The sequence below is a fragment of the Chryseobacterium sp. Leaf394 genome, assembly GCF_001424105.1.
GTDB lineage: Bacteria > Bacteroidota > Bacteroidia > Flavobacteriales > Weeksellaceae > Chryseobacterium.
Genome location: NZ_LMQH01000014.1, coordinates 222,282 through 269,540 on the forward strand (window position 1 = coordinate 222,282; position 47,259 = coordinate 269,540).

At 37.0% G+C, this 47,259-nt stretch carries 48 protein-coding genes, 1 tRNA gene and 1 pseudogene; 26 read left to right on the forward strand and 24 right to left on the reverse strand.

From position 1 onward, the window contains the following. The first annotated feature begins 14 nt into the window (after positions 1–14). Positions 15–1,769, forward strand: coding sequence for a signal peptide peptidase SppA (gene sppA, locus ASG21_RS18840; protein WP_056084478.1), 1,755 nt, complete (start codon positions 15–17; stop codon positions 1,767–1,769). A gap of 70 nt (positions 1,770–1,839) precedes the next feature. Here sppA and ASG21_RS18845 read toward each other — a convergent pair whose 3' ends face one another. The 6 genes from ASG21_RS18845 to lnt form a co-directional block, all read right to left on the reverse strand. Then, positions 1,840–2,100: a GlsB/YeaQ/YmgE family stress response membrane protein gene (locus tag ASG21_RS18845; RefSeq protein WP_056084481.1), complete on the reverse strand. Its 261-nt coding sequence runs from the start codon at positions 2,098–2,100 to the stop codon at positions 1,840–1,842. A 49-nt stretch (positions 2,101–2,149) separates the two neighbouring features. Then, positions 2,150–3,103 (reverse strand): signal recognition particle-docking protein FtsY, encoded by a 954-nt coding sequence (ftsY, locus tag ASG21_RS18850; RefSeq protein ID WP_056084484.1) that lies wholly within the window; start codon positions 3,101–3,103, stop codon positions 2,150–2,152. 185 nt (positions 3,104–3,288) lie between these two features. Continuing rightward, positions 3,289–3,441: a DUF4295 domain-containing protein gene (locus ASG21_RS19970; protein ID WP_065399141.1), complete on the reverse strand. Its 153-nt coding sequence runs from the start codon at positions 3,439–3,441 to the stop codon at positions 3,289–3,291. Between the two features lie 19 nt (positions 3,442–3,460). Continuing rightward, positions 3,461–3,643, reverse strand: a complete 183-nt coding sequence (gene rpmG / locus ASG21_RS18855; RefSeq protein ID WP_027373683.1) for a 50S ribosomal protein L33 — start codon at positions 3,641–3,643, stop codon at positions 3,461–3,463. Positions 3,644–3,646: 3 nt separating this feature from the next. Then, entirely contained in the window at positions 3,647–3,889 is a 243-nt protein-coding gene (gene rpmB / locus ASG21_RS18860; RefSeq protein WP_034760742.1) for a 50S ribosomal protein L28, read from the reverse strand. A 122-nt stretch (positions 3,890–4,011) separates the two neighbouring features. Further along, on the reverse strand, positions 4,012–5,652 hold the full coding sequence (gene lnt, locus ASG21_RS18865) for an apolipoprotein N-acyltransferase (protein ID WP_056084487.1): 1,641 nt from the start codon (positions 5,650–5,652) through the stop codon (positions 4,012–4,014). Between the two features lie 55 nt (positions 5,653–5,707). Here lnt and ASG21_RS18870 point away from each other — a divergent pair, with 55 nt between their 5' ends. Further along, positions 5,708–6,130 carry a VanZ family protein gene (locus tag ASG21_RS18870; protein ID WP_056084490.1) on the forward strand — a complete coding sequence of 141 codons (423 nt, stop codon included), beginning with the start codon at positions 5,708–5,710 and terminating at the stop codon, positions 6,128–6,130. Here the strand turns inward: ASG21_RS18870 and proC are convergent. The 5 genes from proC to ASG21_RS18895 all read right to left on the reverse strand — a co-directional run bounded on the left by proC (position 6,111) and on the right by ASG21_RS18895 (position 9,980). Next, positions 6,111–6,914, reverse strand: coding sequence for a pyrroline-5-carboxylate reductase (proC, locus tag ASG21_RS18875; protein WP_056084492.1), 804 nt, complete (start codon positions 6,912–6,914; stop codon positions 6,111–6,113). The two genes, ASG21_RS18870 and proC, sit on opposite strands and share 20 nt — an antisense overlap. Positions 6,915–7,045: 131 nt before the next feature. Continuing rightward, positions 7,046–8,353 (reverse strand): UDP-N-acetylglucosamine 1-carboxyvinyltransferase, encoded by a 1,308-nt coding sequence (gene murA / locus ASG21_RS18880; protein ID WP_056084495.1) that lies wholly within the window; start codon positions 8,351–8,353, stop codon positions 7,046–7,048. Beyond that, entirely contained in the window at positions 8,353–9,018 is a 666-nt protein-coding gene (locus tag ASG21_RS18885) for a DUF4290 domain-containing protein (RefSeq protein WP_056084498.1), read from the reverse strand. Before ASG21_RS18885 ends, murA begins: the two co-directional genes overlap by 1 nt. An 83-nt stretch (positions 9,019–9,101) precedes the next feature. Further along, positions 9,102–9,515: a DUF393 domain-containing protein gene (locus ASG21_RS18890; protein WP_056084501.1), complete on the reverse strand. Its 414-nt coding sequence runs from the start codon at positions 9,513–9,515 to the stop codon at positions 9,102–9,104. Positions 9,516–9,518: 3 nt separating this feature from the next. Beyond that, complete coding sequence (locus ASG21_RS18895; protein ID WP_056084502.1) at positions 9,519–9,980, reverse strand: heme-binding domain-containing protein; 462 nt, start codon at positions 9,978–9,980, stop codon at positions 9,519–9,521. A 381-nt stretch (positions 9,981–10,361) separates the two neighbouring features. Between ASG21_RS18895 and katG the strand changes: the two genes are divergently transcribed. Both katG and ASG21_RS18905 read left to right on the forward strand, forming a co-directional pair. Beyond that, a complete protein-coding gene (katG, locus tag ASG21_RS18900) occupies positions 10,362–12,635 on the forward strand; it encodes a catalase/peroxidase HPI (protein WP_056084506.1) in 2,274 nt (757 codons plus the stop codon). Between the two features lie 212 nt (positions 12,636–12,847). After that, the gene (locus ASG21_RS18905; RefSeq protein ID WP_056084508.1) at positions 12,848–13,339 is read left to right on the forward strand and encodes a hypothetical protein; all 492 of its coding nucleotides are present in this window, start codon (positions 12,848–12,850) and stop codon (positions 13,337–13,339) included. A gap of 68 nt (positions 13,340–13,407) precedes the next feature. Here ASG21_RS18905 and map read toward each other — a convergent pair whose 3' ends face one another. Both map and ASG21_RS18915 read right to left on the reverse strand, forming a co-directional pair. Further along, the gene (gene map / locus ASG21_RS18910) at positions 13,408–14,172 is read right to left on the reverse strand and encodes a type I methionyl aminopeptidase (RefSeq protein ID WP_056084511.1); all 765 of its coding nucleotides are present in this window, start codon (positions 14,170–14,172) and stop codon (positions 13,408–13,410) included. 109 nt (positions 14,173–14,281) lie between these two features. Then, positions 14,282–14,352 (reverse strand) — tRNA-Gln (locus ASG21_RS18915). A 282-nt stretch (positions 14,353–14,634) separates the two neighbouring features. Between ASG21_RS18915 and der the strand changes: the two genes are divergently transcribed. Further along, entirely contained in the window at positions 14,635–15,945 is a 1,311-nt protein-coding gene (der, locus tag ASG21_RS18920; RefSeq protein WP_056084514.1) for a ribosome biogenesis GTPase Der, read from the forward strand. A 108-nt stretch (positions 15,946–16,053) separates the two neighbouring features. Continuing rightward, positions 16,054–16,704, forward strand: a complete 651-nt coding sequence (gene upp / locus ASG21_RS18925) for a uracil phosphoribosyltransferase (RefSeq protein WP_056084787.1) — start codon at positions 16,054–16,056, stop codon at positions 16,702–16,704. Between the two features lie 60 nt (positions 16,705–16,764). Here upp and ASG21_RS18930 read toward each other — a convergent pair whose 3' ends face one another. After that, the gene (locus tag ASG21_RS18930) at positions 16,765–17,415 is read right to left on the reverse strand and encodes a double zinc ribbon domain-containing protein (protein WP_056084516.1); all 651 of its coding nucleotides are present in this window, start codon (positions 17,413–17,415) and stop codon (positions 16,765–16,767) included. A 106-nt stretch (positions 17,416–17,521) separates the two neighbouring features. On the opposite strand from ASG21_RS18930, the gene ASG21_RS18935 reads away from it, so the two are divergent. The 6 genes from ASG21_RS18935 (at position 17,522) to ASG21_RS18960 (ending at position 21,874) form a co-directional block, all read left to right on the forward strand. Further along, positions 17,522–17,905, forward strand: a complete 384-nt coding sequence (locus ASG21_RS18935) for a thioesterase family protein (RefSeq protein ID WP_056084519.1) — start codon at positions 17,522–17,524, stop codon at positions 17,903–17,905. A 42-nt stretch (positions 17,906–17,947) separates the two neighbouring features. Next, positions 17,948–18,616, forward strand: a complete 669-nt coding sequence (locus tag ASG21_RS18940; protein ID WP_056084523.1) for a Yip1 family protein — start codon at positions 17,948–17,950, stop codon at positions 18,614–18,616. Positions 18,617–18,687: 71 nt separating this feature from the next. Continuing rightward, the gene (locus ASG21_RS18945) at positions 18,688–19,134 is read left to right on the forward strand and encodes a 6-carboxytetrahydropterin synthase (protein WP_056084526.1); all 447 of its coding nucleotides are present in this window, start codon (positions 18,688–18,690) and stop codon (positions 19,132–19,134) included. 27 nt (positions 19,135–19,161) lie between these two features. Continuing rightward, complete coding sequence (locus ASG21_RS18950; protein ID WP_056084528.1) at positions 19,162–19,974, forward strand: UDP-2,3-diacylglucosamine diphosphatase; 813 nt, start codon at positions 19,162–19,164, stop codon at positions 19,972–19,974. A gap of 161 nt (positions 19,975–20,135) precedes the next feature. Continuing rightward, the gene (locus ASG21_RS18955; protein ID WP_056084529.1) at positions 20,136–21,116 is read left to right on the forward strand and encodes an acyltransferase; all 981 of its coding nucleotides are present in this window, start codon (positions 20,136–20,138) and stop codon (positions 21,114–21,116) included. Between the two features lie 212 nt (positions 21,117–21,328). Further along, on the forward strand, positions 21,329–21,874 hold the full coding sequence (locus tag ASG21_RS18960; RefSeq protein ID WP_056084531.1) for a hypothetical protein: 546 nt from the start codon (positions 21,329–21,331) through the stop codon (positions 21,872–21,874). Between the two features lie 49 nt (positions 21,875–21,923). Here the strand turns inward: ASG21_RS18960 and aqpZ are convergent, their stop codons facing one another. Continuing rightward, entirely contained in the window at positions 21,924–22,637 is a 714-nt protein-coding gene (gene aqpZ / locus ASG21_RS18965) for an aquaporin Z (RefSeq protein WP_056084533.1), read from the reverse strand. Positions 22,638–22,923: 286 nt separating this feature from the next. Here aqpZ and ASG21_RS18970 point away from each other — a divergent pair, with 286 nt between their 5' ends. The 10 genes from ASG21_RS18970 (at position 22,924) to ASG21_RS19015 (ending at position 34,452) form a co-directional block, all read left to right on the forward strand. Beyond that, positions 22,924–23,544, forward strand: coding sequence for a DUF5715 family protein (locus ASG21_RS18970; RefSeq protein WP_056084534.1), 621 nt, complete (start codon positions 22,924–22,926; stop codon positions 23,542–23,544). A gap of 85 nt (positions 23,545–23,629) precedes the next feature. Next, a complete protein-coding gene (locus ASG21_RS18975) occupies positions 23,630–24,367 on the forward strand; it encodes a hypothetical protein (protein WP_056084537.1) in 738 nt (245 codons plus the stop codon). A 10-nt stretch (positions 24,368–24,377) separates the two neighbouring features. Further along, positions 24,378–25,004, forward strand: coding sequence for a hypothetical protein (locus ASG21_RS18980; RefSeq protein WP_128414364.1), 627 nt, complete (start codon positions 24,378–24,380; stop codon positions 25,002–25,004). A 35-nt stretch (positions 25,005–25,039) separates the two neighbouring features. Continuing rightward, positions 25,040–25,756 carry an ATP-binding protein gene (locus tag ASG21_RS18985; protein WP_056084542.1) on the forward strand — a complete coding sequence of 239 codons (717 nt, stop codon included), beginning with the start codon at positions 25,040–25,042 and terminating at the stop codon, positions 25,754–25,756. Further along, positions 25,749–26,429, forward strand: a complete 681-nt coding sequence (locus tag ASG21_RS18990; protein WP_056084545.1) for a response regulator transcription factor — start codon at positions 25,749–25,751, stop codon at positions 26,427–26,429. The genes ASG21_RS18985 and ASG21_RS18990 overlap by 8 nt, the downstream gene beginning before the upstream one ends. Before the next feature lie 219 nt (positions 26,430–26,648). After that, the gene (locus tag ASG21_RS18995) at positions 26,649–28,583 is read left to right on the forward strand and encodes an ABC-F family ATP-binding cassette domain-containing protein (RefSeq protein WP_056084548.1); all 1,935 of its coding nucleotides are present in this window, start codon (positions 26,649–26,651) and stop codon (positions 28,581–28,583) included. A 392-nt stretch (positions 28,584–28,975) separates the two neighbouring features. Then, positions 28,976–29,284 carry a hypothetical protein gene (locus ASG21_RS19000; protein WP_241773535.1) on the forward strand — a complete coding sequence of 103 codons (309 nt, stop codon included), beginning with the start codon at positions 28,976–28,978 and terminating at the stop codon, positions 29,282–29,284. Between the two features lie 534 nt (positions 29,285–29,818). Further along, entirely contained in the window at positions 29,819–32,200 is a 2,382-nt protein-coding gene (locus ASG21_RS19005; protein ID WP_056084552.1) for a TonB-dependent receptor, read from the forward strand. Positions 32,201–32,417: 217 nt separating this feature from the next. Beyond that, positions 32,418–32,978 (forward strand): hypothetical protein, encoded by a 561-nt coding sequence (locus tag ASG21_RS19010; RefSeq protein WP_056084555.1) that lies wholly within the window; start codon positions 32,418–32,420, stop codon positions 32,976–32,978. Positions 32,979–33,117: 139 nt separating this feature from the next. Then, positions 33,118–34,452, forward strand: a complete 1,335-nt coding sequence (locus ASG21_RS19015) for a trigger factor (protein ID WP_056084557.1) — start codon at positions 33,118–33,120, stop codon at positions 34,450–34,452. A gap of 299 nt (positions 34,453–34,751) precedes the next feature. Here ASG21_RS19015 and ASG21_RS19020 read toward each other — a convergent pair whose 3' ends face one another. Beyond that, positions 34,752–35,282 carry a hypothetical protein gene (locus ASG21_RS19020; RefSeq protein ID WP_056084560.1) on the reverse strand — a complete coding sequence of 177 codons (531 nt, stop codon included), beginning with the start codon at positions 35,280–35,282 and terminating at the stop codon, positions 34,752–34,754. Positions 35,283–35,461: 179 nt separating this feature from the next. Between ASG21_RS19020 and ASG21_RS19025 the strand changes: the two genes are divergently transcribed. Both ASG21_RS19025 and ASG21_RS19030 read left to right on the forward strand, forming a co-directional pair. Then, entirely contained in the window at positions 35,462–36,151 is a 690-nt protein-coding gene (locus ASG21_RS19025) for a hypothetical protein (protein WP_056084563.1), read from the forward strand. 182 nt (positions 36,152–36,333) lie between these two features. Beyond that, the gene (locus tag ASG21_RS19030) at positions 36,334–39,186 is read left to right on the forward strand and encodes an insulinase family protein (protein ID WP_056084790.1); all 2,853 of its coding nucleotides are present in this window, start codon (positions 36,334–36,336) and stop codon (positions 39,184–39,186) included. 281 nt (positions 39,187–39,467) lie between these two features. Here ASG21_RS19030 and ASG21_RS19035 read toward each other — a convergent pair whose 3' ends face one another. Next, positions 39,468–40,052 carry a DUF3109 family protein gene (locus ASG21_RS19035; protein ID WP_056084567.1) on the reverse strand — a complete coding sequence of 195 codons (585 nt, stop codon included), beginning with the start codon at positions 40,050–40,052 and terminating at the stop codon, positions 39,468–39,470. Positions 40,053–40,187: 135 nt separating this feature from the next. Next, complete coding sequence (locus ASG21_RS19040; RefSeq protein WP_056084569.1) at positions 40,188–41,093, reverse strand: DUF6427 family protein; 906 nt, start codon at positions 41,091–41,093, stop codon at positions 40,188–40,190. A gap of 42 nt (positions 41,094–41,135) precedes the next feature. Between ASG21_RS19040 and ASG21_RS19045 the strand changes: the two genes are divergently transcribed. Then, the gene (locus tag ASG21_RS19045) at positions 41,136–41,369 is read left to right on the forward strand and encodes a hypothetical protein (protein ID WP_056084572.1); all 234 of its coding nucleotides are present in this window, start codon (positions 41,136–41,138) and stop codon (positions 41,367–41,369) included. 65 nt (positions 41,370–41,434) lie between these two features. Here the strand turns inward: ASG21_RS19045 and ASG21_RS19050 are convergent, their stop codons facing one another. The 6 genes from ASG21_RS19050 to ASG21_RS19075 all read right to left on the reverse strand — a co-directional run bounded on the left by ASG21_RS19050 (position 41,435) and on the right by ASG21_RS19075 (position 45,783). Beyond that, the gene (locus tag ASG21_RS19050) at positions 41,435–41,872 is read right to left on the reverse strand and encodes a universal stress protein (protein ID WP_056084575.1); all 438 of its coding nucleotides are present in this window, start codon (positions 41,870–41,872) and stop codon (positions 41,435–41,437) included. A gap of 63 nt (positions 41,873–41,935) precedes the next feature. Further along, positions 41,936–42,541, reverse strand: a complete 606-nt coding sequence (locus tag ASG21_RS19055) for a fumarylacetoacetate hydrolase family protein (RefSeq protein ID WP_056084578.1) — start codon at positions 42,539–42,541, stop codon at positions 41,936–41,938. A 4-nt stretch (positions 42,542–42,545) separates the two neighbouring features. Then, a complete protein-coding gene (locus ASG21_RS19060) occupies positions 42,546–43,157 on the reverse strand; it encodes a hypothetical protein (protein ID WP_056084581.1) in 612 nt (203 codons plus the stop codon). A gap of 348 nt (positions 43,158–43,505) precedes the next feature. Continuing rightward, entirely contained in the window at positions 43,506–43,904 is a 399-nt protein-coding gene (locus ASG21_RS19065) for a DUF2007 domain-containing protein (protein ID WP_056084585.1), read from the reverse strand. A gap of 332 nt (positions 43,905–44,236) precedes the next feature. Continuing rightward, positions 44,237–45,001, reverse strand: a complete 765-nt coding sequence (locus tag ASG21_RS19070) for a 3'-5' exonuclease (RefSeq protein WP_056084589.1) — start codon at positions 44,999–45,001, stop codon at positions 44,237–44,239. A gap of 53 nt (positions 45,002–45,054) precedes the next feature. After that, positions 45,055–45,783, reverse strand: a complete 729-nt coding sequence (locus tag ASG21_RS19075; RefSeq protein WP_056084793.1) for a CDP-alcohol phosphatidyltransferase family protein — start codon at positions 45,781–45,783, stop codon at positions 45,055–45,057. Between the two features lie 170 nt (positions 45,784–45,953). On the opposite strand from ASG21_RS19075, the pseudogene ASG21_RS19080 reads away from it, so the two are divergent. Continuing rightward, positions 45,954–47,259 (forward strand): annotated as a pseudogene (locus ASG21_RS19080) (sulfatase-like hydrolase/transferase); the annotation flags it as partial.

Consider the following 47,259-nt stretch of genomic DNA (forward strand, 5'->3'; position numbering starts at 1 on the left):
TAAAATTATTATTTATGAAGAGTTTCTTTAAAAATGTTCTGGCAAATATAGTGGCTATAGCTATCTTATGTTGCCTGTTTTTCATCTTTTTTATTGTAATGATTGCCGTGGGTTCTGCAAGTGAGAGTTCTTCTGTAGAGGTGAAGAAAAACTCAGTACTGACCATTAATCTTAAAACTGAGATTATAGACAGCCCGACAGAAGTACAGAAAGATGTTTTTGCATTCAGCAATAAGAGCAAAGAGATTCTTATTTACGATGCTGTAGAGGCAATCAGGAAAGCAAAGGATGATAAAAACATTAAAGGTATCAGTATAGAAGCAGATGATCTTAATGCAGGTATTACGCAGATTGACGATTTGCGTACGGCCATATCTGATTTTAAAAAGAGCGGAAAATTTGTCTACGCTTACGGAAATACAGTTTCGCAGTCTTCGTACTATCTAGGTTCTGTGGCAGATCAGTATTTTCTTAACCCATCAGGTGGCATCGAGCTGAAAGGTCTGTCTACGGAGGTTACTTTCTTTAAAGAATTTGCTGAAAAGTACGGGATTGGAATTGAAGTAATACGTCACGGTAAGTTTAAATCTGCTGTTGAGCCGTTTATAGCTAATGAAATTTCACCTGAAAATAAGGAACAGCTCAGTACACTTTTGAATGATATCTGGAACAGTACTTCTTCTAAAATTGCAGTTTCAAGAAAAATTGAATTACCGCAGTTCAAAACTGTTGTAGATAGTTTGTACGGGATGATTCCTGAGGAAAGCGTAAAGTTTAAACTTGCTGACAAGCTAATTCAAAAAACAGAGTATGATCAGATGCTGAAGTCTAAGTTGAGTCTTAAAGAAAAAGATAAGCTGTCAAAAATTTCCCTCAGTAAATATGTGGATTCATTTAAAAATGAAGAAAAATCAGGTGATAGGGTAGCAGTACTTTATGCCTCAGGTTCTATCAACAGCGGTGATGAGTATAACGAGATTTATTCTGAAAAATATTTAAAATACATCAAAGACTTACAGAACGATAAGAAAGTAAAGGCAGTAGTTCTCAGAATTAATTCCCCTGGCGGTAGCGCTAATGCATCAGATGAGATTTTATTTGAACTTCAGCAGTTGAAAAAGAAAAAACCACTTATCGTTTCTTTCGGTGATTACGCGGCTTCGGGAGGTTACTATATTGCAATGGCCGCTGACAAAATTTATTCCCAACCGAATACTCTAACAGGTTCGATTGGTGTTTTCGGAGTTTTGCCTTACTTTAAAGAAATCGCCAATAAAAATGGAGTACGCTCAGATATTGTAGCGACCAATGCCAATTCAGCTTATTATTCATCATTAAATGGTTTAAGTCCGCACGGTGTTGCGATGATTACAAAAAGTGTTGAGGGTACTTACAAAAGATTTGTACATTTTGTAACTCAAAACAGAAAGAAATCTTTCGAACAGATTGATGCCGTTGGTGGCGGAAGAGTCTGGAGCGGAACAAGAGCCAAGGAAATCGGACTTGTGGATGAATTGGGATCTTTAAATGATGCCGTGAAATTTGCCGCAGCCAAAGCTAATCTTAAAGATTACAGAGTAAAATCATATCCTGAAGAGAAAACTGCTTTCGAGCAGATCTTTGATGGAATGAATGAAGACGATATTTCCGCAAGAGTACTGAAGAATAAAATCGGAAAATCAAACTATGAGATTCTGATGCAGCTTACAGATAAAAAGCTGAAATCTGAAGTGAAAATGGAAATGCCTTTCCAGATCAGAATAGACTAAATTATACTGTTCATAAAAAATCCGGCATCTGAATTTCAGATGCCGGATTTATTTTTTTATTGAATAGTAATTAACGTTTTCTGGTCAACATTTCGTAGATCCATATTACAATGATTGCTCCACCAATTGCAAGGAACCAACTTCTGAAATTCCAGAAAGAATCTACATCTCCCCAATGTAAAACGTAAACGCCGATTAAACCTCCTATGAAGGCACCAACGATTCCTAAAATGATAGTGATAAGCCATCCGCCGCCTTGTTTACCAGGCATGATCAGTTTAGCGATTGCTCCGGCTAAAAGCCCGAAGATAATCCAGGTAATGAATCCCATAAAATAATTTTTTAATGTTATTAATAGTGTTTGTTCAGAAAGATATCAATTATCTCTTCTTGAAAAATGAATCTACAAACTCTGTACCATTAAAAAGCTGAAGGTCGTGCATTTTCTCGCCGACGCCGATGTATTTTACAGGAATCTGAAACTGATCTGAAATTCCGATTACTACGCCTCCTTTTGCTGTTCCGTCTAATTTGGTGACTGCCAAAGCATTCACTTCTGTAGCAGCAGTAAACTGTTTTGCCTGCTCAAAAGCATTCTGACCTGTGGAACCGTCCAAAACCAATAAGATCTCGTGGGGTGCATCAGGAATTACTTTCTGCATCACCCTCTTAATTTTGGAAAGTTCGTTCATTAAATTGATTTTGTTATGAAGTCGCCCTGCCGTATCGATGATCACCACGTCTGCATCCTGAGCTACGGCACTCTGTACAGTGTCAAAAGCAACGGAAGCAGGATCTGATCCCATTTCCTGTTTTACGATCGGTACGCCCACTCTTTCACTCCAGATCACCAGTTGGTCTACTGCGGCAGCCCGGAAGGTATCTGCAGCACCCAGAACTACTTTTTTACCTTCAGATTTAAACTGATGTGCAAGTTTTCCAATCGTTGTAGTTTTTCCGACACCGTTTACACCCACGACCATGATAACATAAGGTTTTTTTGAGGTATCAATATTTCCTGTACCCTTATGTGGATTTTCCAGCAGAAGGCCGGATATTTCGTCACGTAAAATTTTGTCGAGCTCGCCAACACTTACGTATTTGTCTCTGGCAACACGTTCTTCAATTCTGCCGATGATTTTGATCGTAGTGGAAGCACCTACGTCTGAAGCGATAAGGATTTCCTCAAGATTATCGAGAACTTCATCATCAACTTTGCTTTTGCCGACAACGGCTTTCGTCATTTTTTCGAAAAAGCCCTGACTTGATTTTTCCAAACCTTTATCAAGAGTTTCTTTTTCTTCTTTTTTAAAAATATTTTTAAACCAGCTCATTTTTATGAATGCGGAATTTTAATTATGTCGGAAGCTAGATGTTGGAATCTTGATGTTTGCAAAATAAAATTTTATGTTTGTCGACATCCGGCACCCAACATCCAGCACCCAGCTTAGAAAAGCAAATATAACAAAAAAACTACCCGAAAACCGGATAGTTTTTGTATTTCGATAGACCGAAGTGATTATTTTTTCAAAAAACCGTCTACTTCGTCTGCGTTCATTACTTTCTCTTCGAAAACGTAAGCTCCTGATTTAGAAGACTTCACCATTTTCACCACTTTAGTCATTTTTTTAGACTGTCCGCTTTGTAGGGTTGCTACTACTTTCTTTGCCATGGTAAATTATATTTATAAATTACTTGATTTCTTTGTGAAGGGTAGATCTCTTAAGAACCGGATTGTATTTTTTCAATTCCAATCTTTCTGTAGTGTTCTTTTTGTTTTTTGTAGAAATGTATCTTGACATTCCTGGCATACCGCTTTCTTTGTGCTCTGTACATTCAAGAATTACTTGAACTCTGTTTCCTTTTTTTGCCATGATTTAGTTCTTTTTAATCAATCCTTCTCTGATGCCTCTTTCGATAGCCTCTTCAATTCCAATCTTGTTAATGATTCTCAATCCATGAGCTGAAACTTTCAGCGTAACGTGCTTGTCTTGCTCTGGAAGGTAAAATTTCTTTTCCAATAAGTTAATTTCAAAACGACGCTTCGTTTTGTTATTAGCGTGGGAAACGTTGTTACCAACCATTGCACGCTTTCCTGTTATCTGGCAAATTCTTGACATATCTCGATGTTCTTATTTGTATAATATTTGAGGTTGCAAAATAACGGATTATTTTTTAGACAGACAAATATTTTATAAAATTATTTATTAAATTTTTATCACAACTTTCTTTAAATCTTAGCCTAAGCCTTTTTAGAATCTATTTTTGTTTTAATCCAATTGAAAATTAAATAAAACAACAGAAACCCAAATGCAAACATGCAGATTCTTGAGATGAAATCTCCGGTTCGGGTATAAAATGTTTCGCCTTCATACAGTTTAATTTTCGCAAACAGTGCTGTTTTGTCGCCGTACAGAGTGTCTTCTTCAATCTCTCCCAAAGCATTGATATGCGCTGAAATTCCGCTGTTGGCAGCCCTTGCAATCTCTCTTCTTGTTTCAATGGAACGCATTCTCGCATAAGAAAGAAGCTGTCTGTGCCCTTCCGTAACGCCCCACCAGGAATCGTTGGTCATAATGGCGAAAAAGTTGGCGCCTTTTTTTACATAATCCGTTACAAATTCACCGTAAATGCTTTCGTAGCAGATGATCGGAGCCATTTTCCCTTTGTTATAAGGGTTCGAAAATGCGACCCTTTCTTTGTCTATTCCCAAAGAAGCAACTGTTCCGCCTAAATTAATCATTGCGTCTCCTAAAAGTGGCTTCAAATAACTCATATAGGGGAAAATTTCCACACCGGGAACAAGTTTTCCCTTGTGATAGACTTCTATTTTTTGGTTAGGAATAATCTGTACTGCTGAGTTGTAACTTTCAACCCAGGCTCCTGAACTGGTTTGGTAGGCTTCTTTCGGAAGATTTTCTGAATTTAAATAATATTTATGTGAAGAAATTCCTGATGCAAAAACAGATTTTGGATGTTTGGTTAAAAATGATTTTACAGTATTTAAAAGTTGACTCTTTTCAAAGGCGGTTTCAGAAATCGAACCCCGCCCGGGAATTGCGGTTTCAGGAGCAATATAATAATCGATTTTTGTGGTTGAATGTTCTTCGGCAAGACCTAAGAGTTCATTCTGAATGGTAATGCTGTCTTTCTGGTATTTTTCGTTGTACGGATCAAGTTCAGGCTGAAGCATTAAAACATTTACTTCACCGATTGGTTTTTCATCAAAATTATTATACTTAGAAATAGAAATAATCATCGGAACAGCGATCAGTAAAGCAATCACAGACGAATTAATGATTAAACTTTTTCTTTTACGGCCTGCCTGCCAGATTCTGATGGTATAGAAAATAAAAACATTGATAATCAGAATCCAGAAACTTCCTCCTGTGGCTCCAAGCGTATCATACCACTGTATTAATTTTGGATATTCTGAAAAAGAATTTCCTAAGTTCAACCACGGCCAGGTGAGTTCCCAGTTAAGGTGAAATTTCTCAAAACACATCCAGATGCTCACGAAAAATGCCAGCCCCCAATACGTTCCCTGCGCATTTTTATACCAGTGATAACATTGAAAAATGAGTGAATACAGTAATGAATTGATCAGAACCGGAAAAAGAACCGCCATCATTGAATGGCTTCCGTCAGGATTTTTTGAGCCGTAAAGCCAGCCTGTGGTCACTACGTTCCAGATGACAAAACAGATATAAGTTAATCCGAAAACCACCCAACTTTTTCTTCTGTAATTTGAAAATTTTGAAATATCGTGTTCCATCACCAAAAGTGGAACCAGAGCAATAAATATAAAGAAAGGAACGCCGTAAGTAGGCCATGAAACCGAGAGCAGCATCGCCGCAATAAGCGTGAGAAGTAAATGTTTCATTAAAAATATTTAATGCACAAATTTAGTCTTTTTGAAATGAATATCTTTGCCGCAGATGTTAAAGAAGTTTTATCAAATTACTATTTTTCCGTACACATTATTTCTGCTTTATCTGATGTTTTTTGGGATGGGCAGATTTCAGTTTGATGAAAATGTCATCAGGATCGAACCGGTATATTCTACGCTGAGCTTTATTGAAAATACGATCCGCTGGTGGGATATTGTGAGAATTGTTCTGGGAAATGTTCTGATGTTTATTCCTTTTGGTTTTCTGGGCTGGGTTTTCCCGAAGCTGAAGAACCTGAAAAGCCTGATGTACGCATTTATTTCTGCTATTTTTATCGTTGAAGGAATGCAGTATTTTACCCGTCTCGGAATTTTCGAGATTGATGATATTCTTTTAAACAGTTTCGGTGTTTTTGTCGGATTTCAGATTCGCAGGTTTATGGAAAAGAAATTTAACCGTTTAGTTCTTTAGCGCGTTTTTCAGCATTTAAAATTCCTTGCTTTAAAATTTCCTTTAAATCTTTTTCATTAAAAGTCTTCAAAGCAGCTTCGGTTGTTCCGCCTTTTGATGCAACGTCTTTGATGAGTTCTTCAAGATTTTTATCGGAATTATTAATAAGGTGATATGCGCCGAGCATGGTTTGCTTCACGAAAAGTTTAGATAAATTTTCATCAATTCCCATTTCGGTTCCCGCCTTGATCATGGCATCAACAATATAATAAAAATACGCCGGACCACTTCCTGAAAGGGCTGTAACACCATCCAGAAGCTCTTCATTTTCCAGATAAACTGATCTTCCAGTCGAGTTGAGGAATCTTTCAATATTAATTAACTTACTGAATGAAATGCCTTCTGCAGCAGTATAACCTGTGATTCCCATTCCTAAAAGTGTAGGCGAGTTGGGCATAGCTCTTACCACCATTTTATGGTTGAGTAATCTTTGGATTTTTTCGATTTTAATTCCTGCCATGATGGAAAGAACCATTTGGTTTTCATTTAAATTAAATTTAAAGTTCTCCGCTGCATGCTGGAAATCCTGAGGTTTTACGGCAATGATAATTAAATCTGCGTTTATTTCATCAACAGTTTCAAAAATGGAAATTTGAGACTTTGGAAATTCTTCTTTTATTTTGTTGATTTTATTTTGATTTCGGGTAATCAGATGAAGGTCTTCCGGTTTTATTAGTTCGTACTTTAAAAATGATTTTGAGAATGACAGACCCATATTTCCGGCTCCGATAATAGCAATTTTCATAGTTGTGTGTTTTTGTTTTAAACATAAAAACGCTTAGGTTTTCCAAGCGTTTTGTATAAGTAATGAGTAATTGGTAATGAGTAATAATAAAAATTTAGTTTTAAACTTCCATCTTCCCACTTCCGACTCAATTAAATTCTCTCAATATCAGCACCAATAGCTTTTAATCTGCCATCGATGTTTTCATAACCTCTGTCGATTTGCTCGATATTGTGGATGATTGATTTTCCTTCAGCAGAAAGTGCTGCAATAAGAAGTGCATTTCCGGCTCTGATATCTGGCGAAACCATGGTTGTTCCTCTCAACGGAGATTCCTGATTTAAACCGATAACTGTTGCTCGGTGAGGATCGCAAAGGATAATCTGAGCGCCCATATCGATTAATTTATCAACGAAAAACAGTCTCGATTCAAACATTTTCTGATGTACCAATAAACTTCCTTTTGCCTGAGTTGCCACCACCAGAATAATGGAAAGCAGATCCGGAGTAAAGCCCGGCCACGGCGCATCTGAAACCGTAAGAATAGATCCGTCGATAAATTTCTGAATTTTATAATGTTCCTGAGATGGAATGTAAATATCGTCACCGCTCTGTTCAAGCTGGATTCCTAATTTTCTGAATGTATTTGGAATAACGCCAAGTTGGTTCCAGTTAACATTTTTAATGGTGATTTCAGATTTCGTCATGGCTGCAAGACCAATCCACGAACCGATTTCCACCATATCCGGAAGCATTGTGTGCTCGGTTCCGTTCAGATGGGTTACTCCTTCAATCGTCAGTAAATTTGAACCGATACCTGCAATGTTGGCACCCATTCTGTTCAGCATTTTACAAAGCTGCTGAAGATAAGGTTCGCAAGCTGCGTTGTAAATTCTGGTTTTTCCTTTGGCTAAAGCCGCCGCCATCACAATATTTGCTGTTCCGGTTACAGAAGCTTCTTCCAGAAGAATGAATTTTCCGTTAAGTTCTTTTGCTTTTAATGAATAGAAATATTCTTCTTCATCGTAGTTAAATTCTGCACCAAGTTCCACTAAACCCTGAAAGTGCGTATCCAGTCTTCTTCTTCCGATTTTGTCACCGCCAGGAGTTGGCATATAAGCTTCACCATAACGGGCAAGCATTGGTCCCATCAGCATAATTGAACCTCTCAGTTTGGCACCGTCTTTTTTGAATTCGTTGGATTTAATATAATCAAAATTGACATTATCTGCCTTAAAAGTGTAATCACCGTGAGCATTTTTAGTGACTTTCACTCCGAAATCACCTAAAATCTCAATAAGTCTGTTTACATCATGAATGTCGGGAATGTTTTTGATTCTTACCTCTTCATCTGTTAATAAAACTGCACACAAAATTTGGAGCGCCTCATTTTTTGCCCCTTGTGGAGTGATTTCTCCCTGTAGTCTTTTTCCTCCTCTTATTTGAAAAGTCCCGCTCATTACCTTCTGTTCTTGTTATTATTGTTGTTTGTAAATCTTCTTTTGTTGACGTTAGTATTAGAATTCCCCTGATTTCTGTTATTATTCTTGTTAGCATTGCTTCTATTGGCAGTTGCGTAATAGATTTTGCTTTTTTCAAGAGATTCAATATTGGTTAAATCAAGTCTGTTTTTTGACAGTTCTTTTAAATGACGGAAAATCACATCATCCGTTACGTGCTCTTTGTTATAAACATTATAAGACTTCTTCATGTTGTTGGCAATCACTTCGATCAGGGCTTCTTTTTCGTCGCCTGGCTCCAGTTCTATTGCTTTTTCGATAAGCTGAAGAATGCTTTTTCCGTAAAATTTGAAATCTCCCTGAAGTTTAGGATATTCCATTCTCTGAGGTTTTTCCGCAAGATCTTCTCTTGTAGGAAAAGGGTAGGGAGAATCTGCATCCAGATTATAATCTGCCAGAATGTAAAGATGATCCCAAAGTTTATGTTTATAGTTTTCTTCGTCTCTTAAGTGAGGATTTCTCTGCCCCATAAAATCAATGATTGCCATTGCCATTTCGCTTCGTTCTTCTTTTGTAGGAAGCTCTTTGCAACGCTCAACCAACTGTTGTATGATTCTGCCATATTCCGGCAAAAGTAGCTGAGTTTTTTGGGTATTGTATTCCATAGTTTGCAAATATATGGATTAATAAAAAAAATGTTCAGAAAATCTTTAAAGTTTAAAAATATTTAATGATATTTTAAAGCATTTCAGACCTCGATGAATTTCTTTCGCTCATCCGGAGTCGGTAAAAAGCATTTCTGATTGCTGATCTTCATTCTGTTTCTTGAGATGACGTCATACAGACGGTCACTCAGAGAAGTAGGAAATATTTTTCCGATTAAACTTCCTATGCTGTAAAAGCCGCCCAGTAAGTCTAAAACTTTGATAATGGCTTTGGATTTTATTAAATAATAGGAACCAAATTTCCACAGATAAAGGGTATTGAACTGTTTTTTGTCTAAATTTCTCTCACCCAGAAATTTCTGCCCGAAATCTGACTGTAGGGAAGCAAACATAAACTGATTTTTTTTGTCCCGCTGTAAAATCCACTGTACCCAGAAATTGCACACACCGCAGTCTCCGTCAAAAAAAATAATGTGTTTGTTTTCCCAGTTTTCCACGGTTTAGTTGTTTTTAATTTTGGTGTGTTTGATTTGAAATTTAAAATAATCTGCGAGTTTTTTTCGCTCTTCATCAGATAGTTTTGCATCCTGATGCCCGATAAAGTAAGTATCTAAAGGCATTTTTTTCTTCTCAACCATTTCTGCAGCTTCTTCCATCTTGTGAATTTGTCTGGATGGCTCATACGTTGCGAAAGTGGAAAAATTCAGTTCTTTTCTCCCTTCGTTAATATGATTTTTCACAAACCATGATGAAGGTGCAATGCTCGAATACCATGGATATTTCGTCTCGTTGGAATGACAGTCATAGCACGATGTCCTGATTAATTTGGCAATCTCCGGTGGCGTGTCTTTTATTCGTAAAAAATCCATGCCCGGCTCCAATGGCGGATTGGTTTTATCGATCGGAAAAAACTGGATGATGATAAATCCTACCAGGACAATAACGAATATTTTTTTAAGCATAATGTTGGGTATTGAGAAGGTGAAATGTAAACTGCAATGTTCTTACCAATTTATTTGAAAACACAAATTAGTCATTTTATAAATTGGAATCAATCTAAATTTTATTTCTGAAACTTAAATTTTGGTTAAACTTTCAGATTCAGGAAGTTTTTTTATCTGTTTTTTATTAATTTTAAAAATGAGTTGGAAAAATTAAATAGTACAGAATGAAAAAAGTATTTTAATTTTAAAGAAATCTATACTACTTAAAACATCAGTAATAATTTTAAATGTAAATCACAGAATAATAGTTTTTATAAATCATAAATATTTTATCAATAGATTAAAATTATAATTTAAACACCTTAAATTTACATCAATACAAATATTAAAAATTTAAATATGGAAAACCAAAATGGAGACATCAGCAAATGCCCTTTTCACAACGGACAAATGAATCAGACCGTGGCAGGCGGTGGAACAGACAACCGCGACTGGTGGCCAAAACAGTTAAGGGTTGATATTTTGCGTCAGCACTCCAACCTCTCAGATCCTATGGATGAAAGTTTTGACTATGCTGAGGCTTTCAAATCTTTAGATTACCAGGATTTAAAAAATGATCTTCACGCTTTAATGACCGATTCTCAGGATTGGTGGCCTGCTGATTTCGGACATTACGGACCGCTTTTCGTGAGAATGGCGTGGCACAGTGCCGGAACTTACCGTGTTTTTGACGGTCGTGGCGGCGGAGCGAGAGGTCAGCAGAGATTTGCACCGCTCAACAGCTGGCCGGATAATGTAAGTTTAGATAAAGCAAGAAGGCTTTTGTGGCCAATCAAACAGAAATATGGAAATAAAATTTCGTGGGCAGATCTTTTGATTCTCACTGGAAACGTTGCGTTGGAATCGATGGGTTTCAAAACTTTCGGTTTTGCCGGGGGTAGGGAAGATGTCTGGGAAGCTGATCAGGATGTATATTGGGGTTCTGAACACACTTGGCTGGGAAATGAGGAGCGATATTCTGACGGAAAGCCGGGTCTGGATGCTCACGGCGTAGTTTCTTCCGACGAAGATGCTACCGGCGGAACTCACAGCCGGGATCTTGAAAAACCTTTGGCAGCGGCTCACATGGGACTGATTTATGTGAATCCTGAAGGTCCGGACGGAAATCCCGATCCGATTGCTGCTGCAAAAGACATCAGGGATACCTTTGGCAGAATGGCAATGAATGATGAGGAAACCGTCGCTTTGATTGCCGGCGGACACACTTTTGGAAAAACCCATGGTGCAGGTCCGTCAGACCACGTCGGAAAAGAACCTGAGGCAGCAGATTTGGCATCTCAGGGTTTTGGCTGGGAAAGTTCTTTCAATACCGGAAAAGGAAAAGATACCATCACCAGCGGACTTGAAGTGACCTGGACAGAAACGCCGACGAAATGGAGCAATCATTTCTTTAAAAATTTATTTGAAAATGAATGGGAACTTACAAAAAGTCCGGCAGGTGCTCATCAATGGGTTGCGAAAGGAGGAGCGGAGATTATTCCTGACGCTTTTGATGCCAGTAAAAAACACAGACCAACTATGCTGACTACGGATTTGTCTTTAAGACTTGATCCGGCATACGAGAAAATTTCAAGAAGGTTTTTTGAAAATCCTGACGAGTTTGCAGACGCTTTTGCGAGAGCATGGTTTAAGTTGACTCACAGAGATATGGGTCCTAAGGCAAGGTATTTAGGTTCGGAAGTTCCGTCAGAAGAGCTGATCTGGCAGGACCCGCTTCCTGAAGTTGATCATGAATTGATTGGTGAAAATGATATTCAGAATCTGAAATCTGAAATTTTTAATTCAGGCTTATCTGTTTCCGAATTGGTTTCGACTGCATGGGCATCTGCTTCTACTTTCAGAGGAAGTGATAAACGGGGCGGAGCCAATGGCGCGAGAATACGTCTGGCTCCGCAGAAATATTGGGCCGTAAACAATCCTTCACAGCTTCAGAAGGTTCTTGATGTGCTTGAAAATATTCAGAAAAAATTCAATGAATCTCAATCCGGCAATAAAAAAGTTTCACTGGCCGATCTAATCGTTCTGGCTGGTAATACAGGAATTGAAAAAGCAGCGTCAAACGGCGGTTTTGAGATTTCAGTAAAATTCAATGCAGGACGAACGGATGCTTCTCAGGATCAGACTGACATTGAATCTGTGGGATATCTTGAGCCTTTGGCCGATGGTTTCAGAAATTACAGAAAAGGAAATAAAAATGTTTCAACAGAATCTCTTTTAATTGATAAAGCGCAGCTTTTAACCCTTACAGCTCCGGAAATGACGGTTCTGCTGGGAGGTTTGAGAGTTTTAAATGCTAATTTTGACGGTTCAAACCATGGAGTCTTCACTCAGAATCAGGAAACTTTAAGTAATGATTTCTTCGTGAATCTTCTTGATATGCACACGCAGTGGAAGGCAACGTCGCAGGACAGAGAGTTGTATGAGGGCAGCGACCGTAATTCAAATGAGAAAAAATGGACGGCGACCCGCTCAGACCTGGTTTTCGGTTCAAATGCTGAATTAAGAGCCATTGCAGAAGTGTATGCTTCTTCAGATGCCAGAGAAAAGTTCGCAAAAGACTTTGTAAAAGTATGGGAGAAAGTAATGGAACTGGATAGATTTGATTTAAAATAATTCATTTACATTTAAAATAAAGCCACTGAAATTTTGTTTCGGTGGCTTTGTGTTTATAATGGCATTTTGGTTTATTATTGAAATAGGACAAACTTCTTTACATGAATGTTTTTGAAAGGAAACGGTCTTTTTAAGCCGCCGGATTTTTTCTGAAAATCAAAAACTTTCAAAACAAAACACAAAATAATCCGTTTAATTCTTAAATTTGGCTAATGCAAAAAAATATTTATCTCATAGCGCTGTTGTTTTCTTTGGTAAGTTGCTACACTTATCAGGTTAAAAAACCTGTTGAGTTGCCAGTACAAGGCGATGAGCAGGCAAAAAGACGTGCTGCGAATTCTGAAGCTACACCTGTTCAAATGGCGGATGGAACAGCTGAAATGCAGGCACAGAAACAGCAGCCTGGCTCAGCTCCTGCGCAACCATTACCGGTAAATATTCAGGAAAAACTAGCGGTAGGTAAAAATTACAGAATCAATGTTGGTGGAAGTTCATACAAAATTATTGTAGATAAATGGCAAGGTGACAGTTTGGTTGCACATCCTGTGAAAAGACCTGAAACCATCCTCAAATTCCATAAAAATCAGATTGACAGTGAGAATATTGCAGAAAAACGTTTTTCACAACCCATCGCTGACATAATTACTGTTGTAGCTTACGTTGGGATTGGTGTGGGGATTTATGCATTTATTAAAGGAATGTAAAACTAATTCCAGATTCCGTTCACTTTTCATGTGAGATTTAAAAGAATTTCGATTAAAGGAATGTAAAACTAATTCCAGATTCCGTTCATCTCGGTTAAAATCATAGGTTTTCCATCGGTAATCAAAATGGTGTGTTCGTGCTGAGCCATGTAGCCACCACGGTTTCCAACCATCGTCCAGCCATCATTCAGTTCCACGGCAATACTTGAATCGGTCGAGATAAATGTTTCAATAGCAACAACTGAATTTTTCTTAAATCTTCTGTTGTCGAAACGGTTTTTGTAGTTCAAAAGTTCATCCGGTTCTTCGTGAAGACTTCTTCCAACGCCATGACCGCCGAGGTTTTTAATAACTTTGTATCCTCTCTTTTTAGCTTCAGTTTCCATCAGGTGTCCGATGTCGGCAATTTTTTTTCCTCCACTGATGTTGCTGATGGTTTTTTCTAAAATTTCCTTGGAGGCATCCACCAGTTTTTGGTGTTGATGAATGTCTTTTCCAACCACAAAAGAACTTCCGTTATCTGCCCAAAACCCATTGAGTTCGGCTGAAACATCAATGTTGATGAGGTCACCATCCTGCAAAATTCTGTTTTCAGAGGGAATTCCGTGGCAAAATTCGTTGTCGACACTGATGCAGGTAAATCCCGGAAAACCATAAGTTACATAGGGTGCCGATTTTGCGCCATATTCTGAGAGGATTTTAGCTCCGTAATCATCAAGATCCTTTGTGCTCATGCCTGGTTTAGCGTAATCAACCATTGCTTTCAATGTTAATGCAACAGCTTTGCTTACATTTTGCATTCCGGCGAGTTCGTTTTCGTTGGTGATTGACATAGTGATGTATTTGAAATACAAAGTTAGAAAATAAATAAACAAGGTGTAAACGCAAGATTGCAGGAAACTCTGATAAAAAACAAAACCATCCTGTAAAAAGGATGGTTTGTAGACCCACAGGGATTCGAACCCCGACTGACGGTACCAAAAACCGGAGTGCTACCGTTACACTATAGGTCTTTATCTGACTGCGAAATTATATAATTTATTTCAAAAATAAAAATTTCATTTAAAAATTTTACGTCTGATCTTCTTTAAATATTGAAAAACAGAGATTTAATTTTTATGGATTTAAATGAAATATTCTTTAAAATTAATCTTAGAATCGAGACCGGAAATTTTTTAAACATCATTCTTAGTTAAAATTAGCTTATCTTTGCAAAAAATTGAGCTCCAAAAGTTGGAGTAACTCATTGATAATCTTGTCCTATCGCTTTGCCGAAGGATTATTAAACATTTTTTATGTCAAATATTGTTGCTATTGTTGGGCGTCCCAACGTAGGAAAATCCACGTTATTTAATCGTTTTTTAGAAAGAAGAGAGGCTATTGTAGACTCTACTTCAGGGGTAACCAGAGACCGTCACTACGGTAAATCGGATTGGAATGGTGTAGAATTCACTGTAATCGACACCGGCGGTTACGATGTGAATAACGATGACGTGTTTCAGGAAGAAATTTCAAAACAGGTTCAGCTTGCAATTGATGAAGCTACTTCGATTATTTTTATGTTGAATGTGGAGGAAGGTCTTACAGACACGGATTACGAAATCCACGAAATGCTCAGAAGATCAAACAAACCGACTTATATCGTCATCAACAAAGTAGATTCTGCGAAAGAAGAAGTTGCAGCAACAGAATTTTACCAGTTAGGCATCGATAAATATTATACTTTATCTTCTGCTACAGGATCAGGCACAGGAGAAATTCTGGATGATATTGTAAGAGATTTCCCAACGACAGATTATAAAGATCCATTCGAAGGGTTGCCAAAAATTACTATTGCCGGCCGTCCGAATGTTGGAAAATCTACCATGACCAACGCTTTGCTTGATGTAGAAAGAAATATCGTAACTGACGTTGCAGGAACTACAAGAGACAGTATTCAGACTCTTTACAATAAATTCGGACATGAGTTTGTGTTGGTAGATACTGCCGGAATGCGTCGTAAATCTAAAGTAAATGAAGATCTGGAGTTCTATTCTGTAATGAGATCTATCCGTTCGATTGAATATTCTGACGTTGTCATCATCATGGTTGATGCTACTTTAGGATGGGAATCTCAGGATATGAACATTTTCGGTTTGGCTCAGAAAAACAGAAAAGGAATCGTAATCGTTGTCAACAAATGGGATTTGGTTGAAGACAAAAACACAAACACCGTAAGGGATTTCGAAAAAGCGATCAGAGATAAAATCGGTCAGTTCAGCGATATTCCAATTTTGTTTGTTTCGGCTTTAACGAAGCAGAGAATTTTGAAGACTGTTGAAATGGCAATGATTGTTTACGAAGACCGTAAAAAGAAAATTAAAACTTCAAAATTAAACGAAGTAATGCTTCCGATTTTTGAAGCAATGCCGCCACCTGCAAACAAAGGGAAGTACATCAAGATCAAATACTGTGTACAGCTTCCTACGCCGTCGCCGCAGTTTGTATTTTTCTGTAACCTGCCACAATATGTGAAGGAGCCTTACAAGAGATTTACTGAAAATCAATTGAGAAAACAATTCGGGTTTACCGGAGTTCCGATTGAAGTGTATTTCAGACAGAAATAAATTAATTTGAAAATTTGGAAATGAGTTAATTTGAAAATTAATTCATTATTTTGCATGAAACGAAATTCGTTATCTCATTTTCAAATTTTTTATTTTCAAATTAAAACTATGACAGTAATCCTTTCACAACAGTTTTCTTTAGTCAATTCGTGGATCAACGAACTTCGAAACGTCGATGTTCAGCACGACCGGATGAGATTCCGCAGAAACATGGAAAGAATCGGGGAAATTGCAGCTTACGAAATTTCTAAAGATTTAGAAACGAAGGAAGTTGAAATTCAGACTCCTTTAGATCAACTTAGAGTGAAAGAAATTGCCGTACAACCTGTCATTACAACCATTTTAAGAGCAGGAGTTCCTTTATTTGAAGGTATTTTAAACTATTTTGACAAAGCCGATTGCGGTTTCGTGGCAGCTTACAGAAAACACGACGCCAACGATTATTTTTCAATCAAACAGGATTATTTAACCTGCCCGAATATCGACGGAAGACCATTGATCGTTGCTGATCCGATGTTGGCGACTGGTGCTTCTCTCATCGAAGCCATCAAGGATTTATTAACCAACGGAACGCCGACACAACTTCATATCGTTGCAGCTATCGCTTCAAGACAAGGTGTTGAAACCATAGAAAAAGCATATCCAGACGCCAAAATCTGGGTTGGAGCAATTGATGAAAATCTGACTTCAAAAGGATACATCACACCGGGCTTAGGCGACGCCGGAGATTTAAGCTATGGCGAAAAGTTGCAGAGATAATAACAGTTCAATACAGCTATTACAGCAAATTACTTATTATCTATCACTCATTACCCATATTTATTCGTCCATTGCCATCACCAGAACACTGATTTTATTTTGTCCGGCTTTCAGAATTTCCCACGCAACAGTTGCTAAAGTATTTCCGGTAGTAAAAACATCATCAATCAGCAAAATATGTTGATTTGAAATTGGTCTTGTAATAGAAAAAGTATTTAGAGTTTCAAGACGGTGTTGTTTGTCTTTCAAAGCCTGAGCTTTTGAATAATGATTTCTTTTGATTAAATCATGGCTGAACGGAATTTTATAAAACTTCGACAGCGTTTCTGTAAACAAATGCAGTTGGTTGTAACCTCGTTCCTTTAGTTTTTTCGGATGCAGCGGAACGGAAACCAATAAATCCGGCTTTCCTTTAAATTCCAGACTGTCAATGAGCCATTCAGCTAAAACTTTTCCGGCATTTTCGCGGCTTTTGTATTTCAGTTCATGGATTATTTTTCGGCTTAAATTTTCCTTTTCAAACTGCATCAGCGAAAAAGCATTTTCAACAGGGAAGAGGAGTTTGCACTTTTCTTTCAGATTATTTTCAGAATGATAATCAAAATGAGTGAAGTGAATCTGCTCAAAACAAAGATTGCAAACCAGTAAATTGCCGTCGATAATTCGGTTGCAGTGAATGCAGCGGTTCGGGAAAAGAACATCCAGGATCATTTGTGTGTTTTATGAAACCAAAATAATAATTTTCTCCGAAAGATGAAATACCTGAAGTGAAATTTTCAGGTTAATTTTAAAAAAAATAAAATCAATATCTTTGAGTATGGGTTTGATTTTTGAAAAGAAAATAAAGATTACAGAAGAGCATATTGATCTCAATAATCACGTCAACAACGTGCAGTATGTGAAATGGGTTGAGGAAGTTGCAGGGGAACATTGGGACACGGTGAAAGATCATTTAGGTTTTCCTTTTGACATTTGGATGCTTTTAGATCATCACATTCAGTATAAAAAACAGGTTTATCTGGGAGATGTAATCACGATCAGAACCTATCCTAAACCACCTGAAGGAATCCGTCAGCCAAGGAAAGTGGAATTTTACTGCAATGATATTCTGGTAGTAGATTCTCTGACACTCTGGGTTTTTATTGACCGGGAAACGCAAAAAGTAAAAAGACTCGATGCCGGCTGGCTCGAATTACTGTAATTTTTAATAAATATCACTACTTTCGCGTATCTAATAAACTCCATGGAAACTAAATTTACAGAGAATCAATTTGAAGAATTCGAAAAATACGAAGCGCTTTCCAATCAGGATGTTTTTACAAAAATCTGGACTCAGCCAAGAAAGGTTTTTAAATTTATAAATGACACCCAATACGAAAAGTATTTCTATATTGTGCTTTTCTTTGCAGGTGTTGTACGCGCTTTAGACCGTGCTTCTACAAAAAATACTGGTGATGATTCTTCTCTTTTCTTCATTCTTTTTTTCGGTGTGGTATTCGGTGGAGCGTTTGGCTGGATTTCCTATTTCATTTATGCTGCACTGACGAGCTGGACAGGAAAATGGCTGGATGGTGCCGGCAATACTACATCCATTTTCAGAATGATGGCGTATGCATTGTTGCCTTCCACTTTAGCATTGGTTTTTATCATTCCGCAAATTGCAATATTCGGAGTTGATGTTTTCAGGGATGTTGAGTATGATACTGCAACTGCTTTCGGAGACATTGTTTTCTGGATATCAGTATTCTGTGAAGTGGTGCTTTCCCTTACAACGCTTGTTTTTATGGTGATCGGACTTTCGGAAGTACAGAAATTTTCGGTTTGGAAAGCTGTTCTCAATCTGATCCTGCCCATTTGTGTTATTGTGGTTCCTTTTCTTTTGTTGGCTGCGCTGTTTTATGCATTCTCTTAATTAGGAGGAATAAATTTTAAAGTCAGGATAAGGTCATTCATTTAAATTTTGAATTTCCCTATCTTTGCAGCATGATACGTATTACAAAAATTTTTACATTCGAAACTGCTCATGTTTTGTACAATTATGACGGGAAATGTAAAAATATGCACGGGCATTCCTACAAACTTTTCGTTACCGTAAAGGGAAAACCAATCAATGATCTGGAGAATCCTAAGAACGGAATGGTCGTGGATTTCGGAGATATAAAAACCATCGTGAAAGCTGAAATCGTTGATGTCTGGGATCATGCGGTTTTAATCAACGGCGTTTCTCCGCACAGGGAAATGGGAGAGGAACTTGAAAATAAAGGCCAGAAAGTAATCTACTGCAACTTTCAGCCAACTTGTGAAAATATGCTGTATGCCATCGCTGCGAAAGTAAAAGCCAAACTTCCTGAAGGAATCTCTCTGGCATATCTTAAACTTCATGAGACCGAAAACTCTTACGGAGAATGGTTTGCAGAAGACAATCAATAATTTTTTTGCTCAATTAAATTCTGAAAAGTGCTTAAAACAACCATCAGTCTCGAGTCCGGAAAGAAAGTTTATTTTGCTTCAGATCAGCATTTTGGTGCACCGAATCCGAAGGAAAGCAAACTGCGTGAGGAGAAATTTATCCGTTGGATGAATCAGATCAAGGAAGATGCGCAGGTGCTCTTTCTGATGGGAGACTTATTTGATTTCTGGCACGAGTGGAATCACGTAATTCCGAAAGGATATGTACGGGTTTTAGGTAAAATTGCAGAATTAAAAGACCACGGAATTCAGGTTTATTTTTTTGTCGGAAACCACGATTTGTGGATGAAAGATTATCTTGAGGAAGAAATTGGATGTACTGTTTTCTATAAAAAGCAGTATTTTGAAATGGGCGGAAAACAGTTTCTGCTCGCTCACGGTGATGGTCTGGGGCCGGGCGATAAAGGGTATAAAAGAATGAAAAAAGTCTTTACCAACCCGATTGCGCAGTGGTTTTTCAGATGGCTGCATCCGGATATTGCGATGAAAATCGCTTTGTATATGTCTCAGAAAAACAAAATGATTTCCGGTGATGAAGACAAGGCGTTTTTGGGCGAAGACAAAGAGTTTCTGATTATTTACTCCAAGAAGAAACTGGAAACAGAAAAAATCGACTATTTTATTTACGGTCATCGTCACTTGCCAATGATTTTAAATTTAAATGAAAACTCAAAATACGTTAATCTCGGAGACTGGATTTCCTATTTTACCTACGGTGTTTTCGAGCATGATTTTGAATTGAAGACCTTTGAAGATTCTGAACAAAAAAAATTACCCCTAAAAGAGGTAATTTCCGAATAAAGGGTTCTACAGCCCTTATTCCTAATCCATATTCCGCCGATTGATTTGCAAATACCCGACCAACTTTGCTTATTCCGGATAAATTAAATGTGAATTATAAAGTTTAAAAACATAATTGTTTCATTTTGAATCATTAAGCTCTAAATTAAATTTTAAATACATTGAAAAATATATTTGACATCAGGACTGACATGGATTTTGTCGCAGCCTGTCTCGAAACTTTCAGATTTCAATACGATAATGTTGAGATCTACCGAAAGTTTGTTGACTATCTGAAAATTAATCCTGAAAATGTAGATGAGGTGGCAAAAATTCCGTTTTTGCCGATTGAGATGTTTAAAAATCATCAGATTTTAGATAAAAATGTTTTCACAGATTTATACTTTCAGAGTTCGGGAACAACGCAGATGAATCTGTCTAAACATTTCATCGCTGATACGGATTTGTACGAGAATAGTATTTACAGAAGCTTCGAACAGTTCATCGGCAAGCCGGAAGATTTTATTTTCCTCGGTCTGTTGCCAAGTTATTTGGAGAAACAAAATTCATCACTGATTTACATGGTCGATTTTTTAATGAAAAAATCAGATAAGCCTGAAAACGGATACTTTCTTTACAATCACGAAGATTTGTTTAAACTTTTAAATGAACTGAAAGACAAAAAAGTCATTCTCTTCGGAGTTTCATTCGCCCTGTTAGATTTTCTGGATTTTTGCAGCTCAAACTCTCAAACCCTCAAACCCTCGAACTCTCTTACAGTGATAGAAACCGGCGGTATGAAAGGCAGAAAAGAAGAAATGACCAAAGATGAATTGCTGAAAATTCTGCAGGAAGGTTTTAAAACCGATAAAATTTATTCAGAATATTCCATGACAGAACTGCTTTCGCAGGCTTATTCTTTAGGAGAAAACCTTTATCAATGTCCGAACTGGATGCGCGTTTTGGTAAGAAATGTGGAAGATCCTTTCAGTTATGAAAAAGAGGGTAGGACGGGAGCGATCAATATAATTGATTTGGCGAATATTCATTCATGTTCATTTATTGCCACTCAGGATTTAGGAAAAATTATGGAAGATAAATTTCAGGTTTTGGGAAGAATAGATCATTCTGATATCCGCGGATGCAGCCTTCTAGTAAGTTGATTGGGTTTGAGGGTTGAGAGTAAGAGCGTTTGAGACTGGTCAATTTTAAGTTTTTTAATCCCAATTTATTTTTCATCTGATTTTAAACCAATATTGATCACTTTTCTTCCTTGAATTTGAAGTACTTTATTTAATTTCCCACTAAAACACTAAAACACTAAAACACTAAAACACTAAAACACTAAAACACTAAAATACTCCGACGCTCAAACATGTTAAAGATAGAAGAACTCGTTCATGCCTACATTCATTCTCAGTGCGATTTTGAGAAGGAGATTGTGCTGACCAATCATTTTCAGGCAGACTGGGAAGCAGATATTTTGATTATCAATTCCGAAGGTTTCAGTCATGAAATTGAAATCAAGCTTTCTAAAAGTGATTTTAAAAATGATTTTAAAAAATCTTATATCAACAGTTCGACGGGCGAAAAATTTCTGAAGCACGATAAAATCTGCTGTGGCGATTACATCTGCAATTCGTTCAGCTTCTTACTGCCGATGGGAATGATCGAGCATTCCACGATTCCCGAACATTGCGGAATTATCGAATTTTATCACAATGTCGATTCCTGGGAAACAGAATTCTATCTCGTCCGGGAACCCCAAAAAGTGCACGAAGATCTTTACTGGAGCCTAACGGATAAAGATACATTCATAAGAAAGATGGCTTTAAATCTCCTGTACAGAAAAATGGAGATCAAAGGAAAACATGAAGAGCTGATTTTTAAAAATCCTTTCGAAATCAGGAAACCAAAATAAAAATTCCTGCCAGAAAAGGCAGGAATTACATTTTATATTTATCGTTAAATTACTTTGCTTCAGGCTTTTCAATCAGTAAATTATAAGTAAAAGCTGCAGCAATACCTCCCAAAACCGGAGCCGCAACAAACAGCCATAATTGAGAAACTGCTTTACCACCTGCAAAAATCGCAGGTCCGATGCTTCTTGCAGGATTCACAGAAACTCCCGTAATTTTAATTCCAACAATGTGAATCAGAACCAAAGCCAATCCGATGGCCAAACCGGCAAAACCGCCGTTGATGTTTTTTGTGGAAGTTGATCCCAAAATAACCATCAGGAAAATAAATGTGAAAACAAATTCAGCAACGAAAGCCGCTGTCATATTGTAAGCATCAAGATATCCATCTCCCCAGCCGTTAGACCCTAAAGCCCATTCTTTCATTTCCGCTCCGGGATGATTGGTAAAAATCAAGTAAAGAACTCCGGCTCCGATAATGGCTCCGAGAATTTGTGCAACGATGTAACGGGCTGCCTCGCTCATTTTCATCCTTCCCGCTGCAGCCATTGCGATTGAAATTGCAGGATTAATATGGCAACCTGAAATATGACCGATTGCATACGCCATTGCAACAACGCTGAGACCAAATGCAAAGGAAATTCCTAACAGACCTACGCCTGTAGTGCCGTCTGCACCGGCGATTACGGCGCTTCCGCAACCCATAAGTACGAGAACCATGGTGCCGAACATTTCGGCAACGAATTTTGAAGTGTTTGAAATCATCAAGTATTGTATTTTTAATTAAGGCAGCGAATGTACAAAAATTAATTATTCGCAAAATTATGTCTGTTTTTATATTTTTTAATTTCTATTTTGTCGATTTTATTCTCATAATTGTTTTTGTGTGGTATTTTATTTATTAATAATTATTTATTTTTGTTTTAATGAAAATATTTTTTCAATTATTTTTAGACTTAAACTAATATATTTTGCTCCTTCAGTTCCCATTTGGAAATTTCATAAAAAAGAAAAGCATTATTTTTGCCGTACACCGGGATAAACTATCGTAATGAGGAAATTGTTTTTTGTCGTTTTTTTAAGTTCTGCAACACTGTTTTTCAGCCAGGCGAAGAAAAAAGGAAGTCTGCCCTGCTACGACCTGAACGAAATTATGAAAGTGGAGCCTACCATGCTTTACAAACCACATTTGGATGCTTCAAAAGGTTTTAATATCAAAATTCTCAAGAATACTTCTACAGTTGAGAAATACATCAGCAACGGGAAATTTCATAAAGTAAAAAAATCAGGCAAGGGTTTCAGGGTTCAAAAGCTGGATTACAGCAGAGCTTGGCTGGTTTCAAAAGCTTATCAGAGTCTTGAAAAAATGGGTTCCAGATTCAGTAAAAATACAGGTGGATCTTATTTTACAGTAACTTCTGTTACGAGAACGCTCGAAGATCAGTGCAGGCTGCGAAAAGTAAATACCAATGCAAGTCTCGGGATCAGTTCGCACAATTACGGCAACTCATTCGATATTTCCTATGTTCGTTTCAACGGTGTTCACAGGAGCAATCCCAAGCTGGAGGAGGCTCTGGAAAAGGTTTTAAAATACTATTACAATTTAGGACGCATTTACTATATCAAAGAAAAACAGCAGAGCTGCTTTCATGTGACGGTAAAAAACTACTAATTTTTCTTTTTTACACAAGCCGTTTGTGTAGATTGCCGAGATTAGGTATTTTTACTGAATAAAAACCAAACCAAAAACTTTACACATGGGAACATTGTCTCCTCAGCAGTTCTCTGATGCTGCCAAAAAATGGTCTGAAAGTCGTTATGATCTGACCATTATTGAAAATCTCTTCAGGCAGAATTCAGTTTTTAATCTTTATAAGTCACAAATAGATACCATTAAAAGTCATAACGATAATGATGATTTTTGTGTACAGATCGGCGTTACGGAAAACAACGAGCTCATCATGATTTCTGTTCCGCTTGACGGGAAGGGTTATCCTGTGCGCCTTGATGAATATTCCTTCTCATTATTCGAAACTTTAAAAGAAGATCTCTGCCTGACCGAAAAGCAGACGTATACTGTTGTGAATAAATCTGTTCTGTCGACTTCAATGCGGAAAAAAGACAGTGATTCAGATGTATTTCTGCCAGTTATCAATAAACCCGTGCTGGAGCAGGAAAAAGCTCTGGAAGCTATAGAATTGTGGCAGAATAACGCCTTTGATTGGTTTTATGCAGAGTTTAAACAAAATGAGGGAAGCGGTATTTTTAATAAATTTTATGTACCCACAGAAAAAATATTTAAAGTAGAGAAAGGCATCATGTTCGTTTCTGTTTTTGGGCTGAAGTTTTCTGAAATATACCGGAAACAGCTTCCTGCACTTATTTTTATCTCAGCACCCGACAATCTGAGTAATCAGAGTGTAGAAATAGATTCAAACACACTTGATTATGCAAAGCCTTGTCCGCCAAGCTGTAATATTTTTGATTTAGGGTAAACTGTAAATAGTGATGTACGCTTTCTACGAAGTCTTTTTATATTTAAATTATCTTTTACTTTTCATAAACACAGTCTTAGGATTCAGAAAATACAGTTATTTTAAAAATATCGAAAAGTTTTATGTTTTCTACATGCTTTTCCTTCTTTTTATTGAAATGACGGTGTGGACTTTAAGTACAGGTTTAGGATTTAAAGATACACGGTTTATGTATCCCGTTTATATAGCCGGGGATTTCTTCTTGCTCACCGGACTGTTTATTGGTAAGTTAAAGTTAAACAGACTTTTTTTATGGCTCTCAGGTTTTGTAGCCGCTGTTTTTTTAACTGTGGTTTTTGGTTTTAAATTAAACTTCAATCACGACATTGCAAAGGTGATTTCAAATATTATCATCATCAGTTTTGCCGGAACATTTTTAATTATGCAGATCAGAAACGGAAAAAATGTTGAGCGTTTTTTCCTGGCAGACTTGGGAATATTTTTTTACTATTCTGTTTCTGTCTTCAATTTTGTCATACAGTCTCAACTTATTAATCTTTCAATGGACAATGTAGGTCTGATTGGTTTGTTTAATACTTTTTTTGCTGCGATTTTGTACGGTTTAATCACATATACTTTTTTAAAATTAAAGAAATAACCTTAAATATTAAACTGTTCAGCTTAATAATTGTGATGACCGCAGTTATACTGACCTTTATTCTGATAGCTTACAAAACCTTTGTAGACCGCATCATTAAGGAAAAAGATGCTCAGAATCTTGCCGACATTCAGCACCAGAAAGATTTGGCTCTTGAGAATGTAAAGGCTCAGGAAGAAGAAAGGAAAAGAATTGCAGTTGCTGTTCATGACGACCTTGGAAATCGCTTAAACATACTTTCTCTGTGGTTGCAAAATATTGAAATTGAAGATGAGAAAGCTTCTGAAGTGATTAACGGACAAATCAAAGAATTGGTAGATTCTGCCAGAAAGATATCGCACAATCTGTATCCTGTCAATCTGGAAAAATTAGGTTTTATTCTTTACGTTGAAGAATTGATTGCCAACCTTTCAAAAAAGATTGAAATATTGCTTTTCGAACTGAAACCTTATCAGGCTAAAAATATTTTCACAGAAGTACAGATTTACCGCATCGTTCAGGAGTTTACCACAAATGTGATCAAGCATTCCGAGGCAACTCACGTGAAGATTATTTTAAGAGATTCAGAAAATACTCTTTTTGTTATTATTTCGGATAATGGAAAAGGTTTTGATTATGATCTGGTGAAAAAAGGAATGGGAATTAAAAATATTGAATCAAGATTACAGTCGCTCAACGCTGCTTTCAAATGGAAAAGCGTCATCGGCAAAGGCAGCAGACTGATCATCAAAATACCACTCAGCAATGAATGAAACTGTAAAATTAGCATTGGTAGACGACGAGCAACTTATTCTGGAAGGAGTGAAAATGCTGCTCTCCAGCGATAAGCAGATCAAAGTAACTTTCACCGCAAACGACGGTGCAGGTTTTCTGAAATTGCTCGAAGAATCTTCACCTGAAGATTTTCCTGATATCGTTTTGTCTGATATTCAGATGTTGCCGATGGATGGTTTTGAACTGGTAGAAATCCTGAAAAATAAATATCCTGATTTAAAAATAATCATTCTATCCTCACATTATAAAACTTCAGTGTTCGGGCACATGATCAAGCTTGGAGTTTCTGCTTTTCTTCCTAAAAACTCAGATAAGAAAACATTTTTAGAAGCCATTAAAAGTGTTCACAGCAAAGGTGTCTATCTTTCTGAGGAAGATCTGAAGATGCTCGCAACCTTTAAAAATAATGTGGTAAAACAGAAATCACTTTTCACTATAGAAGACGAACTTTCAGACCGTGAGAAAGACGTTGTACAGCTCATCTGTCAGGAATTTACCAACAAAGAAATCGCTGAGAAATTATTTATCAGTCCGAGAACTGTGGAAAGTCACCGTCAGCGGATTATAGAAAAATTAGGGGTTAAAAACTCAATTGGCATTGTGATTTACGCTATTATTCATGATATTTTTACCGTAGACATCAGATTATAATTCCGTGAAAATGCGGAATTTTTTTAAAAGACAGCCTTGTTTTTTGGCTAATTTTTTTCATGTTTAAAAAATGAATGTTTTTGATTTTAACTGAATCTTTCAAAAACATCCTTCAATTCTTTCGTTCAGACTTCTTTTATTTTAAATCTTAAATTTTTCCGTACTTTTGCACCCGAAAAAGATTCATATTCAACATTCACTTTTTAATACTCATTTCAAATGCTTTCGGTTCAGGGTTTAGGATTACATCATTCGGGAAATTATTTATTTCAAAACGTCAATTTTACCATCAAAAAAGATGATAAAATCGGTTTGGTCGGTAAAAACGGAGCCGGAAAATCCACACTTCTGAAAATGCTTTCCGGAGAAATTACGTTTTACGAAGGAAATGTAGTTCCTGAAGGTAATATTACCATCGGTTTCCTGAAACAGGATCTTGATTTTGTTAAAGGAAGAACCGTCTGGAACGAAACGATGCAGGCTTTCGAACAGATCAATGCATGGAAAGAAGAGCTGGAAGAAATCAACCATCAGTTAACCGTCAGAACCGATTACGAAAGTGATGCTTATACAGATCTGATCAACAGAATGACCGATTTGAATGACCTTCTGATGCACCACGACGCCTACAATCTGGAAGGTGATATCGAAAAAGTATTATTTGGTTTAGGATTTAAAGCGGATGATTTCCAAAAAATCACTGATGAATTTTCCGGAGGATGGAGAATGAGAATCGAACTTGCAAAATTGCTTCTTCAAAAGAACGATCTGATGCTTCTCGATGAGCCTACCAACCACCTTGATATGGAATCTATCATCTGGCTCGAAAACTTTTTAAAAGATTATCCGGGAGGAATTGTTCTGGTAAGTCACGACAAGCAGTTTATGACAGCAGTCTGCAACAGAACTTTTGATGTCAACAACCGAAAAGTAGATGATTACAAGGCTAATTATTCCAAATATCTGGTGATGCGTGAAGACCGCCGTGAAAAATTGGTTCAGGCTAAGAAGAATCAGGATGCGGAAATCAAGCAGATGGAAGATAACATCAACAAATTCCGTGCGAGTGCTACTAAAGCTTCTTTTGCCCAGTCTTTGATCAAAAAATTAGATAAAATTGAACGTATTGAAATTGATAATGAAGACGTTTCAAAATTCAATATCCGTTTCGTACAGTCGCAGGTTCCCGGAAAAGTAATTTTCGAAGCTGAAAATCTTGGGAAAGCTTATGGACAGAAACAGATTTTTGATGATGTGGATTTCATCGTTCAGCGGGGCGACAGAATTGCCCTTCTCGGACAGAACGGTCAGGGAAAAACCACGTTAGCGAAAATTCTTGCCGGAGATATTAAAGATTATTCAGGAGACTGGAATTTAGGTCACAATGTGAATATCGGTTACTTTGCCCAAAATCAGGAAGAAGTTTTAACGCCAAACAAAACCGTTCAGGAAGAAGCAGAAGATTCCGCAACCGAAGAGACAAGACCGAGAGTTAGAGATTTATTGGGATCTTTCCTGTTTCAGGGAGAAGCGGTGAACAAGAAAACAAAAGTACTTTCCGGAGGTGAAAGAAACCGTCTGGCTCTTTGTAAATTGTTATTGCGTCCTTTCAATACATTGATCATGGATGAGCCTACCAATCACCTTGATATTCAGTCGAAGGAGATCATCAAACTGGCTTTACAGAAATTTGAAGGAACATTAATTGTAATTTCTCACGACAGGGAATTTTTGCAGGGACTTTGCGATAAAATTTATGAATTCCGTGATGGTAAAATGAAAGAATTCCTGGGCGACATCAACGAGTATCTTGAATTCAGACAGAAAGAATCGATCAGAGAAATCTCTGCTGAAAAAGCAAAACTTCATGGAGAAGAGGCTAAGGTTGAGGTAAAGGCAAAGGCCAAGAAAGAGGAAAAACCAGCAGCTGCAGAATCATCAGTTATCGTAGGTAAGGAACAGAAAAGCATTCAGAATAAACTGAAAAAGGTAGAAGAAAAAATTTCTGAACTGGAAACGACAATCGAAAATTACGAAACTTCTTTCACAAAAGACAATCCATCAGAAGAAACATTGGAAAAATACAACAAAACCAAAGAAGAGCTTGATCTTGCGTTGCAGGAATGGGAGCATTTGGGAACGCAGTTGGATTAGTATCAAAAAATAAATAATAAAAGATGGACTTCGGTTCATCTTTTTTTGTGAAGTATATATTGCTCCGGAGGAGCAAACATCTTTGTAGAAAAAACGCATAGTGAAATTACAGCTCCGTAGGAGCTTCTGTTAATAGTAACGTTATTAAGATGAATTAAAGCTCCATCGGAGCGATCTGATAATTCATTTTCAAAACTGAAAAGCTTGTAATTATTGTAAAAACGTGATCCCTCTGCAATTCTGTTTCATTATTTACCTTTAAATTTAATCTTCCCGCAACATTGCAACCTCATTTAACATAATATTGTAATTTAATTTTAAAATATTATCCTTATTTTTGTGCAATGATTTTTAAGGAAAGCAGACAACTCAAGAGTTTTATCTCCAAACTTATGTTTGGGATATACTTTTTTGCACTGTTTTCTTCAAGCTTTCACAGTCACGAGTCTTCAGATGTTTTTGCAGGTTTCAACTTCAAAAAATCAGAAAATTCAATTTCCAAATCAGAAGCCAAAGAAAAAGCCGGCGACTGTCTGGCCTGTCACTTTTTAGCCACTGGAAATACCATTTTACCACAGGAATTTAGTTTCACTTTGATCAAACATACGCATGAAGCGGAGCAGATTTTAGCTGTACAGGAAAAAATCTGGTCACAAACTAAATTTACTTTCCAACTTCGGGGACCTCCCGCAATTTCATAATTCTATTTTTCTCAATATTCATAAGAGTTTTGAGGGATTTTTTCTGAATTAATTAAATCCATTTTTTGTAACACAAAAGTTTCGAAAATCGTAGAGCTGTAATTTCAAACTTGCAGATCAGATTTTGGAACCCGGAATCTCAGCATTCAAACACGACAGTTAAAATAAGAAGCGAAGTTTCGAAATTTTGGTAGAAGAGCATTTTTTCGATAACAAGGTGCGAAGCTCCAAAATATCGGTAGAAAAGAGTTCGGGTTCCTTTGAAAAAGGTGCACAGTTCCCAAATGTCGGTGTGAAAATGATGATTTGGGCAGCTTTTCCGCCTGAATTTATCCTGAGCTTGCCGTAGGACTCCCGCTTTTTTGTCATTGCGAACAACGGTCGGATGTGTTGAGAAGCTGTTTCACTGTCAGTTTATGCTGAGCTTGTCGAAGCAGGCTGCGTGCAATTCGCTGTTACAAAACATGATTTAATTTAATTCAAAATTCATAAGTACAACGTACTTTTTTACATTATACATTTTACAAAAACGTAATGAAAAACATTATAAATCTAATGCTGGTCTTTTTCGGACTGACATTGGTTTCTGCGCAGAAATATACGGTTCAGGGAACGGTGCAGGATTTTCACGATAAAACAATGCTTGAAAATGCAGAAGTTAAAATCGGGGACTTTACCACTAAAACTGACAAAAAGGGAAAATTTTCTTTCCCAAATGTTCCTGCAGGAAATTATAAGCTCGTAGCCAGACATCCGCTCTGCGATGATTATACTGAAAATGTGGGAGTCGACAGAGATGTGCATCTGGCAATTATTTTAGAACATCATGAAGGAGAAATTCAGACCGTCACTATCCACGGAAGCCACAAAACAAAAGGCTCCGTAATTATGACGACTTTAGACAAGTCTGAGATCGAAAGAAATTCAACAGAAAATCTGGGCAATCTTTTATCCAGAATTTCCGGAGTTTCATCTTTGAAAACGGGGAATAATATCACAAAACCCGTTATCCGCGGACTTTACGGAAGCCGTATTTCCATTATCAACAACGGTGTGAGAATGGCTGAGCAGGAGTGGGGAGTAGAGCATGCTCCCAACATCGATGTTAACGATTTCGAGCACATCGATGTTATTAAAGGTGCTTCCGCACTGAAGTTTGGAAATGAAGGAGTAGGTGGTGTTGTCGTTCTTGAACCTTCAGTTCTGCCTAAAAAAGATACCATTATGGGAAGCCTGAGACTTTCAGGAATATCGAATGGCAGAGGAGGCGAGATCGGGGCCAATGTAGCAAAAGCGTGGAAGAACCAATGGTTTGTAAAAACAGGCGGATCGTACAGAAAAACCGGTGACCTGTACATGCCGCATCATACTTTGCAGAATACCGGACAGGAATTTAATTCTTTTAATTTCTCTTTCGGGAAGCACAGTTTTCTGCAGGGATTTGATGTGTCGTACAGCGGCATCAATCAGGAATTTGGGATTTACCGCGGTGCACATCTGGCGAGCCCAGAAGATTTCTACAATGCTGTGAACTTCGGACAGTCTTATTATCTGGATAATTTCAGCTATGATATCGACAATCCGAAGCAGGAAGTGGCGCATCACATTGCGAAACTTTCAGCATACAGAAGGTTTGCAGATTTTGGGAAGCTCACTTTTCAGTACAGTTTTCAGCTCAACAGAAGAAAAGAATACGACATCAGAAGAGGTGAACTGAGCAATCTTCCGTCCATGGATTTAAGATTAATTACGCATTCTGCAAGTCTTGTTCATCTTCTGGAAAGAGCAAACTGGAGTCTTGAAAGCGGAATTTCAGGAGCTTTTCAGGATAATTATCCGAATCCCGCAACCAAGGCGAGACGTCTGATTCCAGACTATTACCGTTATGATACCGGTGCTTTTTCGGTTTTTAAATACAGATTCAATTCTAAATTAAATGCCGAGGCAGCCGTGCGATACGATTTCAGCAGATATGATGCCTACAAATATTATGATTCAGAAAAATGGGAAGCAAATTATGCAGATACTTTCCCTCAGTTTGTCGTGAGTGAATCGGGAAGCAGAACTTTGACAAGACCCATTCTCGATTATCATAATTTCTCTGCAAATCTTGGCTTAGATTACAAACCTTTTGAGAATTTAGAATTAAAACTGAATCTTTCAAGAGCAGAAAGAACGCCCAATCCTGCGGAGCTTTTCTCAGACGGTCTGCATCATTCTGCAGCAATTATGGAAGAAGGAAATTTAAATATTCAGAAAGAAACTGTTTATAATGTCAATCTTTCTTTAGCTGCGAAATTTAATGTTTTGAAAGGTCTTCATATCGAAGCCAGTCCGTATCTGATGGTGTCTGATAATTTTGTCAATCAGATCCCGACAGGCATTTTAAATACCAACCGCGGTGTTTTCCCTGTCTGGTCTTATCAGCAGATCAAAGCAAGGATTTTCGGAGTTGATGCAGATGCAGAATTGTCGGTTACCGATCAGTTAAAATGGAAATCAGGCTTCAGTATTCTGAAAGGTGACGATCTTTCAAATAATGAACCTCTGATTCTGATGACGCCTGCAAAACTGAGAAATTCAATTCAAGTCAATTTAAACAAACCTAGAAATTTCTATGTCAGTCTGGAAAACGAAAATACCTTTAAGCAAAACCGTTTCCCGATCAGAAATCTTCCGGTAACGTTTATAAAAGATGGTGTGGAAAGAAATGAAATCGTGGATTTCAGCTCTACTCCGGCAGCTTTCAGTCTTTTTCATGCTTCGATTGGAGCAGATGTGGCAAAAAATCTGAATCTGAACTTCAGAATCAACAATATTTTCAATACAGATTACCGCGAGTATCTCAACCGCCTCAGATATTATATGTTTGAATCGGGAAGAAATTTTGTGGTTACTCTTAAATACAATTTCTAACTATCTGAAATTATTAAAAAAAATATTCGTATCAAATTTTCAAATCATTTTTCTTGACCCCGACCCCTAAAGGGAGGAAAAATGCCTTGAAAATTTCATCAAAATTATGCTCTTTAGGGACGGGGAAATTAATTTGATGAAATTCGGGCAAACTCGTCGAAGCGTTGTCCGTAATTAAAATTTAAACAAATTATTAAAACTTAAAATTAAATTTAAAATGAAAAAAATATTCAATATTACACTGGTTTTATTCGCAGCACTATTCATTTTCTCTTGTAGAAACGACGACGACGCAGTTCCTGAAGATGTTCACGAGCACGACGAAATCGGAAGGGTAGTTTTAAAACTGACCAATAAAGCGGACGCAGCAGATGTACAGACAGTGAACGTGATTTCAGGAGTGGCAGACGGTCACTTGCATCTTCATACAGGAGACACTTATCTGGCAGAACTTGATTTTCAGATCGCTCACGACGATCATTATCACTCTTCAGAAGAAATTGTGGAAGAAAAAGATCATCATTTCATTACTTTCGGTCCGGCAAACGCTGATATTGTGGTGATGAGAGCTTCAAACGATGTCGTAAGAACAGACGGACAGAAATTAGGTTTAAAATCTGAATGGAAAATCAATTCTACACAGGCTACAGGAAAAATGAATATTAAATTAGTTCATGGTCCTACTGCTGTTAATCAGAATTATCCTTCTGCAACCAACCAGTTGGGGCAGACTCAGGGTGGAGAAACTGACGTTGATATCACAGTTGACGCACACTAAAATCTTACCTGGATATAATTTAATATCACAAAAAGACATTATTTCGGTAATGTCTTTTTATTTTAACGTATTATAACAAATGGAATCGCTTGTTTTAATAAAAAATTCATATTTTTGCAACCTAAAATTTTAATCGATAATGAACGTTACAGCTCAAAATCATGATGATGTAAGTGCATTGCTTACTGTTACATTAGAAAAATCTGACTACAAAGATAAAGTAGAAAAGCAGTTGATGAACTATGCTAAAAATGCACAGGTTCCTGGATTCAGAAAAGGAAAAGTGCCTTTGAGCATGGTAAAAAGACAATATGAAGCAGGAATTGCTTTTGAAGAAATCAACAAGCAGGTTTCTGATGCTCTTAATAATTATGTAAACGAAAACAAACTGAGACTGGTAGGTCAGCCTGTTCCTCAGCCGGTAAACGAGTTCAACCACAACGCAGAGAAAATCGAGGTGGCTTTTGAAGTTGGTTTCGAGCCTGAATTCTCTATCGATCTTGCTAAATATGAAGCGCCTCACTACAAAGTAGAAGCTTCAGAAAAAGAAATCAGCAAGAGCATCGAAAATATGCAGAAGCGTTTCGCAGAGCAGGAGCCTCAGGAAAAAATCGGTAAAGATTCTTACGTAGCTTTGGAAATCTCTCAGGTAGTGGAAGAAGGTGCTGAAGGTGAGCACAACCACGCTCCAAAAAGTGCTTTGATCAGCGCAGAAAACAAAGAAGCTTTCAAATTGGTGAAGTCTTTGAAAATGGACGAATCTGTGAAAGTATCTAAAGAAACTTTAGCTGAAAACGAAGAGCTTGCAAAAGAATTAGGTTTCTCTAAAGAAGAAGCTGAGCACTTGCACCACGCTGAAGTTGAAGTAAAAGTAAAAGATTTCTACAGTTTAAAATTAGCTGAACTGAATCAGGAACTTTTTGATAAAGTTTACGGTGCAGACGCTATTAAATCTGAGGAAGAACTTAAAGATAAAGTAAAAACTGAATTAGACGAATATTTCCAGCAGAATGCAGACGTACACTTCGTAAACAAAGTTTTGGAGCAGGTTACAGAAAAAGAAGAAGTAAAACTTCCTGAAACTTTCCTTACAAAATGGTTGGTATTCTCAAACCAAAACATCCAGTCTGAAGAGCAGGCTAAGGAGATTCTTGAATCAGAGAAAAGTCAGTTAAAATACCAGATCATCGAAGGTAAATTAATGACTGAAAATGATGTGAAAATTGATTACACAGATGTTTTGGGTCAGGCTGAGCAGTTGGTAAGAAACCAGTTGGCTATCTACGGAATCCACCACTTAGGTGACGAGGAAATCCAGAAATATGCTGCTGAAATGTTGAAAGACCAGGAGCAGGTAAGACAGTTGTCTTCTGAGGTGGCTATGGCTAAGCTGAAAGACGTGATCCTTGAAAAAGCGACCAAAAAAGAAACTGCCATCTCTCACGACGAGTTTTTGGAAGAATTGAAGAAGTAATTTTTCTCTTTAAATATATAAAAACCCACCGCTTTGGTGGGTTTTGTTGTTTGTGGCGTCTGATCCTTTGCATTTAGCATTGCTCCCCACCTTTTCCTGAAAGCCAATGTTCAAGGTTGTGAAACTCAGCGCAACGGTTTTTTTGTTTCGCTAGCGCGGATTTGCAATCCGTGCTTATTTCCAACTTACAAAGAGAATGTATTATATTCCGTTAGCGTTGTATTGCATGCAAAGTCACGGATTTCAAATCCGCGACATAGAAATTGTAGATTAGAAAAGACCTGTTTTTTTAAGTTGTATCAAAGTTTCTCATCCACTTTTACCAGTTCACTGATTACAGGAAAATCTGCTCTTAGATAATCCTCCTTTTTTGCAGAGACGTTGTAGACAGTTTCTCCTTTTATATACTTGTAACTGATTGTTAGTCCCGGAAAAACCTGCGTAAATTTTATTTCCCTGTCAATGTGTCCAACGTTATCATTGTCAATTTTGAGATAAAAGAATTTCAAAGTTTCAATCTTTTTTTCAGGTGCGTAATAATCCTTTTTTGTTTCTCTTAAGGAAAATACGAGTAGCGGAAACTGAGCCCCAACGATATAATGATTGGTTCCGGAAAATTCAATTTCATTGAGTGTGCTGTTGCGTTTGAGATTTATTTTTTCAAAATAATTGCCACTGTTTCTGTAGTGTAGAACTTCAATTTTGTTTATTGGGATATCTTTGTCAAACTTTACTTTAAACTTAAAATTTGCACTTCCGGAGGCCTGAGCATGCATGAAGATACAGAGTAAAAGTGTCAGGAGAATCAGATAATTTTTAGATTTAAGCATCTTATTTCGGTTAAATTTAATTTACGATAAACAAAAATAAAAAATAAGGTGAGCCTAAAGAATGAAGACTTGGTACAATCGGAATTTTAAATGATGAAAGATGGATGTGAGGTTGTAAACATATATCTTTCCGCCAATTCAAATTTCCTATCTTTACCGTATAAAAATTTAATTTTAAAATGAAAAAAATAATTCTTCCATTTATATTGGTTATGTCGCTGTCAGTACCGGTTGCGGCACAGAAAACTTCTGTAAAAGCAGAAGCATCTACCTCAAAATCGCAGATGAGTGCTCAGCAGGTGATTGATAAATACGTTGCAGCAATGGGTGGCAAGGCAAAACTTGAGTCTGTGAAAACCAGCATTGTCGGTAATACAATTACTGTACAGGGTATGGAAATTACCATGAGTACAAAGAAAATGGGTAATAAATTCAAATCGTTACAGAGCATAATGGGACAAGATATGACTCAGGTTTTTAACGGTGAAAAAGGATATTTTGAACAGGCGGGAAAGAAAATAGATATTCCGGCTGATAAAATAGCAGAGTTTAAAAAAGGAAAAGTGATTGAGGCGCTGGGATATGATGCTGCCAATTTTACATCGGTTGCTTTGGAGCAGATTGATGGTAAAAACTATAACGTTTTAAGCTCAGAAAAAGGAAAATTCTTTTTCGATGCCGATACCGGTCTTTTATATAAGTCTGAAACAAAAGAAGGAAATGCTATCATAAAAAGCTACATGACAGTAGACGGAATAAAATTCGCTGAACTCATTGATGCAGAAGGAAATGGACAGAGCGTAAGTATTAAGACAACCAAAGTTACCCTGAATTCCGGTGTATCTGAAGCAGATTTTAAAATCAATTAAGCTTTCTTAATTAGTGAAAATCAAGTTTTTAATATTTTAAAAATCCTCGTAAAAACCGGAAAATACTTCCGGTTTTTTATTTAACTATATTTTAACTCACTCAGGATTTCAATTTTCTTTTACGCGTGAATAATTTTTTTAATTTTATCGCGTTAAACAAAACGAGAATTAAAATTCAAAACATGAGAAAAATTTTATCGTCCGTAGCGGCAGTTGTTCTAATGTCGTCTATGTCTTTTGCACAGAATATCCCAATGGATCCTTCTGTGAAAACAGGTACTCTTCCGAACGGAATGAAGTATTACATCAAAAAAAATACATTACCGGAGAAAAAAGTAGACTTCAGACTGGCCATTAATGCCGGATCTATTCTTGAAGACGAAAACCAGAGAGGTCTGGCTCACTTTATGGAGCACATGAACTTCAACGGAACCAAAAACTTCCCGGATAACAAACTGGTAGATTTCCTACAGTCTATCGGTGTGAAATTCGGTCAGCATTTGAATGCTTATACTAGTTTCGACGAAACGGTTTACATGCTTCCTGTACCATTGGACAAACCGGGGAATCTTGATTCAGGTTTAAAAGTAATGGAAGACTGGGCTTTCAACGCAACCCTTACCGATGAGCAGATCAACAAGGAAAGAGGTGTTGTTCTGGAAGAATTAAGATTAGGATTAGGTGCAGACAAAAGAATGTCTGACAAATATCTTCCTAAAATGCTGTACAAATCTCAATACGCCAACAGACTTCCAATCGGGACAAAAGAGGTTCTTCAGAACTTCAAACCGGATGTGATCAGACAGTTCCACAAAGACTGGTACAGACCGGATCTTATGGCTATTGTTGTGGTAGGAGATATTAATGTAGATGAGGTTGAAAAGAAGATTAAAGATAACTTCGGGAAATACAAAAATCCTTCGAAGCCTAGAGAAAGAAAGGTTTTTGACCTTCCAAGCCACAAAGAAACTTTGGTAGCTATTGAAACTGATCCGGATGCTACAAACTCAATGGTTCAGTTCATCATGAAAGATGCTGATGCTTATCAGCCTGATGTTACTGTGGAGCAGTACAACCAGAGCCTTGTAGAAAATCTTGCTACTACAATGCTTAATAATAGATTAAGAGAACTAATCAATTCAAATAATCCTCCGTTCACTTACGGATCTGTTTATCATGGCGGAACGTATGCAAGAACCAAAGAAGCATTACAGGGCTTTGCAATGGTGAAAGAAGGTACACAGGTGAATGCTTTGAAAGTGCTTTTGGAAGAAACTGAGAGAGCAAAAAGATTCGGGTTTACACAGGGAGAATTAGACAGAGCCAAAGCTCAGATTATGTCTAATATAGAAAGAACTTACAACAACCGCGACAAAACCGAAAGCGATGTACTGGTAGACGAATATGTAAGAAACTTCCTTGAAAAAGAACCAATGCCGGGAATTGCCTGGGAATATGAAGATACCAAGACATTTTTACCAACCGTTACTCTTGCCCAGACCAACGATGTGATGAAGCAGATGGTGAAAGACGACAGCCGTGTAATTGTTGTGACAGGTCCTAAAAAAGACAATGTAGCAATGCCTACAGAAGCTGCTGTTTTGAAGGCTTTTGATGATGTGAAAATGGCTGATCTTAAACCTTACGAAGAGAAAGCATCCATTAAAAATCTGGTAAAACCTTTCAAATCTGAAGGTAAAATTGCCAAAACGGAGACCGATGCAAAACTGGGAACCACAACCTGGACTTTAAGCAATGGTGCGAAAGTAACGTTCAAAAAAACAGACTTTAAAGATGATGAAATTGTTTTCACGGCGAGAAGCCTTGGAGGAAGTTCGGTAATCAATGATGCAGATTTTAACAAGACTCAGTTTGCCTATTCTGCATTGGCTGAAGCTGGTGTAAATGGTCTGTCTAAAGGAGATCTTACCAATTATCTTGCAGGAAAGCAGGTAAGTGTGAATCCTTTTATCGGTAACCTTACTGAAGGGATCAACGGAAGAACAACGCAGAAAGACCTTCCTGCTGCTATGGAAATGGTTTATGCTTATTTCACAGGTTTAAATTACAGTCCTGAAGCATTTGGTGCCTTCAAAACCAAGCAGTCTGCGATGTTGGATAACATGTTGTCTAATCCTCAATTCTATTTCTCAAGCGAGCATGCTAAATTTATGAATCAGAAGAACCCGAGATTTATCGGAATTATCCCGATGGAGAAAGACTGGGCAGCAACTGATTACAAAAAAGCGTATGACGTTTACAAAGAGAAATTTGCCAATGCAGGAAATTTCCATTTCTATTTTGTGGGAAATATTGATGAGGCTAAATTTAAAAATGAAGTGCTTCAGTATATCGCAAGCTTACCTTCTACAGGTAAAACTGCCAAATATAAAGATACAGGCTACAGACAAATGACGGGCGACTATTCTAAAACCTACAAAAAAGGAAAAGATCCTAAGAGTATGGTAACCATCGCTTATTCCGGTGAAGCGCCTTACAATGAGAAAGAAGCGTTGGCTTTGGAAGCTTTAGGTGAAGTGGCAACAATCAAGGTAATCGAAAAACTGAGAGAAGATGAGAGCGGAATCTATGGTGGCGGAGCAAGAGGATCGATGAATAGAGTACCTTTCAATAGCTATTCTTTCAGCATCAACTTCCCTTGCGGACCTGAGAATGCTGAAAAACTGACGAAAAGTGCTATTGCAGAAATTCAGAAACTGATAGACAAGGGTCCTGAGCAAAAAGATCTTGACAAGTACAAGGAAGGAGAGTATAATGATGACAAAACCAATATGAAAGACAATTCATACTGGATGAACAACCTGGCGAAAAACCAGCTTGACGGAAGTGATAAATACGAAATCATGAACTATACAGAAAAAGTGAAAGCACTAACTGTAAAAGACCTTCAGGATGTTGCTAAAAAATACCTGACTAAAAACAGAGTCGTAGCAACGCTGATGCCGGAAGACGGATGGCAAAATGCTCAAAAAGCAGAAACACCGGCTGCTGTAAAGGCAACGGTAGCAAAGTAATTTTTGTCCGATTATAAATGAAAAACCACCGCAGAAATTTTCTGCGGTGGTTTTGTTTTCTATTAATTTTATAAAAGAGGGTAATGTGTTCAAAAATAGTTGGTGAAACTCGTCTTATGCGGTTTTACCAGTAATTTATCAAATTTATTTCATTCCTTTCCAAACCTTCAAGGTTTTTAAAACCTTGAAGGTTTAACATATAACATAATCCCAATCTCACCAATAAACCATTAAAACCCTCAAACCCTCAAACTCTCAAACCCTCAAACTCTCCCACACAATCACTCTCCATACTCCTTCTTCCACTCCTCAGCAACATCGCTGAGCGTGGTGTAAAAATCCTCACCAAACTTTCTCGTGAGTGGAGTTTTCAGAAATTTATATACAGGAACCTGCAGTTCTTTTCCTAAAGTGCAGGCATCGCTGCAGACTTTCCATTCATGATAGTTTAATGCTGAAAATGAAGAATATTCAGTGATTCTGATCGGGTAGAGGTGGCAGGAAATTGGTTTTTGCCAGTCAACTGCACCATCTTCATAGGCTTTTTCGATTCCGCATTTTGTGATGCCTCTTTCATCAAAGGTTACGTATGCACACTCGCGGTTTTCTACCATTGGGGTAACATACATTCCGTCTAAAGGATCGGTAGTCCAGGTTCCCTGTTCGTCCAGCGCTTTGATGCCTTCTGCTGTAAGATAAGGTTTTACTTTGTCGTAGATACGGTCTAAAATTTCAAGTTCATCTTTATCTAAAGGCGCTCCCACATCTCCTTCCACGCAGCATGCACCTTTGCATTTGCTCAGGTTACAAACGAATTCTTCAGAAAAAATATCTTCAGAAATCAATTTATCATCTATTTGAATCATAATCTTTTATTTAGTACAAACGAAAAAAGTAAAGCCTTTTTCTACTGCAAAAGTATCAAAAGAAACATTGTGAAAAAAGGAGGCAGACTAGTTTAGAACCAGTCTTTGTTATATTAGAATAATTTTAAATCAGTTTTAAATCAAATTAAACTGCAGCAAAGCTCTGTAAGAAACCAGACTTACGATAATAATCCACAGGCTCACTTCTTTCATCCAATATTTAGGCATAAATCTCAGCATTCGGCTCAGAATAATCGTTACCGGAAATGCGAGAAGTAGAAGATACTCGTAATTTTTGTTCATGTACAGAATTACTGTTACCAGCTGTGCCAATGAAAAAACGAGTAAAAATGTGTATTTATATCGGCTTATAGGGCTTTTCTGATTGTAGTATTTAAAGTGATCGTAGACTGCGTAGATCAGCATCAGAGCAATTGGAATCAGCGGCAGCAGTATTGTGAAATCTTTAATGATCCACAGCTTACCGAAAGGAAAATAGACTTCGTTCCATTCTCTCATATTCAGAAAGTAGGCTACCGAAAAATAACTTAAAGAAATTAAAAGTACTCCGAGCAAAAATCTGAAAATATTTAAACCGATTCGCTCTGAAGTAGCAGCCACGTGAATAAGGACAAAAACCGCCATTGGCCAGGTCGTAGGAAGAAATATAAAATTAAGCGCAATGATGGCACCAACCAGAACGTAGGATTTTTTTCTGAGATCTTCGTTGGTACTCGTCAGTAAAAGCAAAAGAAAAGAATTTGTAAGAAGAGCCACGGCGACACCAAGATCCAGATGGCCCGGATAGAGCCCAAAAATAAAAACTGTGTAGAGTAAAAGAGGCAAATGCGTATGATAATTCAGTGCAATGCTGTTGAAACAGAAATAAGCGAGTGCAACACCCAAAAATGTAATTGCCGTTGTGATAGCACCTAAAGTACTGAAATCAAGTATATTAAATATAATTACAATTAAAAGAAGAAAACCAATATAAACAGGAATTGAAAAAATATTGCTTTCTTTTGAAAGTAATTTAAACATTTTTTATAAATTTGTGCAAAGTTAATTTAAAAAAGGAAAATAATGACGTCTTTCTTTCTGTTCTTAAGTAAAGTTTTCAAAGGATCTTTCGGTTTTTACGACACCTTCGGAAACGTTTTAAACTGGATCTTATTCTTCGTTTGCTGCGTGCTTTTCACGTACTGGTGCTACGTTTTGGTAGTAACCTTGGGTGGCGATAAAGACAAAGAGTATTATTCTCCCACAGAAGGAAAACATCCTTACTACGATCCAACGATCTACAAAAAAGAAGGTTAATTAATTGGTTATATAGAAAAAGACCGGTCAAATTATATTTGATCGGTCTTTTTACGTTTGTACTTTTATTCATGTATCGGCAGCACCAGCACAGGAATCTTAGAATCTCTCGTAATTCCTTTGGTTAAACTGCCTACGAAAACATCATAGATCCCGCTTCTGCCGTGGGATCCCATGACGATGTAGTCGGCGTTTTTATTATCAGCATATTCCAGAATAATGTCTTTGGCAACACCCTGTTTCAAAAGGTGTTCGCAATCAACATCCTGTGACAGAATTCTCTGATTTATTTTATTCAGAAGCACCAGTTCTTCTCTTATTTCATTCTCTTCAATTTCAGGAAAATACTGATAACCCATATCGCCTATGGCAAAACCTATTTCCATTGGGGCAACGTGTATCAGATTAATTTTTGCACCCAGCTGTTTGGCAAATTTAATGGCTCCTTCTACCAGCTGTTCTGTTTTATCTCCGAAATCTACAGGTAATACTATATTGATCATAACTTAAAATTTTGAGGTTTTGGTTATTTTAAAGATACAAAAAATAATGCCGAAACCCAAATTCTAAAGAATTCTGAGGTCTAAAACTTTCTCCTCTTCAAGGTAAGCTTCCAGAATATCGTTCTCAGAAACTTTGCCCACACCTTCAGGAGTTCCCGTAAAAATCAGGTCACCGACTCTTAACGTGAAATATTGAGAAACAAATGCAATGATGTCGTCAACCGTAAAAATCATATCTTTTGAATTTCCGTTCTGAACCTTTTCTTTATTTTTTAAAAGAGAAAAATTCAGGGATTCAAGATTATAATTTTCCTTTTTAAAGAAATTTCCAATCACAGCAGAACCGTCAAAACCTTTCGCAAGTTCCCATGGAAGTCCTTTAGATTTCAGGTCACTTTGGAGATCTCTTGCAGTAAAATCAATTCCCAAACCGATTTCTTCATAATGTTTATTGGCAGATTCTTTCTGAATATATTTCCCGCCTTTCGAAATTTTCACCACCACTTCCAGTTCGTAGTGTACATCATTCGAAAACTCCGGGATGTAAAAATCGTTTCCTTTTAAAACCGCCGTATCGGGTTTCATAAAAATTACCGGTTTATCGGGGATTGCATTTCCCAGTTCTTTAGCGTGTTCGCTGTAATTTCTTCCTATGCAGATTATTTTCATAGTTTTATTTTATATTAAATGTAGTATCAATATCCAGAGAATCTCTTCCGAGATATTGAATGTGAATTTTATTATTTCTATCAGTAATTTTTAAGCTGTCCAGATATTTGCTTCTAGGAAGTGTAAAAAGCTGAGACTTTTTTTCAAAAGGAAAATTTTTCTCAATGTAATAAACATTTTCATTCATGCTCATGCCTAAAACATTGTTTTCAGACTCAATCCTATAGTTTGCGGCCAGTTTTACGATTGTGGGAATTTTATAAAGATTTATATTCAACACAGACGAGAACAGTATCAAAAAAAGAGTATGTAAAAATGGGGTATTAAGAATCAAAATCGTCCAGTTGAAAAATTTGAGAATCTTATTACTAATTCCAAATCTCATGGCTAAAAGGAAACTGCTCAAGGATATGCCGTAAAGAACATTTTGAGTATATGTTCCACAAAAGTCTAGAATTCCAATTAATTCTGTGAGATATAATGTAATAAAAATAAATCCTGAGATCAAAAATATCCTCGCCAACATGATATTTTGCCCGAACAGTTTTTTCGTGATAAAAAACGCAAAAACACCAATTACGAAAATCAAAAGCGAAAAATTAATAACGTCATTCATATCAAAAATGGCATCTAAATTTTTTTATATATGAATTGATACACTCTTCTTAAATTACTTATAACCAATTGCTAATTACTTATTTTTGGGAGCTATTTCCCGCTTTCCGCTGTATCTTTTTTGCTTTAGAAAATTCTGTACCACAGGAAAATTTCATCAAAAGCAAAAAAGTATGCCGCTACAATCGGGGCTAGGAACTGATTGCGCATAAACCACCCCGTCAAAAAATCAAAGATTTTTCGCCACCCCTCCAGAGGAGGGGAATTATTGCTCCTATTTTGAAGAGAAAATTTTAGTTTTTTGATATATTCAATCATTTAAACTCCCATCTTCCAGCTTCCTTACCTCTTAATGTTTAAACTTATTCCCGCAGTGATAGCAGACATAGTTTTCACTCGACAAAACCGAAATTCCAAAGAAACTCGTTGAGCTGTCATCTTTATATAAGTGATTTGAGCCACATTCCGGACACACAAAATCAAAATCCGGATTCTCGATGGTATGATCTACTTCAAGTGCAAATTCCTCATTTTCTTTGTAGTCCTTCAGAACTTGTCCGGCTTTTTCCAGATCTTCTTCAAAAACCTGCAGCTGAATTCCGCCCACAGCCTGCGACAGCAACCAATCCGATTGAATTAGCTGTTCGTTGGCAATAAAACTGTTGATGCCACTTTCTGCAAGAATCTGCTTGTCACGGTTAGCTTCCAAAGCAGTTTCGTAGAATTTGAATTTAACTAAATCACTCATTCTTTTTTAATTTTTGGTTTCCCACAAACTATACAGATTTCTGTGCCACGAATGTTTTCTTCACGCGGATTAAACAGATTACACAGATTTTTTGGTACAAACGAACGGTTAAAGTTGATTTCCCAAAAGAAAATCTTTGATTTTCAATCTCATGTGTTCTAAATTCTCCGTTAGGTTTATAAATTAAAACTAATATGACTTATGTGTCAAACTTCAAAACCTTATTTGAACTTTAAAGCGGGAAATTAAAACTTAAAAACTTTTGTGACTTTTGACTTCTTCGAAATAACATTCATCGACTGTAAAGAGATAATCTTCGATTTGTGATTAAATCAAACCTTACCTGTCAATTGAATTTTAGTAAAAACTTTCTTGGTGTACAAAGGGAAGTCGGCATTTTGTAGCCATCCGTAATATCCTAAATCTTTATTAAAAACATCTTTCACAGCCTGACCTTTGTATTTTCCAAAGTTAAAAACAGGAATATTTTTATCATTAATTCCTATAAAACCTGCCAAATCAGCATTTTTATTGTGAAAAGTAAATTCACTCAAAGCATTGATTTCATTCGGAATGTCATCATATTTTCCAATCTGAGCATCCAGAACTTCAAATGTTGCCATCACATCAGCTTCGGCAGAATGGGCATTTTCCAGAGTTTTTCCGCAGTAAAACTGGTACGCTGCACCAAGATTTCGGGGCTCTTTTTTGTGGTAAATGGTTTGTGCATCAACTAATTTAAATTTGCTTAAATCAAAATCATAATCAGCACGCAGTAATTCTTCGGCCAGTAAAGGCACATCAAAACGGTTGGAATTGAATCCACCCAAATCAGCACCGGTAATCATTTCAACTACTTTAGAGGCAATTTCTCTGAAAGTAGGCGCATCTTTTACATCTTCATCATAAATACCGTGTACGGCGCTCGATTCTGCCGGAATTGGCATTTCAGGATTTACTTTCCAGGTTTTGCTTTCTCTTGAAGAATCAGGATTGACTTTCAGAATGCAGATTTCAACGATTCTGTCTTTTCCCACATTGGTTCCGGTAGTTTCAAGATCGAAAACGCAAAGTGGTTTATGTAATTTTAAGTTCATTATTTTAATTTGAAAATTTGAGAATGGGTTAATTTGAAAATGGAATTTTGATGCTATTTCAATTGCTTATGAAAAATCAACGAAATAATGATGTAATAGATTATTATCAGAGGAATTCCGACTGTTTTAAATATTATTAAAATCAAAACTGCTCCGATAAGTAAAGCAATTTTGGGATAATTATCCTGCAGTTTCATAGATTTGAATTTCATTGCAATCATTTTGATTGGGCTAATTAATAACCATGAGCTTAAAATAGTTATTACTAATAAAATTAAAACTGGTGTTGAATTTTTATCAAATGCATAGTTTTCAAATGGAAAATAAGGAGTCGTCAATAAGTAAATTCCAAAAATCAAAATAGTATTACTCGGTGTATTTAGACCTTTAAAATAATATTTCTGGTCCTCGTCCAAATTAAAAATCGCCAATCTGAGACATGAGAAAAGCGTGATCAGAAATCCAAGATATTTTATTTCCAAAGGAAGATGTAAACCTAAAACTTCACTCCCGAACGGTTCGAGCATTTTAAACATCGCCAAGCCCGGAATCAATCCGAAACTTACCATATCCGCCAAAGAATCGAGCTGAGTTCCCAGATTGGAATTGGCTTTCAGGGCTCTCGCAACAAAACCGTCGAAAAAGTCTAATACCAAAGACAGAATAATGCAGATGGCCGTTGTCTGATAGTCGCCCGAAATCAAATGCACAGCACCCACACAGCCTGAAAAAAGATTTCCCAATGTGATGGCGTTGGCAAGATTGTTTTTAATGAAATTCATGTCAGCAAAATTACATTTTTTAACGATTTCAGGCTTCATTTATATGAACTAAAAATGACAATAGTGTGAATTTAATGTAAATTTACACCCTTAAAAAACAGTTAATTGAAATGAAATTTTTCAGGGAATTGAGGAAAGAAGAAATTCTTATTTTGTGTTACAGAATTTTTCTGGCTTTCGTATTTTATCAGATTGCAAGACTTTTGTTTTGGTTTTTCAACAGAAATTTAATCAAGGTTGAAAGCATTTCAGATTACCTGAATCTTGCTTTTCATGGGATTGCATTTGACCTTACGGCAATTCTGTATGTGAATATGCTTTTTATTTTTTTAAGTTTAATTCCGATTCTCATCAACACAAAAAGCGGTTACCAGAAATTTCTGTTCTGGCTCTACTTTGTCACCAACGGAATTGCTTATGTGATGAATTTCGGCGATTTTATTTACTACAGGTATTCACAGACAAGGCTTACGCTCGCGGCTTTTCAGGTGGCTAAGCATGAAACCAATATTCTCAAAGTTTTTACAACTTCCAGCAAAGAGCATCCGTTTGTGATTATCTGGTTTGTGGTTTTGATGATTCTGTGGGTTTTTCTCTACAGAAGATTTAAAATTAAATACCAAAAACCGGTAAAACTTGTTCCTTATTTTCTTTGGTCACTGCTTATTTTGTGCATTTCTTCCGTTTTAATTGTCGGCGGAATCAGAGGCGATTTTAAGCACAGTACACGACCAATCAATATGGTGGATGCCAATAAATTTGTAAAAACGCCGCTGCAGGGAAATATTGTTCTGAACTCTACTTTTTCATTTTTCAGAACGTTGGGAAGCAATAATTTCAGGGAAGTACATTTTGTGGATGAGAAATTTATTGATGAAAATATTTTCCCATATAAAACTTACGACAGGCAGGTTCCGAACAAACCCAACATCGTTATTTTCATTGTAGAATCTTTTGGAAGAGAATATTCAGGAGCATTTAATAAAGATAAAAATATTAAAGATTTTGTGTCTTACACGCCGTTTATCGACAGTCTTGCAAATAAAAGTCTGATTTTTCCGTATACTTTTGCCAACGGGCGTCAGTCGATTCACGGGATGAGCAGTATTCTGGCGGGAATTCCAAGTCTGACGGATGCTTTTACGAGTTCGCCTTACTCCAATCAGAAAATTCAGTCGATTGTTTCTGTCTGCAACGATTTAGGTTACGATACTTCGTTTTATCATGGTGCGCCAAACGGGTCGATGGGCTTTTTAGGTTTTGGAAATATTTTAGGATTTAAAAATTATTTTGGTTTAAATGAATACAACCGTCAGCAGGATTTCGACGGCATGTGGGCAATTTGGGACGAACCTTTTCTGCAGTATTTTGCGAAAAACACCGGAAAAAAACAACCGTTTATGTCAACCGTTTTTACGGCATCTTCTCATCATCCTTTTAAAATTCCTGAAAAGTATCAGGGAAAATTTAAAAAAG

Bases quoted from the DNA above. Each gene is read 5' to 3' on its own strand.
- sppA (WP_056084478.1), top strand. From the start codon at position 15: ATGAAGAGTTTCTTTAAAAATGTTCTGGCAAATATAGTGGCTATAGCT.
- ASG21_RS18845 (WP_056084481.1), bottom strand. From the start codon at position 2,100: ATGGGATTCATTACCTGGATTATCTTCGGGCTTTTAGCCGGAGCAATC.
- ftsY (WP_056084484.1), bottom strand. From the start codon at position 3,103: ATGAGCTGGTTTAAAAATATTTTTAAAAAAGAAGAAAAAGAAACTCTT.
- ASG21_RS19970 (WP_065399141.1), bottom strand. From the start codon at position 3,441: ATGGCAAAGAAAGTAGTAGCAACCCTACAAAGCGGACAGTCTAAAAAA.
- rpmG (WP_027373683.1), bottom strand. From the start codon at position 3,643: ATGGCAAAAAAAGGAAACAGAGTTCAAGTAATTCTTGAATGTACAGAG.
- rpmB (WP_034760742.1), bottom strand. From the start codon at position 3,889: ATGTCAAGAATTTGCCAGATAACAGGAAAGCGTGCAATGGTTGGTAAC.
- lnt (WP_056084487.1), bottom strand. From the start codon at position 5,652: ATGAAACATTTACTTCTCACGCTTATTGCGGCGATGCTGCTCTCGGTT.
- ASG21_RS18870 (WP_056084490.1), top strand. From the start codon at position 5,708: ATGTTAAAGAAGTTTTATCAAATTACTATTTTTCCGTACACATTATTT.
- proC (WP_056084492.1), bottom strand. From the start codon at position 6,914: ATGAAAATTGCTATTATCGGAGCCGGAAATATGGGTCTGTCATTCTCA.
- murA (WP_056084495.1), bottom strand. From the start codon at position 8,353: ATGAGCGGGACTTTTCAAATAAGAGGAGGAAAAAGACTACAGGGAGAA.
- ASG21_RS18885 (WP_056084498.1), bottom strand. From the start codon at position 9,018: ATGGAATACAATACCCAAAAAACTCAGCTACTTTTGCCGGAATATGGC.
- ASG21_RS18895 (WP_056084502.1), bottom strand. From the start codon at position 9,980: ATGCTTAAAAAAATATTCGTTATTGTCCTGGTAGGATTTATCATCATC.
- katG (WP_056084506.1), top strand. From the start codon at position 10,362: ATGGAAAACCAAAATGGAGACATCAGCAAATGCCCTTTTCACAACGGA.
- ASG21_RS18905 (WP_056084508.1), top strand. From the start codon at position 12,848: ATGCAAAAAAATATTTATCTCATAGCGCTGTTGTTTTCTTTGGTAAGT.
- map (WP_056084511.1), bottom strand. From the start codon at position 14,172: ATGTCAATCACCAACGAAAACGAACTCGCCGGAATGCAAAATGTAAGC.
- der (WP_056084514.1), top strand. From the start codon at position 14,635: ATGTCAAATATTGTTGCTATTGTTGGGCGTCCCAACGTAGGAAAATCC.
- upp (WP_056084787.1), top strand. From the start codon at position 16,054: ATGACAGTAATCCTTTCACAACAGTTTTCTTTAGTCAATTCGTGGATC.
- ASG21_RS18930 (WP_056084516.1), bottom strand. From the start codon at position 17,415: ATGATCCTGGATGTTCTTTTCCCGAACCGCTGCATTCACTGCAACCGA.
- ASG21_RS18935 (WP_056084519.1), top strand. From the start codon at position 17,522: ATGGGTTTGATTTTTGAAAAGAAAATAAAGATTACAGAAGAGCATATT.
- ASG21_RS18940 (WP_056084523.1), top strand. From the start codon at position 17,948: ATGGAAACTAAATTTACAGAGAATCAATTTGAAGAATTCGAAAAATAC.
- ASG21_RS18945 (WP_056084526.1), top strand. From the start codon at position 18,688: ATGATACGTATTACAAAAATTTTTACATTCGAAACTGCTCATGTTTTG.
- ASG21_RS18960 (WP_056084531.1), top strand. From the start codon at position 21,329: ATGTTAAAGATAGAAGAACTCGTTCATGCCTACATTCATTCTCAGTGC.
- aqpZ (WP_056084533.1), bottom strand. From the start codon at position 22,637: ATGATTTCAAACACTTCAAAATTCGTTGCCGAAATGTTCGGCACCATG.
- ASG21_RS18970 (WP_056084534.1), top strand. From the start codon at position 22,924: ATGAGGAAATTGTTTTTTGTCGTTTTTTTAAGTTCTGCAACACTGTTT.
- ASG21_RS18975 (WP_056084537.1), top strand. From the start codon at position 23,630: ATGGGAACATTGTCTCCTCAGCAGTTCTCTGATGCTGCCAAAAAATGG.
- ASG21_RS18985 (WP_056084542.1), top strand. From the start codon at position 25,040: ATGACCGCAGTTATACTGACCTTTATTCTGATAGCTTACAAAACCTTT.
- ASG21_RS18990 (WP_056084545.1), top strand. From the start codon at position 25,749: ATGAATGAAACTGTAAAATTAGCATTGGTAGACGACGAGCAACTTATT.
- ASG21_RS18995 (WP_056084548.1), top strand. From the start codon at position 26,649: ATGCTTTCGGTTCAGGGTTTAGGATTACATCATTCGGGAAATTATTTA.
- ASG21_RS19000 (WP_241773535.1), top strand. From the start codon at position 28,976: ATGTTTGGGATATACTTTTTTGCACTGTTTTCTTCAAGCTTTCACAGT.
- ASG21_RS19005 (WP_056084552.1), top strand. From the start codon at position 29,819: ATGAAAAACATTATAAATCTAATGCTGGTCTTTTTCGGACTGACATTG.
- ASG21_RS19010 (WP_056084555.1), top strand. From the start codon at position 32,418: ATGAAAAAAATATTCAATATTACACTGGTTTTATTCGCAGCACTATTC.
- ASG21_RS19015 (WP_056084557.1), top strand. From the start codon at position 33,118: ATGAACGTTACAGCTCAAAATCATGATGATGTAAGTGCATTGCTTACT.
- ASG21_RS19020 (WP_056084560.1), bottom strand. From the start codon at position 35,282: ATGCTTAAATCTAAAAATTATCTGATTCTCCTGACACTTTTACTCTGT.
- ASG21_RS19025 (WP_056084563.1), top strand. From the start codon at position 35,462: ATGAAAAAAATAATTCTTCCATTTATATTGGTTATGTCGCTGTCAGTA.
- ASG21_RS19030 (WP_056084790.1), top strand. From the start codon at position 36,334: ATGAGAAAAATTTTATCGTCCGTAGCGGCAGTTGTTCTAATGTCGTCT.
- ASG21_RS19035 (WP_056084567.1), bottom strand. From the start codon at position 40,052: ATGATTCAAATAGATGATAAATTGATTTCTGAAGATATTTTTTCTGAA.
- ASG21_RS19040 (WP_056084569.1), bottom strand. From the start codon at position 41,093: ATGTTTAAATTACTTTCAAAAGAAAGCAATATTTTTTCAATTCCTGTT.
- ASG21_RS19045 (WP_056084572.1), top strand. From the start codon at position 41,136: ATGACGTCTTTCTTTCTGTTCTTAAGTAAAGTTTTCAAAGGATCTTTC.
- ASG21_RS19050 (WP_056084575.1), bottom strand. From the start codon at position 41,872: ATGATCAATATAGTATTACCTGTAGATTTCGGAGATAAAACAGAACAG.
- ASG21_RS19055 (WP_056084578.1), bottom strand. From the start codon at position 42,541: ATGAAAATAATCTGCATAGGAAGAAATTACAGCGAACACGCTAAAGAA.
- ASG21_RS19060 (WP_056084581.1), bottom strand. From the start codon at position 43,157: ATGAATGACGTTATTAATTTTTCGCTTTTGATTTTCGTAATTGGTGTT.
- ASG21_RS19065 (WP_056084585.1), bottom strand. From the start codon at position 43,904: ATGAGTGATTTAGTTAAATTCAAATTCTACGAAACTGCTTTGGAAGCT.
- ASG21_RS19070 (WP_056084589.1), bottom strand. From the start codon at position 45,001: ATGAACTTAAAATTACATAAACCACTTTGCGTTTTCGATCTTGAAACT.
- ASG21_RS19075 (WP_056084793.1), bottom strand. From the start codon at position 45,783: ATGAATTTCATTAAAAACAATCTTGCCAACGCCATCACATTGGGAAAT.